At 47.9% G+C, this 56,977-nt stretch carries 55 protein-coding genes and 9 tRNA genes (1 of these 64 cut by a window edge); 27 read left to right on the top strand and 37 right to left on the bottom strand.

Annotated elements, in window-relative coordinates:
• On the top strand, nt 1-800 hold the 3' portion of the coding sequence (mdh, locus tag VOA_RS05415; RefSeq protein ID WP_000861561.1) for a malate dehydrogenase. The gene continues 136 nt to the left of window position 1, outside the view; only the last 800 of its 936 coding nucleotides appear in the window; its start codon lies off the left edge, out of view; it ends in the stop codon at nt 798-800.
• Nucleotides 801-1,137: 337 nt separating this feature from the next.
• A complete protein-coding gene (locus VOA_RS05420; protein ID WP_000358599.1) occupies nt 1,138-2,544 on the top strand; it encodes a basic amino acid/polyamine antiporter in 1,407 nt (468 codons plus the stop codon).
• A 167-nt stretch (nt 2,545-2,711) separates the two neighbouring features.
• Here VOA_RS05420 and ispB read toward each other — a convergent pair whose 3' ends face one another.
• Nucleotides 2,712-3,683, bottom strand: a complete 972-nt coding sequence (ispB, locus tag VOA_RS05425; RefSeq protein ID WP_000345925.1) for an octaprenyl diphosphate synthase — start codon at nt 3,681-3,683, stop codon at nt 2,712-2,714.
• A gap of 270 nt (nt 3,684-3,953) precedes the next feature.
• On the opposite strand from ispB, the gene rplU reads away from it, so the two are divergent.
• From rplU to folA, 6 genes are all read left to right on the top strand, one after another.
• The gene (rplU, locus tag VOA_RS05430; protein WP_000271393.1) at nt 3,954-4,265 is read left to right on the top strand and encodes a 50S ribosomal protein L21; all 312 of its coding nucleotides are present in this window, start codon (nt 3,954-3,956) and stop codon (nt 4,263-4,265) included.
• 20 nt (nt 4,266-4,285) lie between these two features.
• Entirely contained in the window at nt 4,286-4,546 is a 261-nt protein-coding gene (gene rpmA / locus VOA_RS05435) for a 50S ribosomal protein L27 (protein ID WP_000940598.1), read from the top strand.
• 194 nt (nt 4,547-4,740) lie between these two features.
• Nucleotides 4,741-5,913 carry an Obg family GTPase CgtA gene (gene cgtA / locus VOA_RS05440; protein WP_000673582.1) on the top strand — a complete coding sequence of 391 codons (1,173 nt, stop codon included), beginning with the start codon at nt 4,741-4,743 and terminating at the stop codon, nt 5,911-5,913.
• A 129-nt stretch (nt 5,914-6,042) separates the two neighbouring features.
• Entirely contained in the window at nt 6,043-6,804 is a 762-nt protein-coding gene (locus VOA_RS05445; RefSeq protein ID WP_000444263.1) for a threonine/serine exporter family protein, read from the top strand.
• A complete protein-coding gene (locus tag VOA_RS05450; RefSeq protein ID WP_000954090.1) occupies nt 6,804-7,277 on the top strand; it encodes a threonine/serine exporter family protein in 474 nt (157 codons plus the stop codon). Before VOA_RS05445 ends, VOA_RS05450 begins: the two co-directional genes overlap by 1 nt.
• A 12-nt stretch (nt 7,278-7,289) precedes the next feature.
• Nucleotides 7,290-7,772 (top strand): type 3 dihydrofolate reductase, encoded by a 483-nt coding sequence (folA, locus tag VOA_RS05455; RefSeq protein ID WP_000973530.1) that lies wholly within the window; start codon nt 7,290-7,292, stop codon nt 7,770-7,772.
• A gap of 51 nt (nt 7,773-7,823) precedes the next feature.
• On the opposite strand, the gene VOA_RS05460 is transcribed toward folA, so the two are convergent.
• From VOA_RS05460 to lptD, 6 genes are all read right to left on the bottom strand, one after another.
• Nucleotides 7,824-8,627: a symmetrical bis(5'-nucleosyl)-tetraphosphatase gene (locus tag VOA_RS05460; protein WP_000035018.1), complete on the bottom strand. Its 804-nt coding sequence runs from the start codon at nt 8,625-8,627 to the stop codon at nt 7,824-7,826.
• Nucleotides 8,628-8,637: 10 nt separating this feature from the next.
• The gene (apaG, locus tag VOA_RS05465; RefSeq protein WP_000383333.1) at nt 8,638-9,018 is read right to left on the bottom strand and encodes a Co2+/Mg2+ efflux protein ApaG; all 381 of its coding nucleotides are present in this window, start codon (nt 9,016-9,018) and stop codon (nt 8,638-8,640) included.
• A gap of 74 nt (nt 9,019-9,092) precedes the next feature.
• Nucleotides 9,093-9,911 (bottom strand): 16S rRNA (adenine(1518)-N(6)/adenine(1519)-N(6))-dimethyltransferase RsmA, encoded by an 819-nt coding sequence (rsmA, locus tag VOA_RS05470; RefSeq protein ID WP_001243265.1) that lies wholly within the window; start codon nt 9,909-9,911, stop codon nt 9,093-9,095.
• Between the two features lie 13 nt (nt 9,912-9,924).
• Nucleotides 9,925-10,917, bottom strand: a complete 993-nt coding sequence (pdxA, locus tag VOA_RS05475; protein ID WP_000095778.1) for a 4-hydroxythreonine-4-phosphate dehydrogenase PdxA — start codon at nt 10,915-10,917, stop codon at nt 9,925-9,927.
• Entirely contained in the window at nt 10,907-12,202 is a 1,296-nt protein-coding gene (surA, locus tag VOA_RS05480; RefSeq protein ID WP_000780517.1) for a peptidylprolyl isomerase SurA, read from the bottom strand. The genes pdxA and surA overlap by 11 nt, the downstream gene beginning before the upstream one ends.
• Nucleotides 12,203-12,254: 52 nt before the next feature.
• Nucleotides 12,255-14,597 carry an LPS assembly protein LptD gene (gene lptD / locus VOA_RS05485; RefSeq protein ID WP_001277597.1) on the bottom strand — a complete coding sequence of 781 codons (2,343 nt, stop codon included), beginning with the start codon at nt 14,595-14,597 and terminating at the stop codon, nt 12,255-12,257.
• Between the two features lie 158 nt (nt 14,598-14,755).
• On the opposite strand from lptD, the gene djlA reads away from it, so the two are divergent.
• The gene (djlA, locus tag VOA_RS05490) at nt 14,756-15,610 is read left to right on the top strand and encodes a co-chaperone DjlA (RefSeq protein ID WP_000546924.1); all 855 of its coding nucleotides are present in this window, start codon (nt 14,756-14,758) and stop codon (nt 15,608-15,610) included.
• A 154-nt stretch (nt 15,611-15,764) separates the two neighbouring features.
• On the opposite strand, the gene VOA_RS05495 is transcribed toward djlA, so the two are convergent.
• From VOA_RS05495 to mutY, 13 genes are all read right to left on the bottom strand, one after another.
• Nucleotides 15,765-15,840, bottom strand: a tRNA-Asn gene (locus VOA_RS05495).
• A gap of 14 nt (nt 15,841-15,854) precedes the next feature.
• A tRNA-Thr gene (locus VOA_RS05500) sits at nt 15,855-15,930 on the bottom strand.
• Between the two features lie 28 nt (nt 15,931-15,958).
• Nucleotides 15,959-16,034, bottom strand: a tRNA-Asn gene (locus VOA_RS05505).
• 15 nt (nt 16,035-16,049) lie between these two features.
• Nucleotides 16,050-16,125 (bottom strand) — tRNA-Thr (locus VOA_RS05510).
• 41 nt (nt 16,126-16,166) lie between these two features.
• Nucleotides 16,167-16,242: transfer RNA gene (locus tag VOA_RS05515), tRNA-Phe, on the bottom strand.
• A gap of 413 nt (nt 16,243-16,655) precedes the next feature.
• Nucleotides 16,656-18,281 carry a methyl-accepting chemotaxis protein gene (locus VOA_RS05520; RefSeq protein WP_000769915.1) on the bottom strand — a complete coding sequence of 542 codons (1,626 nt, stop codon included), beginning with the start codon at nt 18,279-18,281 and terminating at the stop codon, nt 16,656-16,658.
• A 255-nt stretch (nt 18,282-18,536) separates the two neighbouring features.
• A tRNA-Asn gene (locus VOA_RS05525) sits at nt 18,537-18,612 on the bottom strand.
• Between the two features lie 37 nt (nt 18,613-18,649).
• Nucleotides 18,650-18,725, bottom strand: a tRNA-Phe gene (locus tag VOA_RS05530).
• A 10-nt stretch (nt 18,726-18,735) separates the two neighbouring features.
• Nucleotides 18,736-18,811 (bottom strand) — tRNA-Thr (locus VOA_RS05535).
• 48 nt (nt 18,812-18,859) lie between these two features.
• Nucleotides 18,860-18,935: transfer RNA gene (locus VOA_RS05540), tRNA-Phe, on the bottom strand.
• A 109-nt stretch (nt 18,936-19,044) separates the two neighbouring features.
• Nucleotides 19,045-20,172, bottom strand: coding sequence for a membrane-bound lytic murein transglycosylase MltC (gene mltC / locus VOA_RS05545; RefSeq protein ID WP_001230176.1), 1,128 nt, complete (start codon nt 20,170-20,172; stop codon nt 19,045-19,047).
• A gap of 101 nt (nt 20,173-20,273) precedes the next feature.
• Entirely contained in the window at nt 20,274-20,546 is a 273-nt protein-coding gene (locus VOA_RS05550) for an oxidative damage protection protein (protein ID WP_000124738.1), read from the bottom strand.
• A gap of 13 nt (nt 20,547-20,559) precedes the next feature.
• A complete protein-coding gene (mutY, locus tag VOA_RS05555; RefSeq protein WP_000187371.1) occupies nt 20,560-21,621 on the bottom strand; it encodes an A/G-specific adenine glycosylase in 1,062 nt (353 codons plus the stop codon).
• Between the two features lie 239 nt (nt 21,622-21,860).
• Between mutY and trmB the strand changes: the two genes are divergently transcribed.
• Nucleotides 21,861-22,580, top strand: a complete 720-nt coding sequence (trmB, locus tag VOA_RS05560; protein ID WP_000005579.1) for a tRNA (guanosine(46)-N7)-methyltransferase TrmB — start codon at nt 21,861-21,863, stop codon at nt 22,578-22,580.
• Between the two features lie 110 nt (nt 22,581-22,690).
• Entirely contained in the window at nt 22,691-23,611 is a 921-nt protein-coding gene (gene glsB / locus VOA_RS05565; RefSeq protein ID WP_000805049.1) for a glutaminase B, read from the top strand.
• Between the two features lie 38 nt (nt 23,612-23,649).
• On the opposite strand, the gene hemW is transcribed toward glsB, so the two are convergent.
• From hemW to VOA_RS05600, 7 genes are all read right to left on the bottom strand, one after another.
• The gene (gene hemW, locus VOA_RS05570; RefSeq protein WP_000957336.1) at nt 23,650-24,825 is read right to left on the bottom strand and encodes a radical SAM family heme chaperone HemW; all 1,176 of its coding nucleotides are present in this window, start codon (nt 24,823-24,825) and stop codon (nt 23,650-23,652) included.
• Nucleotides 24,819-25,421 carry an XTP/dITP diphosphatase gene (locus VOA_RS05575; RefSeq protein ID WP_000725011.1) on the bottom strand — a complete coding sequence of 201 codons (603 nt, stop codon included), beginning with the start codon at nt 25,419-25,421 and terminating at the stop codon, nt 24,819-24,821. Before VOA_RS05575 ends, hemW begins: the two co-directional genes overlap by 7 nt.
• A 69-nt stretch (nt 25,422-25,490) precedes the next feature.
• Entirely contained in the window at nt 25,491-25,922 is a 432-nt protein-coding gene (locus VOA_RS05580) for a DUF4426 domain-containing protein (RefSeq protein WP_001233671.1), read from the bottom strand.
• Between the two features lie 45 nt (nt 25,923-25,967).
• Nucleotides 25,968-26,258, bottom strand: a complete 291-nt coding sequence (gene yggU / locus VOA_RS05585) for a DUF167 family protein YggU (protein ID WP_000741919.1) — start codon at nt 26,256-26,258, stop codon at nt 25,968-25,970.
• Nucleotides 26,258-26,815, bottom strand: coding sequence for a YggT family protein (locus tag VOA_RS05590; RefSeq protein WP_009356065.1), 558 nt, complete (start codon nt 26,813-26,815; stop codon nt 26,258-26,260). Before VOA_RS05590 ends, yggU begins: the two co-directional genes overlap by 1 nt.
• Before the next feature lie 54 nt (nt 26,816-26,869).
• Entirely contained in the window at nt 26,870-27,688 is an 819-nt protein-coding gene (gene proC / locus VOA_RS05595; RefSeq protein WP_000437957.1) for a pyrroline-5-carboxylate reductase, read from the bottom strand.
• Nucleotides 27,689-27,740: 52 nt separating this feature from the next.
• On the bottom strand, nt 27,741-28,451 hold the full coding sequence (locus VOA_RS05600; RefSeq protein ID WP_001256639.1) for a YggS family pyridoxal phosphate-dependent enzyme: 711 nt from the start codon (nt 28,449-28,451) through the stop codon (nt 27,741-27,743).
• Nucleotides 28,452-28,476: 25 nt separating this feature from the next.
• Between VOA_RS05600 and VOA_RS05605 the strand changes: the two genes are divergently transcribed.
• The 4 genes from VOA_RS05605 to tyrS all read left to right on the top strand — a co-directional run bounded on the left by VOA_RS05605 (nt 28,477) and on the right by tyrS (nt 32,940).
• Nucleotides 28,477-29,514: a type IV pilus twitching motility protein PilT gene (locus tag VOA_RS05605; protein WP_000350203.1), complete on the top strand. Its 1,038-nt coding sequence runs from the start codon at nt 28,477-28,479 to the stop codon at nt 29,512-29,514.
• A gap of 14 nt (nt 29,515-29,528) precedes the next feature.
• Entirely contained in the window at nt 29,529-30,635 is a 1,107-nt protein-coding gene (locus VOA_RS05610; protein WP_000422568.1) for a PilT/PilU family type 4a pilus ATPase, read from the top strand.
• Between the two features lie 118 nt (nt 30,636-30,753).
• On the top strand, nt 30,754-31,551 hold the full coding sequence (locus VOA_RS05615; protein ID WP_001123232.1) for a helix-turn-helix transcriptional regulator: 798 nt from the start codon (nt 30,754-30,756) through the stop codon (nt 31,549-31,551).
• 108 nt (nt 31,552-31,659) lie between these two features.
• Nucleotides 31,660-32,940: a tyrosine--tRNA ligase gene (gene tyrS, locus VOA_RS05620; RefSeq protein WP_001088165.1), complete on the top strand. Its 1,281-nt coding sequence runs from the start codon at nt 31,660-31,662 to the stop codon at nt 32,938-32,940.
• A gap of 25 nt (nt 32,941-32,965) precedes the next feature.
• Here tyrS and ruvX read toward each other — a convergent pair whose 3' ends face one another.
• From ruvX to metK, 7 genes are all read right to left on the bottom strand, one after another.
• Entirely contained in the window at nt 32,966-33,388 is a 423-nt protein-coding gene (gene ruvX / locus VOA_RS05625; protein ID WP_000091871.1) for a Holliday junction resolvase RuvX, read from the bottom strand.
• A 67-nt stretch (nt 33,389-33,455) separates the two neighbouring features.
• Nucleotides 33,456-34,019 (bottom strand): YqgE/AlgH family protein, encoded by a 564-nt coding sequence (locus tag VOA_RS05630; RefSeq protein WP_001054767.1) that lies wholly within the window; start codon nt 34,017-34,019, stop codon nt 33,456-33,458.
• A 35-nt stretch (nt 34,020-34,054) separates the two neighbouring features.
• Nucleotides 34,055-35,011 carry a glutathione synthase gene (gene gshB / locus VOA_RS05635; protein WP_000593309.1) on the bottom strand — a complete coding sequence of 319 codons (957 nt, stop codon included), beginning with the start codon at nt 35,009-35,011 and terminating at the stop codon, nt 34,055-34,057.
• Nucleotides 35,012-35,024: 13 nt separating this feature from the next.
• Nucleotides 35,025-35,756 (bottom strand): 16S rRNA (uracil(1498)-N(3))-methyltransferase, encoded by a 732-nt coding sequence (rsmE, locus tag VOA_RS05640; protein WP_001222506.1) that lies wholly within the window; start codon nt 35,754-35,756, stop codon nt 35,025-35,027.
• Between the two features lie 138 nt (nt 35,757-35,894).
• A complete protein-coding gene (gene xds, locus VOA_RS05645; RefSeq protein ID WP_000972586.1) occupies nt 35,895-36,590 on the bottom strand; it encodes an extracellular deoxyribonuclease Dns in 696 nt (231 codons plus the stop codon).
• A 127-nt stretch (nt 36,591-36,717) separates the two neighbouring features.
• The gene (locus VOA_RS05650) at nt 36,718-37,206 is read right to left on the bottom strand and encodes a SprT family zinc-dependent metalloprotease (protein ID WP_000251291.1); all 489 of its coding nucleotides are present in this window, start codon (nt 37,204-37,206) and stop codon (nt 36,718-36,720) included.
• A 122-nt stretch (nt 37,207-37,328) separates the two neighbouring features.
• Nucleotides 37,329-38,486, bottom strand: a complete 1,158-nt coding sequence (metK, locus tag VOA_RS05655; protein ID WP_000985187.1) for a methionine adenosyltransferase — start codon at nt 38,484-38,486, stop codon at nt 37,329-37,331.
• Between the two features lie 329 nt (nt 38,487-38,815).
• On the opposite strand from metK, the gene tkt reads away from it, so the two are divergent.
• Nucleotides 38,816-40,813 carry a transketolase gene (gene tkt / locus VOA_RS05665; RefSeq protein WP_000098702.1) on the top strand — a complete coding sequence of 666 codons (1,998 nt, stop codon included), beginning with the start codon at nt 38,816-38,818 and terminating at the stop codon, nt 40,811-40,813.
• Between the two features lie 66 nt (nt 40,814-40,879).
• Here the strand turns inward: tkt and VOA_RS05670 are convergent, their stop codons facing one another.
• Nucleotides 40,880-41,776, bottom strand: coding sequence for a LysR family transcriptional regulator (locus tag VOA_RS05670; RefSeq protein WP_009356064.1), 897 nt, complete (start codon nt 41,774-41,776; stop codon nt 40,880-40,882).
• A 144-nt stretch (nt 41,777-41,920) separates the two neighbouring features.
• On the opposite strand from VOA_RS05670, the gene VOA_RS05675 reads away from it, so the two are divergent.
• The 5 genes from VOA_RS05675 to mscS all read left to right on the top strand — a co-directional run bounded on the left by VOA_RS05675 (nt 41,921) and on the right by mscS (nt 48,752).
• Nucleotides 41,921-43,879, top strand: a complete 1,959-nt coding sequence (locus VOA_RS05675) for a ligand-gated channel protein (protein ID WP_000086453.1) — start codon at nt 41,921-41,923, stop codon at nt 43,877-43,879.
• Nucleotides 43,880-44,031: 152 nt separating this feature from the next.
• Nucleotides 44,032-45,057 carry an erythrose-4-phosphate dehydrogenase gene (gene epd, locus VOA_RS05680; RefSeq protein ID WP_000946632.1) on the top strand — a complete coding sequence of 342 codons (1,026 nt, stop codon included), beginning with the start codon at nt 44,032-44,034 and terminating at the stop codon, nt 45,055-45,057.
• 148 nt (nt 45,058-45,205) lie between these two features.
• Nucleotides 45,206-46,369: a phosphoglycerate kinase gene (locus VOA_RS05685; protein ID WP_000111264.1), complete on the top strand. Its 1,164-nt coding sequence runs from the start codon at nt 45,206-45,208 to the stop codon at nt 46,367-46,369.
• 153 nt (nt 46,370-46,522) lie between these two features.
• Entirely contained in the window at nt 46,523-47,599 is a 1,077-nt protein-coding gene (gene fbaA, locus VOA_RS05690) for a class II fructose-bisphosphate aldolase (protein WP_000034366.1), read from the top strand.
• A gap of 289 nt (nt 47,600-47,888) precedes the next feature.
• Nucleotides 47,889-48,752: a small-conductance mechanosensitive channel MscS gene (mscS, locus tag VOA_RS05695; RefSeq protein ID WP_000896753.1), complete on the top strand. Its 864-nt coding sequence runs from the start codon at nt 47,889-47,891 to the stop codon at nt 48,750-48,752.
• 63 nt (nt 48,753-48,815) lie between these two features.
• Here the strand turns inward: mscS and VOA_RS05700 are convergent, their stop codons facing one another.
• Entirely contained in the window at nt 48,816-49,451 is a 636-nt protein-coding gene (locus tag VOA_RS05700; RefSeq protein ID WP_001104698.1) for a LysE/ArgO family amino acid transporter, read from the bottom strand.
• 123 nt (nt 49,452-49,574) lie between these two features.
• On the opposite strand from VOA_RS05700, the gene VOA_RS05705 reads away from it, so the two are divergent.
• From VOA_RS05705 to VOA_RS20350, 3 genes are all read left to right on the top strand, one after another.
• Nucleotides 49,575-50,471, top strand: a complete 897-nt coding sequence (locus tag VOA_RS05705; RefSeq protein ID WP_001214476.1) for a LysR family transcriptional regulator ArgP — start codon at nt 49,575-49,577, stop codon at nt 50,469-50,471.
• A gap of 102 nt (nt 50,472-50,573) precedes the next feature.
• Nucleotides 50,574-51,269 carry an oxidative stress defense protein gene (locus VOA_RS05710; RefSeq protein ID WP_000765649.1) on the top strand — a complete coding sequence of 232 codons (696 nt, stop codon included), beginning with the start codon at nt 50,574-50,576 and terminating at the stop codon, nt 51,267-51,269.
• Between the two features lie 331 nt (nt 51,270-51,600).
• Complete coding sequence (locus tag VOA_RS20350) at nt 51,601-51,732, top strand: hypothetical protein (protein WP_000931888.1); 132 nt, start codon at nt 51,601-51,603, stop codon at nt 51,730-51,732.
• Between the two features lie 111 nt (nt 51,733-51,843).
• Here the strand turns inward: VOA_RS20350 and pykF are convergent, their stop codons facing one another.
• A complete protein-coding gene (gene pykF, locus VOA_RS05720) occupies nt 51,844-53,256 on the bottom strand; it encodes a pyruvate kinase PykF (RefSeq protein ID WP_000751460.1) in 1,413 nt (470 codons plus the stop codon).
• A 429-nt stretch (nt 53,257-53,685) separates the two neighbouring features.
• On the opposite strand from pykF, the gene VOA_RS05725 reads away from it, so the two are divergent.
• The 3 genes from VOA_RS05725 to VOA_RS0118465 all read left to right on the top strand — a co-directional run.
• The gene (locus tag VOA_RS05725; RefSeq protein ID WP_032468355.1) at nt 53,686-54,456 is read left to right on the top strand and encodes a DeoR/GlpR family DNA-binding transcription regulator; all 771 of its coding nucleotides are present in this window, start codon (nt 53,686-53,688) and stop codon (nt 54,454-54,456) included.
• Between the two features lie 63 nt (nt 54,457-54,519).
• Nucleotides 54,520-56,352: a glutamine--fructose-6-phosphate transaminase (isomerizing) gene (gene glmS, locus VOA_RS05730; RefSeq protein ID WP_000334123.1), complete on the top strand. Its 1,833-nt coding sequence runs from the start codon at nt 54,520-54,522 to the stop codon at nt 56,350-56,352.
• 134 nt (nt 56,353-56,486) lie between these two features.
• Nucleotides 56,487-56,977 (top strand): TnsA endonuclease N-terminal domain-containing protein (locus VOA_RS0118465; protein WP_000202886.1); only part of this gene is annotated, 491 nt, incomplete at its 3' end.

Raw genomic sequence — 56,977 nt, 5'->3', positions numbered from 1 at the left:
TGAGCCATATCCCAACCCCTGTAACAATTAAAGGTTATGCGGGTGAAGATCCAACGCCTGCGTTGGAAGGTGCGGATGTGGTATTAGTTTCTGCTGGTGTTGCGCGTAAGCCGGGGATGGATCGTGCAGATCTGTTCAATGTGAACGCTGGTATTGTCAAAGCATTAGCAGAAAAAATTGCTGTGGTGTGCCCAAAAGCGTGTATCGGTATTATTACTAACCCAGTGAATACAACGGTTCCTATCGCGGCAGAAGTGCTGAAAAAAGCAGGTGTATACGATAAGCGTAAACTGTTTGGTATTACTACACTGGATGTTATTCGTTCTGAAACCTTCGTTGCGGCTCTGAAAAATAAAGATCCAGGCCAAGTTCGTGTACCTGTTATTGGCGGTCACTCCGGTGTCACCATTCTGCCTTTACTATCACAAGTGGAAGGTGTGAGCTTTACCGATGAAGAAGTGGCAGCTCTGACTAAACGCATCCAAAATGCGGGTACTGAGGTGGTTGAAGCTAAGGCGGGTGGCGGTTCTGCAACTCTGTCTATGGGCCAAGCGGCATGTCGTTTTGGTCTTGCACTGGTTAAAGCACTGCAAGGTGAAGCGAATGTGGTTGAGTATGCTTACGTAGAAGGTGAGGGTGAATACGCTCCATTCTTCGCTCAACCGATCAAACTGGGTAAAAACGGTGTTGAAGAGTTGCTGGAAATCGGCAAACTGAGCGCTTATGAGCAAGCAGCTCTGGATGGCATGCTGGATACCCTGAAAGGTGACATTCAAATCGGTGTTGAGTTTGTAAAATAATCGACACCTAATTTGACCATTTTAAGAATACCGCTCTTGATGAGCGGTATTTTTTTATCTCGGGCTTGCTGTGGTTGCTTAAATTAATCATTTGATTTTTCAGTATTAAATGTCGATTTGTGTTTTACCAGTAGTGAATTCTTATGTTACTTATCTAATTATCATTTCATATCACTGCTTTTCGTGTAAGATGCGCTGTTTTTTCTATTCTTCGACTCATGTGTTGTGAGTTGAATGGTTGCTCTTCAGTCATAACAAGCGGATTTCCTTTCTGTCTGTTATTGATTTTTGGAAGGGGAAGATGGCTTTTACTTCTGTTATTGGTGATTGAAAAATAATGGATAAAAAACTGGGTTTAGGCTCTCTCACTGCTTTAGTGATTGGTTCCATGATTGGCGCGGGCGTGTTTAGCTTGCCACAAAATATGGCGGCAGTTGCCAGTCCACTAGCAGTGATGATTGGCTGGTCGATCACTGGGATCGGCATGATCTTTCTTGCGCTTTCGTTTCAATATTTGGCCGTAAATAAACCCCATGTAAATAGTGGCGTATTTGGTTTTGCCCGCGAAGGTTTTGGGGATTTTGCTGGATTTTGCTCGGCGTGGGGCTATTGGTTTAGCGCCATGGTCGCGAACGTCTCTTATCTGGTGATCGTGTTTAGTACCCTAGGACTGCTGTTTGATACACCTGATCACGTCATCTTTGGCTCAGGTAATACCTGGTGGTCAATTGGAGGTGCTTCACTATTGCTGTGGGGAGTACACAGCTTAGTGTTAAGAGGGGTGCAAACCGCTGCTCTGATCAATCTCATCACCACCATGACTAAAATGGTGCCTTTACTGCTCTTTATTGTCTGTGCGATTACCGCCTTCAACTGGCCAACGTTTAGCCTAGATTTTTCCGGCATCCACCATATTTCAGGTGCGGATCTACTTGGGCAAGTCAAATCAACCATGCTGATAACGGTCTGGGTCTTTGTGGGAATTGAAGGTGCAGTGGTTGTTTCAAGCCGAGCGCGTCAGCGTAAAGATATAGGTCGAGCCACCATTCTGGGGTTGCTTACTGCACTGTCGATTTATGTCTTAGTAACGCTATTGTCGATGGGCGTGATTCAAGTCAATGAATTGGCGCAGTATCCCAACCCTTCAATGGCGCAAGTGCTGACTGCGATTATTGGTCCGTGGGGGAAATACATCATCGCGGTGGGGCTGTTGATCTCAGTCTGTGGCGCATTTTTGAGTTGGACGGTATTGGCTTCAGAAGCGCCTTTCCTTGCAGCAAAAGATAAGATGTTCCCACGTCACTTTGCGAAGCAGAATCAAGCGGGTAGTCCGGTGAATGCCCTGATTCTGACCACGCTATGTATCCAAGTTTCATTGATATTGGTGCGCTACACAGCTAGTACTTACGATACTTTGTTGATCTTTGCCTCAGAGATGATTTTAGTGCCGTATTTTCTGGTCGGTGCATTCACCTTAAAAATTGCGCTCGAACAGAAAGACAGAGGTAAACTTCTGCTGATTGGTCTAGGTGCGACTATTTATGGTTTATGGCTGCTGTACGCATCTGGTTTGCATTATTTGATGCTTTCAACCCTGCTGTATTTACCGGGTTTTGCTTTTTATCTCAAAGCGAAGCGTGAGCAGGGCGTAAAAGCGTTTTGTGGCCGAGAAAGGGTCGGCGCCTGTACTTTGCTGCTAGTGGCGGTCGGAGCGGCTGGTATGCTTTGGCAAGGTGCTTGGTAGGAAGTTCGTCTTCTTCCTACTCGAAGCTACAATTCCAAGTCATTTGGTATAGTTAGTACGTTAGATAAAAGAAACCCCTCAAGCTCGTAGAGCTGAGGGGTTTTTTAGTAACAAAACGTAATCCATTCTCGAGTGAGTTGCTGTCGCAATATCATCGAATTTGCAGACTATTTACTGCGATTGACGGCCATGTGAGCTAGCGTGATCAACGCTTGCTTGTATTCGCTTTCTGGCAGGATATCGAGTTCAGCAATCGCTTTGTCTGCTTCATGCTGCGCCTTTTCAATGGTGTATCGCAGAGAACCAGTTTGCTCCATCGCCGCGAGAATCTCATTAAGGCGCGACATGCCATTTGCTTTCTCGATGGCTTCACGGATCATCAATGCTTGTTCGGGATTGCCGTGCTGCATAGCATAAAGCAGTGGCAGAGTAGGCTTACCTTCAGCCAGATCGTCGCCAACGTTTTTACCCATCTCTTCGCCGTCCGAAGTGTAATCCATCACATCATCAATCAGCTGGAATGCTGTACCAAGGTACTTACCGTAGTTTTGCATCGCCAATTCTACCTCAGATGAAGCATCACATAAGATAGCGCCGATCTGGGTCGCAGCTTCAAATAAACGTGCGGTTTTTGAATAAATCACCTGCATATAGCTGGCTTCGGTGGTATCAGGATCGTTGCAATTCATCAATTGCTGTACTTCACCTTCGGCGATCACGTTCACCGCATCACTCATCAGCTTCAAGATCTTCAAGGATCCTAGCTCTGTCATCATCTGAAATGAGCGAGTGTAGATAAAGTCACCGACTAATACGCTGGCTGCATTGCCAAAAGCGGCATTGGCGGTCGCTTTACCGCGGCGCAGATCTGACTCATCGACCACATCATCGTGCAGCAAGGTTGCCGTATGAATGAATTCAATAAAAGCAGCAGCTGTCGTGTGATGTGAGCCCTGATAACCGAGCGCTTTGGCAGATAAAACTGCCAGCAATGGGCGTAAGCGCTTCCCACCACCACTGATGATATAGAAACCCAGTTGGTTGATTAGGGAAACGTCAGAATTAAGTTGAGCGTGAATCGTTTCGTTCACTTTTGCCATGTCATTGGCAGTAAGCGCTTGGATAGCTTTAAAATCCATCGTAAATCCGGCTGAAATAAGAGCGTATAAGGCATTTAGTCTTCTGGAATCGCTGCATAATACACTAAAAATCATTGATTAATACATGGCTTAAAGGCATGATTGCGGCACTTTTGTTTGGCGATTAGCTTTTCGCCATTTTTTTCAAAATATGGCTTGTCATAGGCACATCATTCACGTAGAATCTACGCCCTATTGATGATTAGTTTAGCGCACACCCTTATCGCATAAAATATAAGCATAGGCTGTGCGGAAAGAGCGGAGTAAAATATGTACGCTGTTTTCCAATCTGGTGGTAAACAACACCGTGTAAGCGAAGGTCAAACTCTTCGTTTAGAGAAATTAGACGTTGAAACTGGTGCAACTGTAGAATTTGATAAAGTTCTGCTAGTTGCTAACGGTGAAGACATTAAAGTAGGTGCTCCTCTAGTTGAGGGCGGTAAAGTAGTTGCTGAAGTGGTACAACACGGTCGTGGCGATAAAGTAAAAATCGTTAAGTTCCGTCGTCGTAAGCACTCTCGTAAGCAACAAGGTCACCGTCAGTGGTTCACGGAAGTGAAAATCACTGGTATCAACGCTTAAGTTATTAGGAGAGTTCAACAATGGCACACAAAAAAGCTGGTGGTTCTACTCGTAACGGCCGCGATTCAGAAAGCAAACGTCTAGGTGTTAAGCGTTTCGGTGGTGAATCTGTACTTGCAGGTAACATCATTGTTCGTCAACGTGGTACTAAGTTCCACGCTGGTACTAACGTAGGCATCGGTAAAGACCACACTCTATTCGCTCTATCTGATGGTAAAGTGAAGTTCGAGACTAAAGGTCCTAAGAACCGTAAATTCGTTAGCATCGAAACTGCTGAATAAGCAAAGTTTCTTGATGAATTCAAAAGCCCTGCCGTTTGGTGGGGTTTTTTATTTATCGAAAGTGTGGTCGACCCTAGACCCTAGACCCTAGACCTGAATGTGGCCTGATCCAAGCAGGCAGTTGTTTTCTGGGATCTACGTTCTCAGGTTTACTAGACTGATTAAGATTTCCCACGAGATTGAGTGGAGGAAAAATGAAATTCGTTGATGAAGCGGTAATTAAAGTTCAAGCAGGTGACGGCGGTAACGGCGTTGTCAGCTTCTGGCGTGAAAAATTCATTACCAACGGCGGCCCTGATGGCGGCGATGGCGGTGATGGCGGCGATGTGTATATGGTCGCCGATGAAAACCTTAACACCTTGATTGACTATCGTTTCCAGCGTTTTTATGAAGCTGAACGCGGTAAAAATGGTGGTGGCGGTAACTGTACCGGTAAAAGCGGTAAAGACAAAGAACTGCGCGTACCGGTAGGCACTCGTGCTGTCGATATTCACACTAATGAAATCATTGGTGAAGTCGCAGAACACGGTAAGAAGATCATGATCGCTAAGGGCGGTTGGCATGGCTTGGGTAACGCTCGCTTTAAATCTTCGGTCAACCGTTCACCACGCCAAAAAACTATGGGTACTAAAGGTGAGTTGCGTGATATCCGTTTAGAGCTGCTACTGCTAGCCGATGTCGGCATGCTAGGTATGCCAAATGCGGGTAAATCAACCTTTATTCGCGCCGTTTCTGCGGCTAAGCCGAAAGTCGCGGACTATCCGTTTACGACTCTTGTGCCAAGCCTTGGTGTGGTGAGCGTGCTGCCAGAGAAAAGTTTTGTGGTAGCCGACATCCCTGGATTGATTGAAGGTGCGGCCGATGGTGCGGGCTTAGGAATTCGCTTCCTGAAACACCTTGAGCGTTGTCGTGTGCTGCTACACATGATTGATATTCTGCCCGCGGATCAAAGTGATCCTGCGCAGAATGCTTTGACCATCATTGATGAGCTTGAGCAGTACAGTGAAAAGCTGGCGAAGAAACCACGTTGGTTGGTGTTCAACAAAGTTGATCTAATGTCAGAAGAAGAAGCGGACGAGATCATTCAAGACATCGTTGATGCACTCGCATGGGAAGGCGACTACTTCAAAATTTCTGCTGCGAATCGTCAAGGTACCAAAGAGCTGTGCATGAAGCTGGCGGAGTTTATGGATACTTTACCGCGTGAAGCGGAAGAACAGACAGAGGCGGAAAAAGTCAATTTCACATGGGATTATCACCATAAAGATGGCTTGGCCGGTCACGAAGTGATCACGGAAGATGATGACGATTGGGATGACTGGGACGACGAAGAAGATGATGGCCATGTTATCTATGTCCGTGACTAATCAACTTACAGATAATGCCGCAACTTTGTTGCGGCTTTTTTGTGTCTAAATCATATTCCCGCATTACAGTTTAAGGCACACTAAGTGCCACTTTTGGACTTTTTGGCTTAGGTATTTAGGAAAGGAATCATGGAAAGCAAACAGAGAGCCGTTTCTCGTTTGATCGCCCAGGCTGGGCAGATGCTGTTAGCACATGGCGCTGAGAGTACGTTAGTGGGCGATATGATGCGACGTATGGGGCTAGCCAGTGGTATGAGTGAGGTAGAGGTTTCTCTCTCGGCAAGTTCTTTGGTAGTCACCACGGTTTATAAGGAACACTGTATTACTACGGCGAGGCGCAGCCCAGATCGTGGGATCAACATGCGTGTGGTGACGCAGATCCAACGGATCTGCATCATGATGGAGAAAGGCATTCTCGATCACAGCTTAGCGCAAAAAAAACTCAATCAAATCAGTCCAGAACGCTATAACCGTTGGCTTGTCGTGGTCATGATTGGTCTATCCTGCGCGGCCTTTAGCCGCTTAGCGGGTGGGGATTGGACGGTGTTTTTGATCACGTTGATCGCTTCTTCAGTGGGGATGATTGTGCGTCAGGAAATCGGTCATCGCCAGTTCAACCCGTTGATCAACTTTGCTGCAACGGCCTTTGTCACTTCTGCCATTTCTGCCCAAGCCGTGATTTATCAACTGGGTAATAAACCCACTATAGTGATGGCATCTTCTGTGCTGATGCTGGTTCCTGGTTTTCCCTTAATTAATGCGGTTGCCGATATGCTCAAAGGTTACATCAACATGGGCATCGCTCGTTTTGTGATGGCGAGCTTGCTGACACTGTCGACCGCTCTCGGGATTGTTGCGGCAATGAGTGTGACTGGGATTTGGGGGTGGTAATGCTAAGTTGGGATCTGTTTTTCGGGTTGCTCAATGACATGTTTTTTGCCGCAATTCCAGCGGTTGGGTTTGCTTTGGTATTTAATGTGCCTGTGCCTGCACTGAAGTATTGTGCTTTAGGTGGTGCGCTTGGGCATGGTTCGCGTTATTTGATGATGCAATTTGGCGTCCCGATCGAATGGGCGACCTTTTTTGCTGCAACACTGGTGGGGATGGTCGGGGTATATTGGTCTCGCCGATTCTTGGCGCATCCCAAGGTGTTTACTGTGGCTGCACTGATCCCCATGGTTCCCGGAGTCTTCGCCTTTAAAGCTATGATTGCCCTCGTGGAGATTAATCATCTTGGTTTTTCACCAGAGTTGCTAGAAGCACTCATGGAGAATTTCCTCAAGGCGATGTTTATCATCGCGGGTTTAGCGGTTGGTTTAGCGGTACCGGGGCTGCTATTCTACCGCCGCAAACCGATTATTTAAGGTGATAGAAAGATGATGATCAGTATGATTGCCGCGATGGCAGACAACCGCATTATTGGTAAAGATAATCAGATGCCTTGGCATTTGCCTGCCGACTTCGCATGGTTTAAACGCTGCACATTAGGCAAACCTGTGATTATGGGACGTAAAACCTACCAATCGATTGGGCGACCTTTACCGGGGCGACACAATATTGTGATCTCTCGTGATGAGAGTTTGCTGATTGATGGCGTTGATCTGGTTGCGTCAATCGATGCCGCGCTGGCGAAAGCCGGAGAAGTCGATGAGATTATGATCATCGGTGGTGGGAGTTTGTATGCCGCTTGCTTGCCGATGGCCAATAAACTGTACATTACCGAGATCAATGCGGAACTTGATGGTGATACTCAGTTTCCTGCGTGGGGAAGTGATTGGCAGGAGTGCTATCGTGAGCATTACCCTGCAGATGAAAAAAATACCTATGCGATGGATTTTGTGATTTTTGAACGCAAATAACCAGAGATAAAATCGTCAACACCCGTATTAACGGGTGTTTTCTTTTTCAGCTTAAAGTGCGGCTTGAACAAAGTAGCGTTGATCTTCCCAACGTAACATGGTGAGTGTACCGCCCCAAACACAGCCAGTATCCAGTCCAATGACCTCATTGCTGTAATAGCCTTCCAGTGCAGCCCAATGGCCAAAAATCACCGTCTTTTCTAATGGGATCCGTTGCGGTAATTGAAACCAAGGTAATAAGCTACCATCGGTGATTTCGCTAGGAGGCAGTTTACATTGCATGTCCAAACGGCCATCAGGGAAACAAAAGCGCATGCGGGTGAAAGCGTTAATGATGTAACGCAAGCGATCTATGCCTTGCAGCTCTGCTTGCCATGTATCCGGCTCATCACTATACATCTGTACAATCAGGCTATCCCATTGTGTACTACGCAACACTTGTTCTACTTCTTGCGCTGCTTGGCGGGCGGTGGTGAGATCCCATTGTGGTGAAATACCGGCATGGCAGAGCACAAATTCTTCATGTTCAGCTAGCAAGGGTTGCTGACGTAGCCAATCAAGTAATTGAGGTGCGTCTTTTGCATCTAAAATAGGTTGAGTTTGATCGCGGCGTTTGGCCGGATGAGTGCCGAGTGACACTGCGAGTAAATGCAAATCATGGTTGCCAAGCACCACCCGTGCGGCATCGCCTAACTGACGGGCGAAGCGTAATGTTTCCAGAGATTTAGGACCTCTTGCGACTAAATCACCGGCAAACCAGAGAGTATCTTGGTGTGGGTCAAACTTGGCTTGCTCAAGCAGCAGTTGTAACTCATCAAAACAGCCTTGAATATCTCCGACGATGTAATTAGCCACACAAACTCCGTTAATTCAGTACATGAGGAACCGCTAGACGAAACGGTTCAATTTCTACCGAGAAAGACTCACCTTGTTCATCGACCATCAGGTACTGACCTTGCATCACTCCTACCGGCGTATCGAGCGCTGTACCACTGCTGTAGGTGTATTCATCGTTGGCTTGAATGTGTGGCTGTTCTCCCACCACACCATCGCCTTCCACTACCGTCTGCTTACCATCGGCGTCGGTGATCAGCCAGCGACGACCTAATAGTTGCACAGTTTGAGTGCTGAGATTCTTAATCGTGATCAGGTATGCAAACACAAAGCGATGATATTCAGGATCGGATTGTTCCTCAATGTAGCGGGTTTGCACTTGAATTTTGATGCAGGGAAGCGAAACATCCATGAGCGACTCCTCGGCCTAGTTGGGTATAACCTAGTGGCGATAAACAAAGGACGACTTAATGTCGTCCTATTGGATTATGCATGAGCTTTTTGATGCTGGGCATCAAGCCAGTTCGCTAATGCCACAAACTGAGCTAAGGTCAGGTTTTCTGGGCGCATGCCTGAGTTGATACCCAATGCCTCCAGCGTTTCTGGCTCAACCAAACCTTTGTAGCAGTTACGCACGGTTTTACGGCGTTGGTTAAAGCCTTCACGTACCACGCGATCTAACCACTCTAAGCTGGTCGCTGGGTGTGGCAGATCTTCATATGGCACCAGACGTACGACCGCAGAGTCCACTTTCGGGGGTGGCACAAACGCTGTTGGCGGAACTTCCAGTACCGGAACCACTTTACAGTAGTATTGCGCCATCACGGTTAGGCGGCCATAAGCTTTGCTGCCAGGGCCTGCCGCTAAACGGTTGACCACCTCTTTTTGCAGCATGAAATGCATGTCTTGAATGTCACGGTGGAATTCAAAAAGGTGGAACATCAGTGGCGTTGAAATGTTGTATGGCAAGTTACCAAACACGCGAAGTTTGTTGTTTGGCTTAACCAGCTGTTTGAAGTCAAAACGCATGGCGTCGCCTTCGTGGATCGTCAGCTTGCTTGCTAATTCGGGATGATTACGCAAGCGCTCTGCGAGATCTCGGTCAAGCTCGATGACAGTGAACTTATCCACTTCACGTCCTACCGGTTCTGTGATCGCGCCTAATCCTGGGCCGATTTCAACCAAGTTTTGCCCCGGTCTTGGATTAATCGCCGACACAATACCATCAATGATGTAAGGATCATTGAGGAAGTTTTGACCAAAGCGTTTACGTGCTTTGTGCCCTAAGTGGACATCATTTCTCATAGTGTTCTCGAAGTTATTTCGCTTTTTTATCAACTAATTCTATTGCGTAAGCCAATGCGGTCCAGAAGCTTCCTACATCGGCTTGACCCGTTCCGGCAAGGTCCAATGCGGTGCCATGATCCACCGAAGTGCGGATAAAAGGCAGTCCCAGAGTAATATTGACTGAGCGGCCAAAGCCTTTGTATTTGAGCACGGGAAGTACTTGATCGTGGTACATCCCGAGTATGGCATCGGCTTGTTGCAAGTATTTTTCACTAAAAATGGTATCGGCTGGCAGTGGGCCAACCAATTGCATGCCATATTGCTCACGCAAACGCTGTAGAGTTGGAGTGATGGTTTCGATCTCCTCCATGCCTAATACACCGTCTTCACCTGCATGTGGGTTTAAGCCACACACGTAAATTTTAGGCTCTGCAATGGCAAATTTCTCGACTAAATCCTTGTGGAGAATATGAACAATCTGCTCTAGACGTTCACAAGTTATCGCTTGCGGCACTTCTGCGAGTGGCAGATGTGTAGTGACTAACGCAGTACGTAAGCCTTCGGTGGCCAGCATCATCACGACGAGGGGAGTCTTTGACTGTTCAGCAAAAAATTCGGTATGACCGCTGAAAGCCACCCCCGCACGGTTGATCACCCCCTTGTGCACAGGGCCGGTGACAATAGCATCAAATTCGCCATTCATACAGCCTTTTGCTGCTCTTTCCAGCGTTTTTAACACATAGTGTCCATTCGCAGGATTGAGTTGACCGGCGACGACGGGTTCCGCGAGAGGAATATGCTCAACCAACAAGGTTCCTGCTTGTTGCGCTTGCACTGGATTATCGCGTTGATAATCCAGTAGCTTAACCTGTATGCCAAGTTGTGCGGCCCGCTGCGTCAATAACGCCTTATCGGCACACACCACCAGTTGGTGTGGCCAATCTTGCGCGGAGAGGGCGAGCACCAGATCGGGACCGATCCCCGCGGGCTCACCGGCTGTGACAATGATGCGTTTACTGCTCATCCTTCTCGTCCTTCAATACTTCAACAAAGGCGCTGGCACGCAGCTCTTGCAGCCAAGCACTGGCTTCTTCATTGAATTTACGATTGAACAAGATACGGTAGGCCTTGTTTTTCAGTGCGGAATCAGTTCTGTCCACTTCGCGACGATCGAGCACTTCTACAATGTGCCAACCATGTACGGTTTTAAACGGCTCACTGATTTGGCCTACGGGTAAGGTTTCAATCTGGTGTTTAAACTCTGGGACATACAGATCGGGAGTTTGATAGCCCAGTTCACCTTTTTGCGCGGCAGAGCCGGGGTCTTGGCTATATTGCTGTGCTAATTCTGCAAAGGTCACTTCGCCATTTTTGATGCGCTGTACGAATTCATTGAGCTGCTTTTGCGCGCCTTCATCGCTGAGGATGATGGTCGGTTTGATCAAGATGTGACGAGCATTCACTTCTGTGACCGCGACCGTTTCTAGGCCTTTGACATCATCTATTTTCAAAATGTGAAAACCGACACCACTGCGAAACGGGCCAATAATGCTGCCTTTGTTTTGCATTTTGATCTGATCAGCAAAGATGGTTGGCATCTCTTCTTTGCGCATCCATCCCCAATCTCCCCCTTGCAGGGCTTTGGGACCTTTGGAGTAGGCGTACGCCATTTGCGCAAAGTCTGCCCCATTTTTTAGGTCGTTGACCAGCTTGTTGGCCAAGGTTTCCGCGGCACTTTTATCTTGTCCGTCATCGACTCGCAGTTGAATATGACTGATTTTGTATTGCACAGTGGCATCGGTTTCCTGCGCCAGCAGCTCAGCTAACGTATCAACTTCGGCGGGCAGAATGTTGATACGACGACGAACTAAGGCATTGCGTGCATCACTCGCCGCCATCTCTTTACGGATTTGCTCACGGAACTCTGGGTAAGTTAAGCCTTCTTGCGCTACCGAAGCAATCAACTGCTCCTGAGTCTGTTGGTTGTTTTTCGCTATCTCTTTAATCGCTTCGTTGAGGCGGTTGTCATCAATTTTTACCCCAATCCGATCCGCTTCTTGTTGCTGCAAAGTATCGATGATCAGTTTTTCCAATACTTGTTCGCGCAGCACCGTTTCTTGTGGCAAAGGCTGCTTGTTCTGCTTGGCATTGGCCTTGATGGTTTTTAGGGCGCTGTCCACATCACTTTGTAGTATGACGCCGCTATTGACAATCACTGCCACGCTATCGAGTTGTTTGGGCTCTGCGTGAGCGTTGAAGAGAGTCAGCGCACTGAGAACGCTAATTAGTGTGGGTTTCCACAATTTCATGTGCAGTCCTATCTAAAATGTTTTAAGCCTGAGTTTCCTCAGGCTAGGTGAATTAGTTATTCAGGAAGAATGGGCGACCATAACCGAGTGAGTTACCTGCGCTATCGACACCTGTCATGCTTGAGCCTGCGCCAATGCTGGTGCCAAAACCAATAATCCCGATGTTAAAGCTGAAGTTATTCTCATAGATTGGGTTTTCAAAAGTTCGTTTTATCTTCCAGTCTTTTAACTGATTGCTATAAGTAAAGCCTATATACCAACAATCTGAGGTGTAAGTCAGATTAGCCAGCCACTCTAACGCCTCGTCTGTGGTCAGATCATAGTAATATTGACCGCTAGCCGACCATTTACGACTCAACTGGTAACCCGCCAAAATGCCCGCTTGTGAAATACCGTCTCGGGTAATGTCATCAATATTGGTAATGCTGTCGCCGACGGTATTGCGAATGTAATCCTTAGCAACATAGCGGTAGTTAGCTTGGATATAACCGCTGGCGACTCGATATTCTAATGTACTGTTGCCAAGTTGAACGGCTTGGCTATCGATGTCGTATTGAATGCCGCCGTGGTAGAACAGATAGTCAGCAAAGTTAAAGTCCATCTCAACGGCCCAAGCGGAATAGCTGGTTTTATCTGATGTGCTGTCTGGATTTTTATTGGACGGATTGAGCTTGCTGTCCAGATAGAAAATTTGACCAAACGCGATATTGAGGCGCTCTTTATAGTTGCTATCAAAGAAACGAGTCGATGCACCGTAGCTGACTTGGTTGGCGGACTCAATTCGGTCTACGCCGCTGTATTTGCGACTACGGAATAGCCCGTAGTAGTCGGTTTGCAGCAAAGTGGAATCATACAGACCAATATTGTCCTGATATTTTTCTGGCACGTAGAGATATTGAATTTTGGGTTCAAGGGTCTGAGTGTAGTCATCAAGCAGTACCGTATCTCGTTCAAGCACAATGCCTGCTACACTGCGAATCTCAGGGATAACGCGTGTCACACTCTCTTCCAGTTTGGCATCTGTGGCCTTATCAAGATCTTGTTGATAGTAGGTGCCCAAGACTCGTGCTTCGGTTGTCCAGTTGCCCCAAGTGTTGCTGAACGGAATTTTTAGCCCAGGTTCAATATGTACTCGAGTTGCTGAGGGTTTGCCTCTTGCATCGGTTTCAAAGCGCGAGACATGGCTGACAAGGTCAAGATCCAGATACTTCATCGCCTCTGGCGCATAGTAGTTGTAGGTGAGCTGGGGCATTAACCGATATGGTAAGTTGGAGCTAGAGGGGTTGTCGGTTAGCAGTTGGAAATCCCGCACCAACAGCGCAGAATCCCAATTGTCGCTACGGTAAGTGGCGCGCCCTTCTTGGATAAGTTGTCCATCTTCACGATTACCGACTCCCGAATCTAAGTCAGAGAAATAGTTGATATCGCTGACTTTTGAGTAGTCGATTTCAAATTTCCAAGCTTGTTGGAAAATACCGTTATGCTCATATTGGAATGCCCAGCGATCGCCTAATTCAGTGTGCAGCTGATCGTCGGCAAGATATTCAGATTTGATTTGACCCGCACCAAAATCGGTCAGATAACGGAACACACTATTGAGTTGTGTACCGCGCTTTTGCATGTAGTTGAAGGTAGTTTCTAAGTCATATTGGGGTGCCAAGTTCCAATAGATTGGTACTTCAAACGAATAGCCATTTCGTGAGCCGTAAGAGGCCGTCGGGTATAGAAAACCAGTTTTACGCGTATCACCGATTGGCACAGTCAAATAGGGGAGATAGAACACAGGTACGTTTTGCACTTCAAGACGCGGATTGTAGAAGGTCGCAATCTCTTCATTCTGATCCACATCAATGCTGGAAGCACGCATCCGCCATGCATTATCACCATCAGGACATGAGGTGATGGAGCCATCTTCAATTTCATACACGGCTTTGCCCGTTTTCGAAACATACACCGCTTCACCACGGCCCGGTTCACACAAAAACTGGTAGCGAGTATTTTCTAGCGTCATTTCATCGGTATTAAGATGGTTGGTCGCTTTGGTGGAGTGTGTTTTTATCTCACCATCACTGAACTGAACATTACCTTCAGCGACAACCACATTTTCTTGTTGATGCAAAGTCACGTTATCCGCAGCAATGCGTTTCTTACCTTGCACGACAACGACATTCCCCGAATAGGTCGCCTTCTGCCCATTGATTGCCTCTAGCTTATCCGCTTCGACATTGATAGGCTGTTGGCCGGGATTAGTAGGCTCAGGCTGGTTGACTAAACACTGCTCACCATTAGGTAATTGAGCGCGATTGTCATCCACACTCGCTTCTGCTTGTATCTGAGGTGCAAAGAGTGCAGCGCTAATCGAAGCGGCTAAAAACGTGCGGGAAAAGCATGACATGGGGTTGTACATCCTGTTGAACTTGTGGCCTGTTGAACTTGATGGATTCCGAACTTAGGAGCCTGAAATATAAACGGTCCTTATCATAAAGGAAATTGACGCTTGCGCCACTATCAGACCGCTTCACTCCAGAAAAATTCATAGATTGAGAGCACATAATGCATATTTTTGGCAAAATTCTTGGCGCTTTTTTTGGCTTCCTATTTGGTGGCCCTTTTGGCGCAATCTTTGGGATCTTCCTTGGCCACCAGTTTGATAAGGCGCGTCGTTTGAATCAGGCTGGCTTTCAAAGTGGTACATTTGGTGCAGGCCCTAGCCAAGCGGAGCGCCAAGAGGAGTTTTTTAAATCCGCATTTTCGGTGATGGGGCATGTAGCAAAAGCCAAGGGTCAAGTCACCAAAGAAGAGATCCAACTCGCGACCATCATGATGGATCGCATGAACCTGACCCTAGAGCAAAAACGTGCTGCACAAGATGCGTTTCGTGACGGGAAAGAAAGCGATTTTCCTCTAGAGCAAGTGTTAGAGCGCGTGAAAATCGCCACGGGCGGGCGTTTTGACCTGCTACAGTTTTTCCTTGAGCTGCAAGTCTCTTCCGCGTTTGCTGATGGGGATGTGCACCCGAGTGAGCGTCAAGTACTGCATCGTATTGCGCGTGGGCTTGGTTTTTCTTCCGAGCAGTTAGAGCGCCGTTTACGGATGCAGGAAGCGGCGTTTCGATTTCAACAAGGTGGTGGCTTTGGTGGTTCGCAGCAGCAATCCCATAGTGGGCAGCAATGGCAGCAGCCTTCATCACGCCATCAATTGGCCGATGCCTACGAAGTGCTTGGGGTGAGCGAAAGTGCGAGTGCGCAAGAGGTGAAGCGAGCTTATCGTAAGCTGATGAATGAGCACCACCCAGATAAGCTGATGGCGAAAGGTTTACCGCCAGAGATGATGAACGTCGCGAAAGAAAAATCTCAGCAAATCCAACACGCTTATGAGCTGATCCGAAAGGAGAAAGGCATTAAGTAAGCTCATCGTCATTATGCGCTTAGCTTTTCTAAGGCAAACTTAACCGTTTGCCTTTCTTTTGCAGGCAAAAGAGCAATTAGAGTGGGGCGGTTTTCGATAGATAACACTTTCGACAGATAAAACAAAACCCAGTCATAGACTGGGTTTCTAAAAGTGGCTCCTCCTGCTGGACTTGAACCAGCGACCTGCGGATTAACAGTCCGTCGCTCTACCGACTGAGCTAAGGAGGAATTATTCTTTTTAATGGTGCCGACTACCGGAATCGAACTGGTGACCTACTGATTACAAGTCAGTTGCTCTACCTACTGAGCTAAGTCGGCAAATCTACTTGCAAGGCAAGTGAGAAATTGGCTCCTCCTGCTGGACTTGAACCAGCGACCTGCGGATTAACAGTCCGTCGCTCTACCGACTGAGCTAAGGAGGAATTATTCTTTTTTAATGGTGCCGACTACCGGAATCGAACTGGTGACCTACTGATTACAAGTCAGTTGCTCTACCTACTGAGCTAAGTCGGCACATTTGTTATTGTTCGTGCAAGCACCAACAATCAAAATTGTGGTGCCCGGAGGCGGAATCGAACCACCGACACGAGGATTTTCAATCCTCTGCTCTACCGACTGAGCTATCCGGGCGACGGGGTGTATTAAAAGGTTTTTCGTGGTGGTCGTCAACATGAAAATCTAAAAAAAATATCGTTTGTTGTTTTTCTATACTTAATGGCCTGTTTTTGTCCATTTCGTTTGCCAAAATATCGCTAAATGAACCACAAGACCCACACGCTCAGTGAAATAGAGAGTTTTAAGCGTAGCCAGAAAATCACAAAGTACGTAAAAATACCTGCTTGATAAATATTTTCAGTTATACCCTTCCTACTTGAAGCTGCAGCCGTGTTGGTTAAGTGTATTCATCCAATCATGGAGTAGGTAGGCTCATGGGATGAATGCACTGGCTGACGACAGGCAACGTCAAGAAGTTTGGGTATCATAACGACGGGTAACCCATCAGTTCAGTGAAACGTTTTGCGATCACTGAACTGAAAGTATGCTTAACGAGTGACCTCAAAATGCGCAGCCCACTGTTCTAACTCGCGGGCGAGTTTGGTGAGAGTTTGCGTACTATTGTGGCTCTCCATCACCACTCGGCTCAGTTTTGAGCCACTTTCTTCAATCATATTGATTCGGCGAGCAATATCATCGCTGACTTGGGTTTGCTCAGCGGCCGCCGTGGCTATTTGATGGCTCATCGAAGAGACGCTTTCGAGTGCGCTGACAATCAATGCCAGCGCAGAAGCGGCATTTTCTGACTCTTGCACACTGCTTTGACTGGTTTGCCCACAAATCTGGATGGTTTGAATCGCATTACGCGACCCTTCCTGCAAATTGTGGATCATCTGCTGGATCTCTTTGGTACTGGTTTGCGTGCGGCCCGCTAAGTTACGCACTTCATCAGCCACGACGGCAAAACCGCGCCCTTGCTCGCCAGCGCGTGCCGCTTCAATTGCGGCATTCAGCGCCAGTAAATTGGTTTGCTCTGCAATATCACCAATCACATCCAGTACTTTAGCGATGTTTTTGACATCCAGATCCAGATCGGCAACCGCGGTGCTCGCAGTTTGTAATTGGGTCGCCAAGCCTTGAATATTGCTTACCGTGTTGTGGATGAGCTTTTGCGTATGCTGGCTTTGCTGATCCGCTTGATCGGTGTTGAATGCGGTATCACGCGCAGAATCGGCGACTTGGTTCGCTGAAGAGGCCATTTCGGTCATTGCAGTGGCAATCATGGCGGTAGATTGCTGCTGGCTATCCGTTAATTCGGCAATGCTTTTGGCACGAGTACCTGCGCCGGCTAATTCAGAACGTAAAGCAACCATGGATTGCTCAAGCTTAGCCACCAAGTCTGCAAGTGAGCTGCTCATCTGCTGCACTGCACCATAAATACTCTCTTTAGGGGCTTTTATCGCAAATTCACGACGAATGCGGCCTTGTGCCACCGCTTGTACTGCGCTGCGTACCTCATTGGGTTCACCGCCGATAATCAGCAGTATTTTACGAATCGCGACCAGTAACAGAGATAAAATCGCAACGGCGATCACCACACATAAGCTTAGTTGCCATTGCGCGGTAGACCAAAAACGCGCATTCACTTCGTTAAAACCAATACCCGTGCCGACAACCCAGCCCCAGTGTGGCGTTTTGCGCGCGATCGAGAGCTTTTCTTCAATCGAGCCATCTGCTTGCTTTTGTGTCCACGTATATTCCACTAACTTGCCCGATTGATGACGCAGCACATCTTGAATTAAGCGGCCCACACTATTGCCTTTACCATCTTTAAAATCGTGAAAACTGGTGTCGTGCAGTTGTGGGTCGAGCGGCGTCGCCACGAAAGTCATATTTTCATCTGCCACATACACATATTCATTATCTTTGTAGAGATTGTTGCGCATTAGGCGGGTGGCGAGCGCTTTGGCTTCTGGCTCCGACATTTTGCCTTCTTGAGCCAGCTTCTCTACCTCAGTCAAAATACTGTAGGCACTATTAAACAGCTCGGTTACACGCGCTTTGTTATCGAGATTGCTGGCCACACGTAACGTCCACAGCCCGGTCGCGGTTAGCGCGAGAAGAGCGGCGAGAATGATGGCAGATAATAAATAAGCTTGGGTTTTTAATTTCATAGTTTGAACCCTATGGGGAAGGTGTAAGCAGATTAAATTTTTGTGACGGTTTGATGTCGGCGAGATAGTAATGAGCTTGCTTATTTATTGATACGAAGTAAGTGTGAAAGTATGAGTTGGATTAAATTTTTGCCTCGAAATAAAAAAGAAGAGGTGAAAACGATGAGTTAAGTGAGGCGGGATGTTTGGGAAGTGAGAAGCGAAATCCAAAATGCAGATAAAGAAAAACCCAGTCAATGACTGGGTTTCTAAAAGTGGCTCCTCCTGCTGGGCTCGAACCAGCGACCTGCGGATTAACAGTCCGTCGCTCTACCGACTGAGCTAAGGAGGAACAATTTTTATTGTGTCTATGGCACAACTTTTAATAGTGGTGCCTCGAGGCGGAATCGAACCACCGACACGAGGATTTTCAATCCTCTGCTCTACCGACTGAGCTATCGAGGCAAATTTTAAGTGGTGCCGGCTGCCGGAATCGAACTGGCGACCTACTGATTACAAGTCAGTTGCTCTACCTACTGAGCTAAGCCGGCACACGTAACCTTTGCTGTTTGTGTCTTACACCAACAATCTAAAATTCGTGGTGCCCGGAGGCGGAATCGAACCACCGACACGAGGATTTTCAATCCTCTGCTCTACCGACTGAGCTATCCGGGCAACGGAGCGCTATTAAACGGATTTTCCCTTTCCCCGTCAACCTGTTTTTTGAAATATTTCGAAAAATCAGTTTGATTGCCGTTATTTTCAGCAAACTGCGGGTTTTTTGTTATCCCGCGTTAAATTCCTTCTTAAATTTGGTCACTTTTTCCAGATAACGACGCGCTTCCGCATTCGGATGTTTTTTGGTTAACGCCCAATACACTTGGTTAGGTTGCAGGGCATTAAGGTCACGCATGGCGCGTTGACGATCACTGCTAAAGGTACTCAACACTCCGCCAGTGCCGCCGTTATAGGCAGAAATCATGCTGTATTCGAGAGATGTGGGGTGGCGGACCTCTTTCAAATAGCGATTTTTCAGGATGTAAAAATAGGCCGTACCGGTATCAATGTTGTTTTCTGGGTTAAACAGATACTCGGGGCTGGGTTCGCCAGAGCGGTTTTTGACCAGCTTGAACACATCCCGTCCCGCGGTTTTAGGCACCACTTGCATTAAGCCATAAGCGTTGGCCCAACTCACCGCATAGGGGTTGAAACTGCTTTCGGTTTTGATGATCGCGTAGATCAGATCTTCCGGGATATCGTATTTGCGAGAGGCTTTACGCACGATACTGGCGTATTTGTAGCCACGGATGTCGATTTGATCTTTGACCATGGGGATTTCGACGTAATAGGCTTTCTTGAAATCGACTTGCTTCACTTTCAAATGGTTAGCGATGAGGTAATCGGCGTAACGGTTAGCGCGCCATGACCACTGGATTGGCTGACCATCTTGATCGAGTACCTGCTGATACAAAAAGGGTTGGCCTTTGAGTTCAATGTCTTTTGAGGAGAAAAGATCGACGTGCGCGGGATCATCGGGAGTCAGTAAGGTGGTGATGATCGCATTGCGTAAATGGGCTTTAGGATCGATAGGTGAAACAGTTTCTACTATGATTCGACCTTCGGTGAAGTTGACTTCAGAGCGGCTTAGGTAGTTATCTATGTATTTGACGTAGTTATTTTTGCCAGCGATTTTTAGCTCGCGGCGTCCCCAACGTTTTTCGATATTGCCGGAGAAGCTGTTGATTAATGCATCCAGTGCGGCGGTGTCTTTCTGAAACTGTCCAGGTAATTCGGCTAAGTTCTTGGCGAAACGGTTAGTGGGCTCGTAATCAACATCGTAAATTTTCTCGATAAATTCACGACTACAGCCACTCAATAATAGAGCGGTGATACATAACACTAACTTTCTCATGCGCCTCCTAAAGCGAGCTTTCGCTACTCCTGATACGAAAATGACATCATAACCCAGCGGCATGATGTCATTTTTTGCAAGCAGATGAAATCCGAAATTTCCTACTTTGCAGGCGGTGTATAACCTTCGATATGGACTTCTTTACCTTCAAACAGGAAGTTCACCATTTCTTGCTCCAGCAATTTGCGGTGCTCAGGATCCATCATGTTGAGCTTTTTTTCATTGATCAGCATGGTCTGTTTGGTCTGCCATTGTGCCCAAGCTTCTTTGCAGATGTTGTCGAAAATGCGTTTGCCCAGTTCTCCGGGATAGAGTTGGAAATCCAAGCCATCGGCTTCTTTCTGCAATCGGGTACAAAATACGGTGCGAGCCATTCACTCTTCCTCTTTAAATGTGGCTATCAATGTCGAAAGGTAAGCTGTGCAACAGTTGTTTCACTGGTGCTGCGAGACCAATCTCATCGGGTTGGCTTAAGTTATACCAAAGACCTTTGCTCCCTTCCATGACGATGTCCGGTTTGCGGCTTAATTGCAGCAAAATCGGCGTGATATCGAGATGATAGTGGCTAAAGGTGTGGCGAAATGCGATCAGGGTTTTCTGCGATGTTATTGTGCTATCACCGATGGCGCGCTGATCTATGGTGGTTTGAATATTGGCGATCTCTGACTGTGGGAAGCAGTATAAACCGCCCCAAATTCCACTTTGCGGGCGCTGCTCAAGCCAGACGGCATTGTCGTGATAGAGCATGACAAACCAAGTGGCTTTGACGGGTTTATCTGTTTTCGGTTTCTTGCCCGGATACTCTTGGGGATTGCCTTGCTGCTTGGCAAGGCAAAACGATTCTACTGGGCACAGGCTGCATTTGGGCTTACTGCGAGTGCAGATCATTGCGCCCATATCCATCATGGCTTGGTTGTATTTATCAACATCCACACTTGGCGTGTGCATTTCTGCATAATGCCAAAGCTGGTTTTCGACACTTTTTTGCCCCGGCCAACCTTCAACGGCAAAGCAGCGCGCTAACGTGCGTTTCACGTTGCCATCCAAAATGGCGTGTGGTTTTTTATACACAGAAGAGAGCACGGCTGCCGCGGTGGAACGGCCAACACCGGGTAGCGCATTCATCTGCTCTAAATCGGTGGGAAACTCGCCGCCATATTCACTCACAACCATTTGCGCTGCTTTATGCAAATTGCGCGCTCTGGCGTAGTAGCCAAGCCCCGTCCAGAAATGCAGCACTTCATCTTGCGGTGCTGCCGCGAGGGCGTGTACGGTCGGAAAGCGCGCTAAAAAGCGTTCAAAGTAGGGGATCACGGTCGCGACTTGGGTCTGCTGTAACATGATTTCCGATAACCAAACGCGATACGCATTTTTATTTTGTTGCCACGGCAGGTTTTTGCGGCCGTAGGCGTCATACCAAGTAAGGATGGCCTGTGCAAAAGGAGTCACGACTTGCTCATTATTATTGTCTAAACTAGTGGAGCAAAATTGCACCACAGATTGGTGGTGAAGTAAAACCGACAAACATTGGGGATATTCTCTTTCTTCTTATTTGAAGCTGTGTCGGTGTTGGCGGCAGCGGCAAAGAGTTTGAGGGCAGGATAGTGAACGGTCAGTAATAACACTTGCACCGTTGACGATTCTTTGGATAATTCCCGCTCTGATTTAGTAATGTGCAGGCAATAGAAATGAGCGAAGTCATCACCCAGGAATATACCGAAGATGGCAAAGTGCTGCGTCGTATTCGTAGCTTTGTTCGTCGTGAAGGTCGTTTGACCAAAGGCCAGGAAGCCGCAATGAAAGAGTGCTGGCCAACCATGGGTATTGATTACCAGCCAGAGCTGTTGGATTGGCAACAAGTGTTTGGTAACGATAATCCGGTTGTGCTGGAAATTGGTTTTGGCATGGGCGCGTCCTTGGTTGAAATGGCGAAAAACGCACCTGAGAAAAACTTCTTTGGCATTGAAGTACACAGCCCAGGGGTTGGTGCTTGTTTGGCTTCAGCGCGTGAAGCGGGTGTGACCAACTTGCGTGTAATGTGCCATGACGCAGTCGAAGTATTTGCGCACATGATCCCAGATAGCAGCCTGCACACTTTACAATTGTTCTTCCCAGATCCTTGGCATAAGAAACGCCACCACAAGCGCCGTATCGTGCAGCTTGAATTTGCTGAAATGGTACGCCAGAAGCTGATTATCGGCAGCGGTGTATTCCATATGGCAACTGACTGGGAAAACTACGCAGAACACATGGTTGAAGTGATGAATCAAGCGCCCGGTTTTGCTAACTTGGCAGCTGATGGCGATTACATCCCGCGCCCTGATGAGCGCCCACTGACCAAGTTTGAGCAGCGTGGTCACCGTTTAGGCCACGGCGTGTGGGACATCAAGTACCAGCGCACTGCGTAAAGAGAGAATTTTGCTTAAGCCAACATCTGATGTTGGCTTTTTTGACCCTAATCCTCAGGCTACAGATAAGCTGAAGTAGCTTGAGACAAACTAATAATAAAGAGTCAACCATGAAGCCAACAGCAGACATTTTAGCCAGTATTCTTGACGAAGTTCGCCCACTCACTAGCAAAGGCAACGTAGCAGATTACATTCCCGCACTCGCCAAAGTACCGAGTGAAAAATTGGGCATCGCCGTGTTCACTAATCAAGGAGAAGTGATCACGGCTGGCGATGCACAGGAAGGTTTTTCGATTCAATCGATCTCTAAAGTGCTGAGCTTGACGCTCGCGATGGGCTTGTATCAGCCGGATGAACTGTGGAGTCGCGTGGGTAAAGAGCCTTCCGGCCAAGCGTTTAACTCATTGATTCAGCTTGAAATGGAGCAGGGAATTCCGCGTAATCCATTTATCAATGCGGGCGCGATTGTGGTGTGCGATATGCTGCAAAGTCGCCTTTCTGCACCTCGCCAGCGTTTGTTGGAGTTTGTACGCCAACTCAGCGGTGAGCCGCTCATTGCTTATGACAAAGTCGTGGCAGCATCGGAGATGATGCACAGTGATCGCAACGCGGCGATTGCCTATTTGATGCGTTCTTTTGGCAATTTCCACAATGAGGTTATTCCGGTACTGCACAACTATTTTCACGCCTGCGCATTGAAAATGAGCTGTGTTGAGCTGGCGAAAACCTTCAGCTATCTGGCCAACAAAGGTGTTTCTGTGGTGACGGGCGAAACGGTGATCACGCCAACCCAAAGCAAACAAACCAATGCCTTACTCGCCACGTGCGGCTTGTATGATGGGGCAGGAGAGTTTGCCTATCGAGTTGGTATGCCCGGAAAATCAGGTGTTGGCGGTGGGATTATTGCTGTGGTGCCGGGAGAAATGACGATTGCAGTGTGGTCCCCCGCACTGGATCAATCGGGTAACTCGCTCGCGGGGACTCGCGCGTTAGAGCTTTTAGCGCAGCGGATTGGTCGTTCGATTTTTTAAGCTAAAAATAAAAAGAAAGAGGCGCACGCGCCTCTTTCTTATTCTTCATCATCGGCCATAAAGGCTTCGAGCAGATCATTGAGGAACAGTTTGCCCTTCTCAGTAATTTGCCAATGCTGATCATCTTCACTGAGATAACCTTCACTGAGCGCCCAATCTAAGGTTGGACGGATCACTTCAATCGCCAGTCCCGTGGTGGCGGTAAAATCGGCTTTCGGGCACGGTTCAATCAAGCGGAAGCGGTTCATAAAGAACTCAAACGGCTTGTCTTGATCGGCAACCAACTGCTCGCTATCCAAGTAGGCTTTGGCCAGATTGTTCAACGCAGCCAAGTAGCCGCGCGGATGCTTGGTTTTGGTGGTGCGGACAATTCGCCCATCAGCAAAGCTCAGTTTGCCGTGCGCACCGCAGCCAATCCCGAGGTAATCACCAAAGCGCCAATAGTTGAGGTTGTGCTGACATTGATAGCCCGGCTTGCTATAGCCAGAAATCTCATACTGCACATACCCTGCATCACTGAGCTTTTGATGTCCGAGTTCGAAAATATCCCATAGCGCATCTTCATCTGGCAGCTTAGGCGGTTTCGAGTAAAACAGCGTGTTGGGTTCAATCGTCAGTTGATACCAAGAGAGATGCGGCGGATTCAGCGCGATCGCCTGATCCAAATCGGCTAGCGCTTGCTCGGGTGTTTGATCCGGTAGACCGTGCATCAAATCCAAATTAAAGCTGTTGAGGCCAATTTGATGTGCTAACTGTGCGGCGCGCACCGCTTCTTGCTGGCCGTGGATGCGTCCTAAACGCGCTAATTTTTCTGGCTCAAAACTCTGCACACCAATCGAAATGCGCGTGACCCCAGCGGTGCGATAGCCAGCAAAACGCTGTGCTTCAATCGTGCCGGGATTGGCTTCCATGGTGATTTCAATGTCTGGCTTAAACGTAATACGCTCGGCAACGCCTTGCAGCAAACGCGCGATACCTTCAGCAGAGATAAGGCTTGGTGTACCGCCGCCAATAAAGATTGAGTGCAGCAGGCGCGGGTCGTCCTTAAGCTGGTAACGTTCGATGTCGCGATCCAGATCTTCCAGCAGTGCATCCAAATACTCTTGCTCAGGAATCTCGCCTTTCTGCGCGTGCGAGTTGAAATCGCAGTACGGGCATTTCTGCACGCACCACGGAATATGAATGTATAAGCTAAGCGGTGGAGGCGTTAGCATGTACGCTGCTCTTCAATCGCTTTGAACAGTTTTTGCAGGGCTTTGCCGCGGTGTGAAAGCTGTTTTTTGCGTACTGGTTCTAGCTCAGCAGAAGCGCAGTTTTCTTCCGGAACCCAGAAAATCGGATCGTAACCAAAGCCATTACTGCCGTGTGGTGCGGTGAGGATTTTGCCTTCCCACTTGCCGTGGCAAACGATAGGCGTTGGGTCATCCGCGTGGCGCATCAACACTAGCACACAGTGAAAACGCGCGCTGCGCTGTTCGTCTGGCACATCTTGCATCGCCACTAGTAGCTTCTTGAGATTGTCGCCGTCGCTGGCATGCTCGCCCGCGTAGCGCGCAGAATAGATGCCCGGCGCACCGTTTAGGTAATCCACTTCCAAACCGGAATCATCGGCAATCGCCGGTAAGCCAGTAATTTGCGCGGCATGACGTGCCTTGATGATCGCATTTTCAATAAAAGTGGTGCCTGTTTCTGCCGCTTCAGGGACGTTGAATTCGCTTTGTGCGACGACATCAAACCCAAAATCGGACAATAGGTCCGCCATTTCACGCACTTTGCCTTGATTGCCCGTGGCTAAAACGATCTTTTTCATGCTGTTCTCTGTGGTTTATATGGGGAAACCCGACGGCTGCGTCGTAGATTCCCCATGTCTTCTATAAAATTACTGTTCGGTATAGAACTTCTGGCTGAAGGTCAGTTTTCCCGCCCCTTTCAGACCGGCATCGACATCAATATCAAAGGTCAGCATCTCTTCATTGCTGATCGGCACTTCCGCCAAATAGTAAATCGCGTTGCCTTCTTTGACTTGCTTAAAGCTCAGTTCACGCAAGTTACCAATCAGGTTTTTGGCATGGCCGGTCAGCTTGGCTTCGGTTGCAGGTTTACCGAGTGACGCGCGATCTAACACGCTGATATTGAGAATTGCGGTATAGCCGTTGCGCGTCAGCTGATAACTGCTCGCCACCTTCGGGGTTAAAAAGGTTGAGTTGAATGCCGAATAGTGCACTTCAATATCTTTAATGGTTTGTAGCTGCTCTGCGCTAGCAGGCAAAGCCAATAGGGAGAGCAGTAGTGACATCATCCATTTACGCATAATTCATTCTCCTTGTGAAAAAACTCCCTCAGAGAGGGAGTGTGATTATTCAATCAGTGCTGCAATTTCAGGTGGGATCTGGCTTGGTTGTAGGATACGCACTTGTTTGTGGCGTCCCAGTTCGCCTTTTTCGATCACCACCGAACCTTTCGCCACTTTGCACTGCTTGGCGAGATACTTGCTCAAGTGTGCGTTGGCTTTACCATCAATCGGCGGCGCGGTGATGGCGACTTTGAGTTCCTCACCATGCAGGCCGACAATGCTGTCGCGGCTCGCTTTTGGTTGAATATAGAGCCGCAGCAGTAAATCATCCCCTTCGCGCCATACGGCTGCCATTACAACTGATACCAGATTGGGCCAATCAGATCACCCATCAGGAAGTTGGCAAATTGCAGCACAATGAACAGCACCAGTACGCTGAGATCAAAGCCGCCCATCACCGGAATAATGCGGCGGATTGGTGCGAGCATAGGTTCAGTGAGTTGATTGAACACGTACTCAATTGGGCTGCGGCCTTGGCTGACCCAGCTTAGGATAGCGCGGATCAAGAGAACCCAGAACAGTAAGCCTCCCGCGGCTTTGATCAGAGAGAGCAAGCCAAGGAATAGGAAGTCAGCGCTGAAAGTGACGGCTCCGCCAGAGGCAATCAGTACCAAAGCCACGTATTTCAGCACGCAGAGTACGTACGCAAACAGTACGGTGGCGAGGTCCATGCTGCCCAATGACGGGATCACGCGGCGTAGGGGGCCAACCACAGGCTGTGTGGCTTTAACAATAAATTGAGAAAACGGATTGTAGAAATCAGCGCGCGCGGCTTGCAGCCAAATGCGCAAAATGACCACCATGATGTAGAGGTCAAACAGGGTATTGATGAGAAAGCTCATTGAATTCATAAGTTGCCCTTATTGATTTGGCAGCTGCTCATCTTGATGAGAGCTGCCTTAAGATTAAAATAGTTGTTCCATTTCTTGCGCACGAGCGACGGCCGCTTGCATTGCTTTGGCGACAATGTCGCTAAGCTTGTGATCATTAAAAGTTTGGATCGCTTGCGCTGTCGTGCCGCCTTTTGATGTTACTTGTTCACGCAGTGTCGTCAGTGATGTTTCTGGATTTGCTTTGACCATTTCTGCGGCACCGAGCGCCGATTGTTGTACCAGCAAGCGCGCGGTCGCTTCATCAAAGCCTTGCGCCATCGCCTCTTGCTGCATGGCTTGCATAAACAAGAAGAAATAAGCAGGAGCACTCCCTGCGGCGGCAATCACGCTGTTGATGCCAGATTCGTTTTCTACCCAGCACACTTCACCGACGCTTTGCATCAGTTGAGTGGTAAAGTTTTTATCCGCTTCGCTCACTGAATCTGGCGCATACAAGCCACTCATACCACGGTTCACCAGTGATGGGGTATTTGGCATCACACGCACTAAATTGAGCTGGGTTGCCAGCATTTCATTGAGTCTTTTTACTGAGACACCCGCGGCAATCGAGATAACTAATTTTCCAGAGAAATCGACCGCTTGCAGTGGCTTACATACCTCCGCCATCAGTTGCGGTTTGACCGCTAACACCACCACATCGGCTTGTTGCGCCGCAGCAAGGTTATCGCTGGTGGTGCGAATGCCATATTGCGCTTCAAGAGGCTCGCGGCGCGTGAGTGAAGGCGCGGTTGCGATGATGTTATTTGCGGCATAACCACTGGCAATCAATCCCGCAATAATGGCGCGCGCCATGTTCCCTGCGCCGATAAAGGCGATGCTTCTCTGTTCCATTCGATACTCTCAAATCTAAAAGGGGCACTCGTTGCAACGAGCATCCCAAACGTTAAGCGTTACGGCTGTAATCGCGCTCGCCAAAAATCGCCGTACCAATCCGCACTATGGTGCTGCCCGCTTCAATCGCGGCTTGCATATCGCCACTCATGCCCATGGATAAGGTATCAATTTGTGGGTATTTCTGAGCCAATTTTTGCTGCAATTCGGCTAATTGGGTAAATGCTGCCAGTTGCGCAGGGTAATCCGGTACGTTTTCAGGAATTGACATCAGTCCTCTTAACGTGAGGTTTGGCAGGCCAGAAATCAATTCAGCTAATGTAAATAATTGCTGCGGTTCGATACCGGATTTCGAGGCTTCACCGCTGGTATTGACCTGAATCAGCACTTGCAGTGGCGGCATGCCCGCAGGGCGCTGTTCATTGAGGCGCAAGGCAATTTTCTCGCGCTCAATGGTGTGTACCCAGTCAAAATGTTCCGCGACTAAGCGCGTTTTATTCGACTGTAGTGGACCGATAAAGTGCCACTCCAACGCTAATTGTGGATGATGCTCGGCAAAATAGCGGATTTTATCGACGCCTTCTTGCACATAATTTTCACCAAAGCAGCGTTGCCCTGCTTGAGTCGCTTCAAGAATAGCCTCGATTGGTTTAGTTTTGCTTACCGCGAGAAGTTGCACAGCGCTTCGAGCGCGTCCACACTTTTGTTGTGCGCTTTCGATCTGTGCAGTGATATGTTCAATATTTTGTTGAATACTACGCATAGCCAGACTTTATTAAGGAATTTAAATGGATATCGCTGAGTTACTGGAATTTAGTGTAAAGCATAACGCGTCAGATCTACATCTTTCCGCCGGTGTTCCGCCTATGGTACGGATTGATGGTGAAGTTAGGAAGCTTGGCGTGCCTGCTTTTACCCATTCTGACGTACATCGCTTGGTATTTGAAATAATGAATGATGCCCAGCGCAGTGAATATGAAGAAAAATTAGAAGTCGATTTTTCTTTTGAGTTACCCAACGTTGGCCGCTTCCGGGTTAATGCGTTTCATCAAGCGCGCGGATGCTCGGCGGTATTTCGTACCATTCCAACCGTGATCCCAACTTTGGATCAGCTAGAAGCGCCTGAGATTTTCACCAAGATCGCCAACTATGAAAAAGGCTTAGTGTTGGTCACCGGACCTACCGGTTCGGGTAAATCCACCACGCTCGCGGCGATGGTCGATTACGTGAATGCTCATCACAATAAGCATATTTTGACTATTGAAGATCCGATTGAATTTGTGCACAGCAACAATAAGTGTTTGATCAACCAACGCGAAGTACACCGTGATACTCACAGTTTTAAAAATGCCCTTCGCTCGGCATTGCGTGAAGACCCTGATGTGATTCTGGTTGGTGAGCTGCGTGACCAAGAAACCATTAGCTTGGCGCTTACCGCAGCGGAAACCGGTCACTTGGTGTTTGGTACACTGCACACCAGCTCGGCGGCAAAAACCATTGACCGGATTATTGATGTGTTTCCGGGCAGCGATAAAGACATGGTGCGTTCAATGCTGTCTGAATCGCTGCGTGCGGTTATCGCGCAAAAGCTCTTAAAACGCGTGGGTGGTGGCCGCGTTGCGTGCCATGAAATTATGCTGGCGACTCCGGCAATCCGGAACTTGATCCGTGAAGATAAAGTGGCGCAGATGTATTCGATCATCCAAACCGGTGCCGCACATGGTATGCAAACCATGGAGCAAAATGCCAAACAGCTGATGGTGCGTGGTGTGGTCGATGCGCAAGAAGTGCAGAGCAAAATCGAGTTGGATTTAAAAGCATTTTAGGTAGGTAAACACCGATGGAGTTAAATCAATATCTGGATGGGATGCTCAGCCATAAAGCATCGGATCTTTACATCACCGTGGGAGCGCCGATTTTATATCGAGTCGATGGCGAATTGCGTGCGCAAGGTGAAGAGCTCAGCTTGCCGGATGTCACCACCTTGTTGAATGCGATGATGGATGACGCGCGGCAAGCAGAATTTAAGCAGACGCGTGAAGCGAACTTTGCGGTGGTGCGTGACAGTGGCCGTTTTCGGGTCAGCGCGTTTTTCCAACGTGAATTGCCGGGCGCGGTGATCCGCCGGATTGAAACGCGTATTCCCACCTTTGAAGAGCTGAAATTGCCTGAAGTGCTGCAAAATTTAGCGATCGCGAAACGCGGTTTAGTCTTAGTAGTGGGTGCTACGGGGTCAGGTAAGTCGACCACTATGGCGGCAATGACGGGGTATCGTAATCAGCACCGTACCGGACATATCTTGACAGTTGAAGATCCGATTGAGTTTGTGCATGAACACAAGCGCTGCATCGTGACTCAACGAGAAGTCGGGCTCGATACTGAAAGCTATGAAATCGCGCTGAAAAACTCGCTGCGCCAAGCGCCGGATATGATTTTGATTGGTGAAATCCGCAGCCGAGAAACCATGGAATACGCGATGACTTTCGCGGAAACTGGTCATTTGTGTATGGCCACTTTGCACGCCAACAATGCTAACCAAGCGTTAGAGCGGATTTTGCATTTAGTGCCGAAAGAGCAGCGTGAGCAGTTCTTGCTCGACCTGTCACTCAACCTAAAAGGGGTGATTGGTCAGCAACTGTTGCGCGATAAAAACGGCAAAGGGCGACATGGAGTGTTTGAAGTTTTGCTCAATAGTCCACGAGTCGCGGATTTGATTCGCCGCGGCGAACTGCATGAGCTGAAAACGACCATGGCGCGTTCCAAAGAAGTAGGCATGCAGACCTTCGACCAAGCCTTATACCAGCTAGTGGTGGATGACAAAATTAGTGAGCAAGATGCCCTGCACAGTGCCGATTCGGCTAATGATCTGCGCTTGATGCTCAAAACTAAGCGTGGTGATAACTACGGCAGCGGCTCTTTGCAGAATGTGAAGATTGATATGGAGTAGCGGTGGGTTGCTTTGGGCGCTTTGCTTTCACTCCCTGCAACTCAAGCGAGTTTGGGATAGAGCTTCGAGTCTGGATTGGGCATACTGCCACTTTCTCGGTTGAATGGGGTGAGTGCGCATGCCGATCACGACTCAAGAATATCTCGCATTAGGTGACGCGATTGCGGCGTTAAAGACGCCGCAATTTACTTCCCGACTCGTGGTTGTGTTGCGTTGTATTGCTGATTTTGATTGCGCGGTGATCTTGGGCTATCGCCCCAACAAACATCCGATTTATCTGTATGACTCGCTCTCGACCCAGCGTGAGCTGCTGTTTCAGCGTTATCTGACTCATGCTTATCTTGATGATCCTTTCTATAGCGCTTTGCAGCACAACACGCGTTCAGGGGTGTTTCATCTTTCCGATTTAATGCCGCTCAATCCACAGCAAAAAGCCTATCAACACCAGTTTTATGCGCAAACCGGTTGGCAAGATGAAGTGAGTTTGGTGGTCAATCTCGATGGCGAGCGTTCGATTGTGGTGTATCTCGGCTGCTTTAAGCCGCGCTCTTTTCCACGCGAACAGATTACCGCGTTGCAACAGCGGTTTACCGTGTTGCAAGCCTTGTGTCAGCAGCATTGGCAGCAGCAGCCACTGCGGTTAGCGGAAAGTGCGCAGCCAAGCCAAGAGTTACGGACTTGGGTTGAACAGGCAATCCAGAGTTTTGGCGCGCAGCGTTTAAGCCCGCGAGAGCAGGAGATCACCGCACTGCTCATCCAAGGTTTAGACTCACAAGAGATTGCCGAGGCACTGGCCATCAGCCACGGCACAGTCAAAAATCATCGCAAACGCATCTATGCGCAGCTGCATGTCAGCTCGTTAAGCGAGCTGTTTCAACTGTTTCTCAATCATCTGATTGGCGTTGCCGCGGATTAGGCTGTCTCTCTTCCTTCGGTCATCAATTACCAAGATTGTCCCTTTAGGGACATCGCTCCTCAGGTTTAAAGTTGGTTACTCTGCTTGCCAAGACTTTTGGGAGGCAGAATGAATTCACAGCAACTTTTTGATGATTTACAGCAGCGCGGTTTGATCGCGCAAAGCACACCTCTGGAGGCGCTGGTTGAGCGCTTTACTACGCCGCAAGTGCTGTATTGCGGTTTTGACCCCACCGCAGGCAGTTTGCACATTGGTCATTTGGTGCCACTGCTGATGCTTAAGCGTTTTCAAAACGCCGGACACCAAGCGATTGCGCTTATCGGTGGTGCAACGGGCATGATTGGCGATCCAAGCTTCAAAGCCAACGAGCGGGTGCTCAATAGTGCGCAAACTGTGCAACAGTGGGTGAGTGATTTAAGCCAACAAATCACGCAATTGATGACCTCGCAGAGCGAGAATCTAGCACCGCTCATTACCGTCAACAATGCTGATTGGATCGGCAAGATCAATCTGATCGATTTTTTCCGAGATGTGGGCAAGCACTTTTCAGTCAATACCATGATCAATCGTGAATCGGTGAAGCAGCGTTTGGCGCGTCCGGATCAAGGCATCTCTTTTACGGAGTTCAGTTACTCTTTGCTGCAATCTTATGACTTTGCGCATCTCAATCGTGAGTTTGGCTGTGCGCTGCAAATTGGCGGCAATGATCAGTGGGGCAATATTGTCAGCGGGATTGATTTGACCCGTCGCCTGAATGGGGTTGAGGTGTGTGGTTTAACTCTGCCGCTCATTACCAAATCCGATGGCACTAAATTTGGTAAAACCGAAAGTGGTGCAGTGTGGCTTGAGAGCAGCAAAACTTCGCCGTACCGCTTTTACCAGTTTTGGTTAAACAGTGATGATGCGGATGTGTACCGCTTTTTAGCGTATTACACCTTTTTGAGCTCGGCTGAGATTGAGGGCATTCGCCAAGCCGATGCGTTACGTACAGGCAAGCCACAAGCGCAGCAGATTTTGGCGGAACAGGTGACCCGTTTTGTGCATGGTGAAGAGGGACTCGCTGCGGCGCAGCGGATTACTCAAGCGCTGTTTAGCGGCGATGTCAGCTATCTCAGCTTGAGTGAGTTGTCTCAGTTAGAGTTGGATGGCTTGCCTTGTGTGGCGGCATCACGCAGCGACACCTTACTCGATTTGCTGATCACCTCAGGCTTAGCCAGTTCCAAGCGCCAAGCGCGCGAGTGGTTGGAGAATGGGGCGATCCGTGTCAATGGTGAGCGAGTACAACAAGAAGGTGTGTTATCCGGCTTTGCACTGTTTGATCGCTACTACGTGCTGCAACGCGGTAAGAAGCAGTTTGCCTTGATCAAATTAGATGGATTGGCCGAGTAAAATCGTTTGATAGAAGCAGTGGGGTTTAGCCCCACTGACTTTCAAACCAACTCTCTAGAATGATCACCGCCGATTGGCAGTCAACATTGCCTTTGCTCAGTGCTTTGTAACCGCCCATCGCGAACAGTTCTGCGCGCGCTTCGGTGGTGGAAAGGCGCTCATCATGCAGTTCCACTGGCAAACCAAAACGGCCATGCAAACGCTGGGCAAATTTCTTCGCGCGTGGGGTGATGGTTTCCAGATCTTTGCCGTGCAGATCGGTGGGCAGGCCAACAATCAATAAATTGGGTTGCCACTCTTTGATCTGCTTTTCAATTTCATCCCAATTCGGGATGCCATCATTGGCTTTAAACGCTTTCAGCGGTGAAGCCGTGCCAGTGATCTCTTGGCCGATTGCACTGCCAATGCTTTTGGTGCCGTAATCAAAGGCCATAACGGTACGTGACATGGTGTTTCTCTTTTAATAAAAAATGACAGTAAAAAATGAGGCTGCGTGATCGCAGCCTTTGATTTGGTTAGGCGTGTCCGGCGTCGCTGGAAAGCTGCGCAGGGGAGATGCCGAGTTTTTGGATCGCCTTTTGCCACTTCTCATGCACGGGCGTGTTAAAAATCAGCTCAGGATCCGCTTCTATGGTGAGCCACGAGTTTTCGGTGAGTTCCACCTCTAACTGTCCAGCAGACCAACCAGAATAGCCAAGCGCGACAATGTAGCCTTCAGGTTCCGCCTCGGTACCGAGTACAGTGAGAATATCCTTCGAGGTTGTGACGGCGATGTCATCAGTCATGTTCATGCTCGATTCGTAGTGATCGCGCGGACGATGCAGAATAAACCCACGATCTTCCGACACCGGACCCCCATTGAACACTGGCTTTTTCAGACTCTCTTGGTGTGACTGTGGGTAAGCCGGCTCGATATCGACCTGCTTGAGCATGCCGCCGACCGTAATATCGATCGGCGCATTGATCATTAACCCCATCGCGCCGTCTTGGTTGTGCTCGCAGATATAAATCACGCTGCGCTTGAAGTAAGGATCCTTCATGTTCGGCATGGCAACCAGAAAATGATTGGTAAGATTCATACTGTGTCCAACCTCTATTTCACTGCTGTGGGTGCTCACATCGCGCCCGCTTTAAGGCGACGCTCGATGGCATCCATCAACTTGCCTGTGATTGAAATATCGTACGCAGCTTCAATCTCACGAATACAGGTTGGGCTGGTGACGTTAATTTCGGTCAGTTTATCGCCAATGACATCCAAGCCTACAAACAATAGCCCTTTCTCTTTTAGGGTCGGTGCGACCGCTAGGGCAATTTTCTTATCGGTTTCACTCAGTGGGCGTGGCTCTCCACGACCGCCGGCTGCTAAGTTGCCGCGGGTTTCCCCTTTGGCCGGAATTCGCGCCAAGCAGTAAGGCATAGGTTCACCATCGACTACCAAAATGCGTTTGTCGCCGTTGCTGATATCTGGCACAAAGGTCTGCGCCATGCAGTAATTCTGTCCGTGATTGGTTAAGGTTTCGATGATCACTGAGAGGTTAGGATCGCCCTCTTTAACGCGGAAAATCGAAGCACCGCCCATACCATCGAGGGGTTTTAGAATCACATCCCCATGCTGTTCACGGAAGGCTTTAATCTTTTCGGCTTTACGCGTCACCATGGTGATCGGCGTCAGCTCTGGGAACCAAGCGGTGAACAGTTTTTCATTACAATCGCGTAGGCTTTGTGGTTTGTTCACCACCAATACGCCTTCATCTTCCGCACGTTCCAAAATGTACGTTGCGTAGATGTATTCGGTGTCGAACGGCGGATCCTTACGCATTAAAATCGCATCCAATTCAGAAAGGGCGATGGTTTGCTCGGATTTGAATTGATACCAACCGTTGGGATCTTCTTTCAGCTCGACAACTTTAGTATCGGCCAGTGCCACACCTTGCTCTAAGTGTAGGTCATTCATTTCCATATAATGGATTTCATAACCGCGACGCTGCGCTTCAAGCATCATGGCAAAGCTGGAATCTTTTTTGATGTTAATGGAAGCGATGGGGTCCATCACAATACCGAGTTTAATCATGGTTTATCTCCATTTAGCCAAGATCGCCGAAACGAACTTGTAGTGCAGTTATCGCCGTGAGTGCCGCCGTTTCTGTGCGCAGTACGCGTGGGCCTAACAAGGTTTCTTCAAACTGGTAACGGCGAGTCATATCAATTTCTTCCGCTGACAAGCCGCCTTCAGGACCAATCAGCAAACGAACTTTGCTCACTGGGGTAGGTAAGGTATTGATCGAGTATTTAGCCCGTGGGTGCAAATTGAGTTTCAGTGCCTCGGTTGGCTCTGCACACCAAGCTTCGAGATCCATAATTGGGCGGATTTCCGGTACGGTATTACGGCCACACTGCTCGCAAGCGCTGATCGCAATTTTCTGCCACTGCTGGATCTTCTTCTCGAAGCGTTTTTCATCCAACTTCACGCCACAACGCTCAGAAAGCAGAGGCGTGATGGTGGTTACGCCCAATTCCACCGATTTTTGGATGGTGAACTCCATCTTATCGCCGCGTGAAATCACCTGACCAAGATGCAGATCGAGGGGCGATTCAATACTGTTTTCCACGCGCGCTGTGATATTGACCAATACCTGTTTTTTGCCAACTTCACTGATCACGGCTGGGAATTCAGCCCCAAAACCATCAAACAGCAGCACTTCTTGCCCAGCTTGCATACGCAATACGCGACCGATATGCCCTGCGGCATCTTCACTCAGGGCTACGGTGCTAAGCTGGTGGATCGGTTCTGGATGATAAATTCGTGGGATGCGCATGCGGATAATTCCTAATCATTAAACGAGGTTACCGTCTTCCAACGTAAAGCGGCAACTTCAGTTGGAAGAGGGATATCTGGCCTCTAACATGGATGCAAGTGGGGCAAAATACAAGGGGGCAGGGTGAGATTCTGCCCATCAGTTCGGGCATTGTTCACGCACAAAGCGGTTCGAGTTGCCTTGCACTTTTTCAATCCGTTGGTCACGCACACATTCCCATTCGCTGACCGGATACTGATTACTCCACGCCTGCATTAATTGGTTTTGCGCTTTGGAAAGTCGCAAACCGTACTGCTCACTCATGTACAGATATGTACGCGCAATCGCCCCGCGTGCACGCTCTGGCGGCATGGCTGTGCGCTCTTTGAAGTTTACTTGCATTTCGCACTGGCCGTAGGTGACGCCATCAATTCCATTCCACTGACTGAAACCGAAGTTGGAACGATCGCCATTCACTTCGCCAATCGCCGGAGTGAGGTTGTGCAGATCCGCTTCCATCTGATTGAACTCAGGGCTAGTACGGGTGCAGTTTTTACGGCCACCTTGTTGCCAGCATTGCAACTGATGACCAAATTGCCAAGCCGGCACCACATGTTCCCATTCAATCCGCGAAGCGCGATTCTCATTTTTACGCACTTGATAGCCGCAACTCTCCAAATCTGGGATGCCTTTTTTACCTTGCCAGCGAATCTCACAGCCGCAGTAAAAAGAGACCGGATGATCCTTATAAATCTTCACCGCTTCATTTTTCGCATGACTAAACGAGATGGGAGCGGCAAAGGTGAGCAGAGGCAAGCTAGCAGCAAGCGTGGTAACGAAACGAAAAATCATCATGAAAGACGTAGATAAGTAGGTTTTTTATCAGTTTAACACTCATAAATTGCCTTTGTCGTTGATGCTTTTGTTAGTTTTTAGCGAGAGCAAGGCAAAGCCTAAAGAGGTGGCCGCAGCCAATCAAAGGTTAGGCTTGGTAGATCAAGTTTTGTTGGCAGCTTTGGCAGCGATAGGTGGCTTCACCGCGCAATACTTTATTGTGGCGACGAATGGTGAGCGGGTATTCACGACACGCACAGCGGTAATGGAAGGTTTTGCCCTGTACTGAAGCGACAGAAAACGTGTGGGTGGTTTTCGGCTCAAGATTAAAGACTTGGCTCATCACTTGTTGCCATTCGACGCCGTGTGGACGTACTCGTCCATAAAGCTGATACGTAATCAGATGCGCGATTTCGTGTGGGATCACTTGCTGGAGGAAGTCATCGACGTTTTCGGCAAACAGCACCGGATTAAGACGGATTTCCCACAGCTGTAAATAGGCTTTACCCGCGGCGCGCCCGCGTAAACGGTAGTTGAGCTTAGGTAGTTTAAAAGGGCGTTGCAAAGTCTCGCTGGCGGTGGCGATACACTGTTTGATTTTCTGCTCAGCTTGGCAGTGCAGATCAAAACGAACCATTAGCGAATTTCTACCTCTAAAAACCCTATCATCGAACTCATAAAAAAGGCCCTTTCATGAGAAAGGGCCTTGAACTGTATTGCAATCTTCGCCGTTTGTCAGCGATGACTTGAAATCAATGCTTATTTTAGACCAGCGAAGTCACGCAGTAGCGCGGCTTTGTCTGTCGCTTCCCAAGGAAACTCTTCACGGCCGAAGTGACCGTAAGCTGCGGTTTTCTTGTAGATAGGTTGCAGCAGGTTCAGCATCTCTTGCAGACCGTATGGACGCAGGTCGAAGAACTGGCGAACGGCTTCAATGATGATCTCTTGCGACACTTTCTCAGTACCGAAAGTTTCCACCATGATAGACGTTGGATCAGCAACACCGATTGCGTAAGAGAGTTGGATTTCACAACGATCAGCCATACCAGCAGCAACGATGTTTTTCGCAACGTAACGCGCTGCGTAAGCCGCTGAACGGTCAACCTTGGATGGATCCTTACCAGAGAATGCACCGCCACCGTGACGCGCTGCGCCGCCGTAGGTATCAACGATGATCTTACGACCGGTCAGACCACAGTCACCCATTGGACCACCGATAACGAAACGGCCGGTTGGGTTGATGAAGTATTTGGTCTCTTTGCTCAACCATTCTGCTGGCAGAACTGGCTTGATGATCTCTTCCATCACCGCTTCACGCAGATCTGGCGTTGAAATAGAGTCACAGTGCTGAGTAGACAGAACCACGGCATCAATACCCACAATCTTGCCTTGGTCGTACTGGAAGGTCACCTGAGATTTTGCATCAGGACGCAACCATGGCAGCGTGCCGTTTTTACGAACTTCTGCTTGGCGTTGCATCAGACGATGTGCGTAGGTGATCGGTGCTGGCATCAGCACTTCAGTTTCGTTGGTCGCATAACCAAACATGATGCCTTGGTCGCCTGCGCCTTGCTCTTTAGGATCGGCTTTATCAACACCTTGGTTGATGTCTGGCGATTGCTTACCGATGGTGTTCAGTACCGCACAAGAGTTGGCATCAAAGCCCATGTCTGAGTGCACGTAACCAATTTCACGAACGGTTTGACGAGTTAACTCTTCGATATCAACCCAAGCGGAAGTAGTGATTTCACCACCTACCATCACCATGCCAGTTTTTACGTAAGTTTCGCAAGCAACGCGAGCTTTAGGATCTTGCTCAAGAATCGCGTCCAACACTGCATCAGAGATCTGGTCTGCAATTTTATCTGGATGGCCTTCTGATACTGATTCTGAAGTAAACAGGTGCTTAATCGCCATGATAGCTCCAATATTTGTGGTTATTCGGTAACGGCATGAAGTGGCGCTACCGATTAATTTCGTACATTTTGTAGGCGTTTCTACATCTAGACGGCTATTTTAGTGTCGAACGCTCAAATTACAAGCTCTTTTTCTGTTTAGCCCATAACCAAACGTTTGCTTAAAAAAGTCAGCTTTGCCACTACAAAGCGAGAATGTGCTAAAAAGTGTGACAAAATCGGAGCAAAGCACCAGTAAATCGTTTGCAGCAGCAGGGGGGCTTTGCGACAATAGCCGCCACTTATTTTTCGCATCCATTCATATCGCTTACTTCCAATTTAGGAGCCGACATGTCTTCTCGCAAACAACTTGCCAATGCTATCCGCGCCCTGAGCATGGACGGCGTTCAAAAAGCTAACTCTGGCCACCCGGGAGCCCCAATGGGCATGGCGGATATCGCCGAAGTGCTGTGGCGTTCACACTTGAACCACAATCCACAAAACCCCAACTGGGCTGACCGCGACCGTTTCGTACTGTCTAACGGCCATGGCTCAATGCTGATTTACTCGCTGCTGCACCTGAGCGGCTACGAGCTGTCGATTGACGATTTGAAAAACTTCCGTCAACTGCACTCCAAAACACCGGGTCACCCAGAGTACGGTTACGCACCGGGCATCGAAACCACTACGGGCCCACTAGGCCAAGGCATCACCAATGCCGTAGGTATGGCGATGGCTGAGAAAGCTCTGGCCGCGCTGTTCAACAAACCGGGTCACGACATCGTTGACCACTTCACTTATGTGTTCATGGGTGATGGCTGTTTGATGGAAGGTATCTCGCACGAAGCCTGTTCACTGGCGGGTACGCTGGGTCTGGGCAAACTGATTGCGTTCTGGGATGACAACGGTATTTCTATTGATGGTCACGTGGAAGGCTGGTTCTCAGACGACACACCAAAACGTTTTGAAGCCTACGGCTGGCATGTGATCCCAGCGGTTGATGGTCACGATGCAGATGCCATTAACGCTGCGATTGAAGCGGCGAAAGCAGAAACGTCTCGCCCAACGCTGATTTGTACCAAAACCATCATCGGTTTTGGCTCTCCAAACAAAGCGGGTTCACACGACTGTCACGGCGCGCCTCTGGGCAACGATGAAATCAAAGCTGCGCGTGAATTCTTAGGTTGGGAATACGCTCCGTTTGAAATCCCGGCTGACATCTACGCAGCGTGGGATGCTAAACAAGCAGGCGCAAGCAAAGAAGCCGCTTGGGATGAGAAATTCGCGGCTTACGCGAAAGCTTATCCAGCCGAAGCCGCTGAATACAAGCGCCGCGTAGCAGGCGAATTGCCAGCGAATTGGGAAGCGGCAACCAGCGAAATTATCGCTAACCTGCAAGCTAACCCTGCGAATATTGCATCGCGTAAAGCATCACAAAACGCGTTGGAAGCGTTCGGCAAACTGCTGCCAGAATTTATGGGTGGTTCTGCTGACTTGGCGCCTTCTAACCTTACTATGTGGTCTGGCTCTAAGTCACTGACAGCAGAAGACTTCTCAGGCAACTACATCCACTACGGTGTACGTGAGTTTGGTATGACCGCCATCATCAACGGTATCGCGCTGCACGGTGGCTTTGTGCCTTACGGTGCGACCTTCCTGATGTTTATGGAATACGCGCGTAACGCGATGCGTATGGCGGCACTGATGAAAGTGCAAAACATCCAAGTGTACACGCACGACTCGATTGGTCTGGGCGAAGATGGCCCAACTCACCAACCGGTTGAGCAAATCGCTTCTCTGCGTATGACGCCAAACATGAGCACATGGCGTCCGTGTGACCAAGTAGAATCGGCAGTGGCTTGGAAACTGGCCATCGAGCGTAAAGATGCGCCATCTGCGCTGATTTTCTCGCGTCAAAATCTCGCGCAGCAACCACGCAGTGCTGAGCAAGTCGCGAACATCGCCAAAGGCGGTTACATCCTGAAAGATTGCGCAGGCCAACCTGAACTGATTCTGATTGCGACTGGCTCTGAAGTGGAACTCGCGGTTGCCGCTTACGAGCAACTGAGCGCCGAAGGCAAAGCAGTACGTGTTGTGTCTATGCCATCGACCGACGCGTTTGACAAGCAAGATGCCGCTTACCGCGAAGCCGTACTGCCAGCGGCAGTGACCAAGCGTATCGCGATTGAAGCCGGCATTGCCGACTTCTGGTACAAGTATGTTGGCTTTGGTGGTCGCATCATCGGTATGACCAGCTTCGGCGAATCAGCACCAGCCGGTGAATTGTTCAAACTGTTTGGTTTCACGACTGAAAATGTTGTGAAACAAGCCAAAGAACTGCTGGCGTAATTAAAAGTCGCTCTTTGTTAAGCAAAGAAAAATCGATGATAAAAAATCTCGCTGCGGCGGGATTTTTTATTGCCACTCATCAGGCCTTGCTTGGCGTAGTGCATCAATAAATAGGCGCAGCCGAAGTGGGTGACGACCGAGCGGATAAAAGCAGTTGATCTCTGCGGGTCGAGATTGCCACCCATCAACGCATGAGATCACACTGCCCGGATGGGCATGTTCAAACCCATTAGCAAACCAAGTAGGGAGTAAACCAATACCGCGACCTTTGGCAATCGCATCGGCTTGCATCGCAAGATTATCACTTTGCAAACGGCTCTCTAGTGCAGGTAATTCATAGCTGCCGAGCTGTGGATGATGCAATGCAACTGCAGCTTGTCGAAACGCAATAAAATCAATCCACGGATGATGGATAAGCTCTTGTGGGTGATTGGGTTTATCTCTATAGGCCAAATAATTGGGAGAGGCGTAGGCGGCGTATCGCCACTGGCCAAGCCGCTCTTTGCGATAGCCCATAGGAGTGGTGCTATCAATCCAGAGAATTAAGTCTGGCTCGAACACTTCATCACCATGTTGAAACTGGCTGAGTAAACGGATCTTCAATGTCGAATGCTGCTGCATAAACTCATCCAACACTTGGCTGAGCCAACCACGGATCAAATTCGGGTGCACGACCAACGTGAGTTCACCAGTGACTTGATTATTCAATTCTTGCAACGCTTCCTGACTTTTATGTGCCAGTTCAAGTAACTGCTCAGAGTAAACCGCAAACACTTCCCCCGCTTTGGTGAGCGTTAAGCGGTTGCCCTGCCTCATTAACAAACTTTGTCCTAAATCTTCCTCTAGCTGTGCCAAGCGGCGACTCAAGGTTGACTTAGGCTGCTCAAGTGCTTTGGCGGCGGCTGTCAGGCTTTTATGTTGGCAAAGTGCATAGAAGGCTTTTACGGCGCTGAGATCTTGCATAGCTGTTTGACTCTTAAAGGATAATGACATCAGACGTTCCATATTTGGTCCGTACTATTCCATGTGTCGATCTATCTCCAGTACAGAATATATGAATAATCCGCCTTTGAAATTAAGAATGATTATCATTTAAAGGAGAGGTAAATGTCCAGACACAATCCATCCCCCGTCAGTTTATCTGTGACACTAGGCTTAATGTTTTCGGCTAGCGCTTTTGCTCAAGAAGCGACGAAAGCTGATGAAACCATGGTGGTCACTGCAGCGGGATACGCGCAATCCATTCAAAATGCGCCAGCCAGTATCAGTGTGATTTCAAGAGAAGATCTGGAATCTCGCTATTACCGTGATGTGACTGATGCACTAAAAGGTGTTCCGGGCGTAACCGTGACGGGCGGCGGAGACAAGACCGACATCAGCATTCGTGGTATGGGCTCAAGCTACACTTTGATTTTGGTGGATGGTAAACGTCAAACCTCACGTCAGACCCGTCCCAATAGCGATGGTCCGGGCATCGAACAAGGTTGGTTGCCGCCTCTGCAAGCAATTGAGCGTATCGAGGTGATCCGCGGCCCGATGTCTACGTTGTACGGCTCGGATGCGATTGGCGGCGTGATCAACATCATCACTCGTAAAGATCAGCAGCAGTGGTCGGGAAATGTTCAGTTATCCACTGTGGTTCAAGAGAATCGCGCCTCAGGCGATGAGCAGAGCGCTAACTTTTTTGTGACAGGCCCTCTAAGTGATGCTCTATCGCTGCAAGTCTATGGACAAACCACGCAACGTGATGAAGATGAGATTGAGCGTGGCTATGGTGATAAATCGCTGCGCAGCTTAACTTCAAAGCTTAACTATCAGCTCAATCCAGATCATCAACTGCAACTGGAAGCGGGAATATCAGCCCAAGACCGCGAAAATAACGTGGGCAAGTCGGCGCAATCGAGCGGATGTCGTGGTACGTGCAGCAACACCGATAACCAGTACCGCCGCAACCATATTGCGGTTTCTCACCAAGGGGATTGGCAAAACGTTGGGCAGTCCGATACCTATCTGCAATATGAAGAAAACACCAATCAGTCTCGTGAGATGAGTATTGATAATGCGGTGTTCAAATCCACGTTAGTGGCTCCTATTGGTGAGCACATGTTGAGCTTTGGTGTGGAAGGTAAACACGAAAGTTTAGAGGATAAAACCTCCAACAAAATTTCGTCTCGCACTCATATCTCCAATGCTCAATGGGCGGGATTTATTGAAGATGAATGGGCGCTTGCAGAGCAATTCCGCCTAACTTTTGGTGGTCGTCTGGATCATGACAAAAACTACGGCAGCCATTTCAGCCCACGTGTTTATGGAGTGTGGAATTTAGATTCAGCATGGACAGTGAAAGGTGGTGTTTCAACTGGCTTCCGCGCGCCACAGTTGCGCGAGGTGACACCGGATTGGGGACAAGTCAGTGGCGGCGGTAATATTTACGGTAACCCGAATCTCAAGCCTGAAACATCGGTTAATAAAGAGTTGAGCTTGGTGTACAGCGCTGGCACGGGTCTCGCGGCATCGTTGACCGCTTTCCATAATGATTTTCAAGATAAGATCACTCGCGTTGCTTGCCCTGCCAATATCTGTACTGATGGGCCAAACCAATGGGGGGCAGATCCTACTTATCGTGTGAATATTGATGAAGCGGAAACCTATGGCGCAGAGGCAACGTTAAGTCTGCCGATCACCGAAAACGTTGAGCTATCGTCTAGCTACACTTACACCCATTCGGAGCAAAAATCAGGGAATTTTGCTGGCCGTCCACTATTGCAGTTACCTAAGCACCTGTTTAATGCCAACTTGAGCTGGCAAACCACAGATCGCCTAAACAGTTGGGCTAACCTCAACTATCGTGGCAAGGAGATGCAGCCGGAAGGTGGGGCATCGAACAATGATTTTATCGCGCCAAGCTACACCTTTATCGATACTGGCGTGACTTACGCACTCACCGATACCGCAACGATTAAAACTGCGGTGTACAACCTGTTTGATCAAGAGGTGAATTACGCGGAGTATGGCTATGTCGAAGATGGTCGCCGCTACTGGTTGGGCTTAGACATCGCCTTCTAATTGCTAGAGGTTCATGAGGATTGGCGGCAGCGCCAATCCTCTGTGTGTTTTGCGATCGGCGGTGGAATCATTTATTGCACAGGATCGCCGTGCCAAAGCCTAGAGTATCGGTTACTATTGCCAACCAATCTGAGAGCGATAGGCGAGATACGATGCTGAGGGTAGCAATTAACGGCTTTGGGCGCATTGGGCGTAACGTATTACGCGCTGTGTATGAAAGTGGCAAAAGTGATCGCATCCAAGTCGTTGCGGTTAATGAGCTTGCCAAACCGGATGCGATGGCGCATCTCCTTCAGTACGATACTAGCCACGGTCGCTTTGGCAAAAAAATCAGCCATGATCAGCAACATATCTACGTTCACCATCAAAATGGTGAGTATGACTCAATCCGCATTCTGCATCTTTCGGAAATTCCTCTCTTACCTTGGCGTGATTTAGGTGTGGATTTAGTCCTCGACTGTACTGGCGTATTTGGTTGTCAGGAAGATGGTCAGCAACATATTGATGCTGGCGCGAAGCTCGTTTTATTTTCCCATCCGGGCGCTAGCGATCTCGACAACACCATCATTTATGGTGTGAATCATGAGACGCTCACTGCTGAGCATAAAATCGTTTCTAACGGATCTTGCACCACCAACTGCATTGTGCCGATCATCAAGGTATTGGATGACGCATTCGGCATTGATTCTGGCACCATCACCACCATCCATTCCTCGATGAACGATCAACAAGTGATTGATGCGTACCATACCGACTTGCGTCGTACTCGTGCCGCGAGCCAATCCATCATTCCGGTTGATACCAAGCTGCACAAAGGTATAGAAAGAATATTTCCGAAATTTTCTAACAAATTTGAAGCGATTTCAGTGCGTGTTCCCACTGTAAATGTGACCGCGATGGATTTAAGTGTCACAATTAAATCAAATGTGAAAGTTAATGACGTAAATCAAACCATTGTGAACGCATCTCAGTGTACATTACGTGGCATTGTTGACTATACTGAAGCGCCTTTGGTTTCCATCGATTTTAACCATGATCCGCACAGCGCGATTGTGGATGGAACACAAACGAGAGTCAGTAACGGGCAGTTAGTAAAAATGCTCGTTTGGTGTGATAACGAATGGGGCTTTGCCAACCGGATGTTAGATACCGCTTTGGCAATGCAAGCCACGCAGTAAAGGCTAAGCATGCACATCAAATCAGGTTTGGATATTGAAACCTGAAGAACGCATCCCCATATCGGTAAACAGCTAAGATTTTACCGACTCGGCAGGGTCGCCGAGTTGCAGAATTTTCATTTCTTTAAATAGTTTGAGAGGACAAATCATGTCTGTAATCAAGATGATTGACCTGGATCTTGCAGGTAAACGCGTATTTATCCGTGCTGACCTGAACGTACCAGTAAAAGACGGCAAAGTGACTTCTGATGCACGTATCCTTGCGTCTCTACCAACAATCAAGCACTGCTTGGAAGCGGGCGCTAAAGTAATGGTCACTTCTCACTTGGGTCGCCCAACTGAAGGTGAGTATGCTGAAGAGTTCTCTCTACTACCAGTGGTTAACTACCTGAACGACGCACTAGACTGCGAAGTTCGCTTAGTTAAAGACTACATCGATGGTGTTGAACTGAACGCAGGTGAACTGGTTGTTCTGGAAAACGTTCGCTTCAACAAAGGCGAAAAGAAAAACGAAGAAGCTCTGTCTAAAAAATACGCAGCACTGTGTGACGTGTTTGTAATGGATGCGTTTGGTACAGCTCACCGTGCTCAAGCTTCTACTCACGGCGTTGGTATGTTTGCTCCTATCGCTTGTGCAGGTCCTCTATTGGCTGACGAACTGGAAGCGCTAGGCAAAGCAATGGACAAGCCAGCTCGCCCAATGGTCGCTATCGTTGGTGGTTCAAAAGTATCAACGAAACTGACTGTACTTGAGTCGCTGTCAAAAATCGCTGACCAACTGGTTGTTGGTGGTGGTATCGCGAACACTTTCATCGCGGCAGCGGGTCACAACGTAGGTAAGTCTCTGTACGAAGCTGACCTTGTTGAAACAGCGAAGAAACTGATGGAAGAGTGTGCAATTCCTGTTGCAACTGACGTTGCGTGTGCAAAAGCATTCGATGAGAACGCAGAAGCAGAAATCAAACACGTTTCTGAAGTTCAAGACGACGACATGATTTTCGACTTGGGTCCAAACTCAACAGCTGAACTGGCTGAGATCCTGAAAAACGCGAAAACTATCCTGTGGAATGGCCCAGTAGGCGTATTCGAATTCAAGAACTTTGAAGCGGGTACTCGTGGTATCGCAGAAGCGATCGCGAAATCTGAAGGCTTCTCTGTTGCGGGCGGCGGTGACACACTAGCGGCGATCGACAAGTTCGGTATCAAAGCGGATGTTTCTTACATCTCTACTGGCGGCGGCGCGTTCCTTGAGTTCGTTGAAGGTAAAAAACTGCCTGCAGTAGAAATGCTGGAAGCACGCGCTAAAGCGTAATAATCGAATGAAAGCGGGAGATAACTCCCGCTTTCTTGTTTGCTGCACGGCGAGTATTTCTTTGGTAGAATGCCGCGATTGGTGAGCAAACGTTTGCAAGAATTGAAACTTACCGTTTTTATTTTTAAAACGACAGAAAATAGGATTCCATCCATGTCTAAGATCTTTGATTTTGTAAAACCTGGTGTTATTTCTGGTGATGACGTACAGAAAGTTTTTGAAGTAGCAAAACAAAATGGCTTTGCACTTCCAGCAGTAAACTGTGTAGGTACTGACTCTGTAAACGGCGTTCTAGAAGCAGCAGCAAAAGTGAAAGCGCCTGTTATCGTTCAGTTCTCTAACGGTGGCGCAGCATTCTTTGCTGGTAAAGGTCTAAAACTTGAAGGTCAACAAGCGCAAATCCTAGGCGCGATCGCAGGTGCAAAATACGTTCACTCTGTAGCAGAAGCTTACGGTATCCCAGTGATCCTGCACACTGACCACGCAGCGAAAAACCTACTACCTTGGATCGACGGTCTGCTAGACGCAGGTGAAAAACACTTCGCAGAAACTGGCAAACCACTGTTCTCTTCGCACATGATTGACCTGTCTGAAGAGTCTTTGGAAGAGAACATCGCGATCTCTGCAAAATACCTAGAGCGCATGGCGAAAATGAACATGACACTGGAGATCGAACTGGGTTGTACTGGTGGTGAAGAAGACGGTGTTGATAACTCTGACATGGACTCTTCTGAGCTGTACACTTCTCCAGAAGACGTGGCATACGCTTACGAGAAACTGAACGCAATCAGCCATCGTTTCACTATCGCAGCTTCTTTCGGTAACGTACACGGCGTTTACAAGCCAGGTAACGTAGTTCTGACTCCAACGATCCTGCGTGATTCTCAAAAATACGTTTCTGAGAAGTTTGGTCTGCCAGAAAACTCTCTGAACTTCGTATTCCACGGTGGTTCAGGCTCTTCTTTGGAAGAAATCCGTGAGTCTATCTCTTACGGCGTGATCAAAATGAACATCGATACTGATACTCAGTGGGCAACATGGGATGGTATTCGTCAATACGAAGCGAAAAACCATGACTACCTGCAAGGTCAAATCGGTAACCCAACAGGTGAAGATGCACCGAACAAGAAATACTACGATCCACGCGTATGGCTGCGTGCTGGTCAAGCGGCAATGGTTGCTCGCCTAGAGAAAGCATTTGCTGACCTGAATGCGATTGACGTACTGTAATTCACGTTAAAGCATGAAATATGAAGAAACCCGCTCTTGAGCGGGTTTCTTTTTTATAGTCGGAGTTTGAATGGTAGCGGAGCTGCTGAATATTGTTTAACCTGTAGCTGGAACGTAGCAAATTCGTTGTAACCTTTTGTTTTGTTGTTCTTTACTAAACTCTGACTTTGCGAAATGTTGAGTTTGCGCTATCGTGCCAAAATTCTGACTTTTGGCAGTTTATCTATAAGTTCTATATTTGAGCTATTAGTTTCTGCTGATTTTTTATAAATTATGAGAGGAAAGCACTATGGCTGGTGAATCGGTTGGTGTTGAAGCACCTATCGTTGAGAGTTTTAATCAGGTCAACACTTGGCTAACCAACAATTCTGATCTGCTTATTCAATACGGCGTGAACATCATTTCGGCAGTTCTGATCCTGTTTATCGGTAATATCATCGTGAAAGCAGTAGCAGGTAGTGTCGCGAAAGTATTGAAGAAGAAAGATATGGATAAGGCTGTTGTGGAGTTCGTTCATGGCCTAGTTCGCTATTTGCTGTTTGTGATCGTGCTTATTGCTGCTTTGGGTCGTGTGGGAGTCGAAACGGCTTCTGTGGTAGCTGTGATCGGTGCCGCAGGTTTAGCGGTTGGTCTCGCTCTGCAAGGTTCTCTGTCTAACTTTGCCGCAGGTGTATTGATTGTGGCTTTCCGCCCATTTAAATCGGGTGACTACGTGGAAATTGGTGGAGTAGCCGGTTCGGTTGATGCGATCCAAATTTTCCAAACGGTATTGAAAACACCAGATAACAAAATGGTTGTTGTACCTAACTCTTCTGTCATTGGTGGCGCAATCACTAACTACTCACGTCATGCGACTCGCCGTGTTGATATGGTGATTGGGGTTTCATACAAGTCTGATTTGCAAAAAACCAAGCATGTGCTGCGTGAGACGCTCGAAAAAGATCCTCGTATTTTGAAGGATCCTGATATGACGATTGGCGTGCTGACTTTAGCTGATTCATCGATCAATTTTGTGGTACGTCCATGGTGTAAAACTGAGGACTACTGGGCGGTTTACTTTGATTCTATGCAAGCAATCAAAGAAGCTCTGGATGCCAATGGTATCGAAATTCCATTCCCTCAAATGGATGTGCATCTGAACAAAATCAATTAATGGTTTTGCTGTATACAAAATACCAAAGCGGAGTGTTTACTCCGCTTTTTTGTCGGTGATGGCCTAATTTAACCAATGATTGAGATATAAGTTCTTAGTCAAAGCAAAGGCAATAATGAACATCATCGCTGCGACTGCCATATCAATCACTTGTCTGACCCGAGGTTTAGAGAGTGTTGTACTCAATTTTGCTGCTCCGAGTGACAGAGTAAAAAACCAAACAAATGAAGCGAGGATAGTGCCAAGAGCAAAAGAAATACGCTCATCATCTTGGAATTGACCACCTATCGAACCAAGGATCACTACGGTATCCAAATACAAATGCGGGTTGAATACGGTGACGGCAAAAGCACCGAAGATCACCGCTTTACGCCCACTCGAAGTAGGGGTAGAGGATGAATTCGAGGCTTGTGCGGGCTTGAGAGCGGCACGAAGTGAGAGAAAACCATAAGCACAGAGAAACAGAATACCGCCCAAGGTGACCCCAATCAGCAAGCTGGTATTTTGCGAGATGAGCGCACCACCACCGAAAATGCCAAGAGTGATGAAAAACATATCAAGAACACCACAGGTTGCTGCAGTGGTGAGGTGATGGTGGCGTTTAATTCCTTGGTTGAGGACATATGCATTTTGAGCGCCAATCGGAATAATCATGGTTGCTCCTAAACTGAACCCTTGCAGTAAAATCCACCAGTTCATTTATTTACCTCATACAGCTTGATTGGAGTGATAGGCTGAGCAAGATAAGCATTCGAGCTAGATAAGTATAATTAATGATTTTAATATCATATTAAATAGGCTAATAAATGAGTAAGGGAATGTATGCGAGGTCTTGATTATCGTTGGATTGAAGCTCTTGATAGTGTCGTAAACAAAGGCAGTTTTGAGCGAGCAGCTGAGCAGTTGTTTATCTCCCAATCAGCGGTGTCGCAACGTATTAAACAGCTCGAGAAGTATTTAGCTCAACCAGTGTTGATCCGTGAGCAACCGCCAAGGCCAACATTAGTAGGGAAAAAGCTTCTCGGTTTGTATCGGCGTGTTTGTTTGATTGAGCAAGAGTTGGTGCCAGAGCTGACTAACCAAGAACATGTGCGCCCAGTTTCCATGTCTATCGCCACCAACGCTGACAGTTTGGCTACTTGGCTACTAAGTGCACTTGACCCCGTAATGAAGAGTCGTCAAGTTGAGCTGAATTTGGCCATTTATGGAGAATCTCGCACTTTAGATAAATTAAAAAATGGTGAAGTGGTGGGGGCGATTAGCCTTGAGCCGCAACCGATTACAGGGTGTAGTGCCGAGTATTTAGGGCAGATGGAATATTTGTGTGTGGCTAGCCCAGAGTTTTATCAACGCTATTTTGCTAAAGGGGTGAGTGAGCGCTCATTGATGAAGGCTCCGGCAGTGTCCTACGATCAGTATGATGAACTGCACAATAAATTTTTGTGGGACTATTTTTCAGTTCCGCGAGACAAGGTGATTAATCACACCGTAGGAAGCTCTGAAGCCTTCGTTCGTCTCGCTGTTTCTGGTGCGGCTTATTGCTTGATCCCGCGTTTGCAAATCATTAATGAGTTGGACAATGGGTTGCTGATCAATATCACGCCAGAATTTATGTTGTCGTATCCGATATTTTGGCACCATTGGCAATTAGAAACGGGAGTATTGCTTGAGCTTAGCCAAGCGATTATCAGTTATGCGAAAAATGTTCTGCCTCAGTGAGCCGTGACCGGGTCAAAGTTGTGTGATTTTTATGGCTTGGATCTGGCGCTATGCACCACTTCACTTATGATGATGGCAGGCGATGATATAAGGATCGAAATGATGAAATTATTTACACCTGTGGTTTTACTTTTATCGGTACTCTCGGCTCCTACTTTTGCACAGGAGTGGGATTTTCCATATGTCTCGACAACCGGGTATGGTGAAGTCACGGCAGTGCCTGATATGGCTGAATTTACGGTTAAGGTTGTCGAATCAACGATGAATGCCGAACAAGCTAAAGCAGCGGTTGATAAAGCAGTAACGGAGTTCACTTCCAAGTTAGTGAAATCAGGGGTTGGGCAACAAAACATCTCTAGTTCCAATTTGTACATCAACCCACAATATCACTACCCATCAAACGGAAAGCCTGAGTTGGTGGGCTATCAAGCTTCTCGCTCGGTTACTGTTAGAGTGGAAGAAGTCAGTAAGCTTAATCAATACTTGGATATCGCGTTAGAATCGGGCATTAATCAAGTGAATAGCATTCAGCTGAAAGTGCGCGATCAAGAGAAATACCAACAACAAGCACGCATGGCAGCGATAGAAGATGCTAAACAAAAAGCACATTTTTTAGCGAAAGGTTTTGATCGTCAACTAGACGGTGTTTGGAAAGTGGATTACAACACGCCTAGTGTTGAGCCAATCATGATGCGTTCAGCAAATCTTAGTGAAAAAATGGACGTAGGTGACACATACCAAGACTCTTCATTGGTGATCCGCGATCGTGTGGATGTGGTGTATAAACTGGCACAGTAATCTCTAAAATATGTGGTTAGTTTGAATGAAATAGGGGCGACGAAAGTCGCCCCTATTGTTTGTTGTCACATCATATTTATGACGTATTCAGCCTGCGAGTCTGTATTGCTAGAGATATCTTATTGTCTTTTCAAAATAATAAGATGTCTGTCATGTTTTTGTTACAGATAGACTAAAGTCTAATTTTGCTGAATTATTGAGCTAAACTGAGCAATAAGTAAACTGCTGACTTTTTCGTCAATAACGCTCATTGATTGAAGGAAAGTCATTGTTACTTTCCGTGATGCTTAGGCATAGAAATCAGGCACACTGAGCATTTGAGAGGCAGTGTATGTTGAATCATCTTCTGGTCAGACTGACGATTGGCTGTTTGTTGGTATTAGGCATTAAGCTCAGCGCACTTTATTTCCTACCTATGGTGCTTTTGCTTAATACTCATCACAAAGAGTTTTTTGGTTGGTAATAAAAAACGGAGCCCAATGGGCTCCGTTTCCGTTTCCGTTTCCGTTTCCGTTTCCGTTTCCGTATCGTATCGTATCGTTTCAGCGCAGCGCTAAGCTATCGCGTTGTCCGATTACAGTACATGTACTGATGCAGTGTTCGTTGTGCCAGAAGCAACCAATGCGCCTGAAACCATCACTACGATGTCGCCTTTCTTGCCTAGACCAGATTGCAGCGCAATCTCTTTGCCCAGGTGGTAGAAAGCATCCGTGTTGTCAATCGCTTCAACTACAACAGGAGTCACGCCTTTAGACAGTACGAGCTGTGCTGCGGTTTTCTTGTTAGTAGTAACAGCAATGATGTTTGCGGTTGGGAAGTATTTACGGATTGAACGCGCTGATTTACCTGCTTCAGTTGCCACGATGATTAGTGGTGCTGCCAATTTTTCAGCGGTGTCTACTGCACCTTTACATACTGCTTCAGTGATGCGCAGGCGTGGGCTATCTAGGCGTGAACCCAGCTCAGCTTTCAGTACTGAGTCAGTACGGTTCGCAATTTGCGCCATGATTTTCACAGCTTCAACTGGGTACTTACCTTTCGCAGTTTCGCCAGACAGCATTACAGCGTCAGTACCGTCCATGATCGCGTTAGCAACGTCACCCGCTTCTGCACGAGTTGGACGTGGGTTCTTGATCATAGAATCCAGCATTTGAGTTGCAGTGATAACCACTTTACGTGCGCGGTTACATTTCTCGATCATCATCTTTTGAGCGAAGATTACTTCTTCCGCTGGGATTTCCACACCTAGGTCGCCACGAGCAACCATGATGCCGTCAGACAGCTCAAGGATCTCATCGAAGTTGTCCAAGCCTTCTTGGTTTTCGATTTTAGAGATGATTTGGATGTTTTGACCGCCGTGAGCGGCTAGAACTTCACGGATTTCTTTTACGTCAGAACCTTTACGGATGAAAGAAGCAGCAACGAAATCAACGCCTTGCTCACAACCAAATTTCAGGTCATTTTTGTCTTTTTCAGACAGTGCTGGCAGGTTTACAGAAACGCCTGGCAGGTTAACACCTTTGTTTTCACCCAGAGCACCGTTGTTTAGAACTTTACACTTCACTTCAGTGTCTGTGGTTACAAGCACTTCCATTTCGATTAGACCATCGTCAACTAGAATACGGTTGCCAACGTTCAGGTCTTTAGCAAAGCCAGAGTAAGTTACCGCTACGCGATCTTTGTTACCTACAACAGTAATGTCTGTTGTGAAAGTGAACTCTTGACCCGCAACCAGATCCACATCATCACCGTTTTCCAGTTTGATAGTACGGATTTCAGGGCCTTTAGTATCCAGCAAAATCGCCAGTTGTTTACCAGTCACTTCCATTACTTTGCGGAAGTTTGCGATACGAGTGCCGTGCTCAACGTAGTCACCGTGAGAGAAGTTCAGGCGCATTACGTTCATGCCCGAGTTAACCAGTTCAGTTAGCTTCTCTACAGACTCAGTTTTAGGGCCAATCGTACATACGATTTTGGTCTTTTTCATGGAAGAGTTTCTCCGATAAACAAAATGATTTTGAAGTTGGTTGTTAGTTCTGAAGTGTTCTCGGTGGTGGCAACTTTATTTCGTCAATTGCCAAGTTTAGTTCACGAGTCTACAGCACTCCAAAACTGAAAGTCTTTCAACAGATTTAGTCATTTTATGACTGACTGTTTGATCAAGAATTTCAGAAAATTCGCCACTTAGCGCCGATGTACTGAGGGCTTAGGGCGTATTTTTTTCTCAATTCTGTAATTTTTTTTCTTTTCGAGGCCGAATTCTACCACTGAATGATAGCAATATCACTGTCTAAGAATTGTCTTAGGACAAGGTTTTAGCGTGAAATATTAATTTTTTGGATCGAAATAAATGGACTTGTTTATTTCGATTTAATTATACTTTGTTTCGATTCGTAACTTTAAGATGTGTTTTAAAATGTCAAAACGAAATACACAGCTGAGAAGGCACACTATAGTTAAGTTAGTTAACGAGCTGGGTGAAGTGAGTGTTGAAGCTCTGTCTTCGCAATTTGAAACCTCAGAGGTCACTATTCGCAAAGACTTAGCTTCGCTAGAGAAAAATGGCCAATTGTTACGTCGCTACGGTGGAGCCATAGCACTACCGAAAGAGGTGATGCATGATGAATTGAATGAGAAAGTTTCAATTCGAAAGATGTCTTTAGCCAAGGCAGCCGCAAAACTGATCCGCGACCATAATCGAATTGTGATTGATAGTGGTAGTACAACGGCTGCCTTAATTCAGCAATTGAATGACAAACGCGGCTTGGTCGTGATGACCAACTCACTGCATGTGGCGAATGCTTTAAATGAATTAGAAAACGAACCGACATTATTAATGACTGGCGGTACTTGGGATACGCATTCCGAATCTTTCCAAGGCAAAGTCGCGGAATCAGTACTGCGTTCTTACGATTTTGATCAGCTATTTATTGGTGCGGATGGCATAGACCTTGAACGTGGTACGACAACATTCAATGAGTTGGTTGGGCTGAGCAAAGTGATGGCCGAAGTCTCACGCGAAGTGATTGTAATGATTGAATCAGACAAAGTCGGCCGCAAGATCCCGAACTTAGAGTTGAGTTGGGATTGTATCGATGTGTTGGTCACTGATCATGAATTGAGTGACGAATTTGCCAAACAAATTGAATCTCACCAAGTTCGGGTTATTCGTGCCACGGTGAAATAAAAAACCTTCAGCGCTATTCACGTTGAGTAAAAGCGCGACAGTATAAAAATATGGAGTTTTAATATGTGTGGAATTGTTGGTGCGGTTGCACAACGCGATGTTGCTGAAATTTTAGTGCAAGGCTTACGCCGCCTTGAATACCGTGGTTATGACTCTGCCGGTGTTGCGGTTGTGGATAGCGATAAACAACTTACTCGCCTGCGCCGATTGGGCAAAGTGCAAGAGTTAGCGGATGCCGTTGATGCGGCGCAAGTGGTGGGTGGAACGGGTATTGCACATACTCGTTGGGCAACGCATGGCGAACCTTCGGAAATCAATGCTCATCCCCATATTTCAGGTGATATTACGGTGGTGCATAACGGCATCATCGAAAACCATGAAATGTTGCGTTCCATGTTGCAAGAACGTGGCTATGTATTTGATTCTCAAACCGATACCGAAGTAATTGCCCATTTGGTGGAGTGGGAACTGCGCAGCGCGGCTTCTTTATTGGAAGCCGTACAAGCAACAGTGAAGCAGCTTACCGGTGCTTATGGCACGGTAGTGATGGATCGTAATGACCCTTCGCGCTTAGTGGTGGCGCGCTCAGGAAGCCCAATTGTGATTGGTTTTGGCATCGGTGAAAACTTCCTCGCGTCAGATCAACTCGCGCTACTTAATGTGACGCGCCGCTTTATGTATCTCGAAGAAGGTGATGTCGCGGAAATGACTCGCCGTGAAGTTCGCGTGTTTGATCTGCTGGGTAATCCCGTACAGCGTGAAATCAGCGAATCGAAATTAGAGCACGATGCCGCGGACAAAGGTCACTACCGCCACTACATGCAAAAAGAGATTTTCGAGCAGCCAAAGGCGCTGATCAACACCATGGAAGGGCGTATTACCCATGACAGCGTGGTGGTCGAAAGCATTGGTGTGCACGCGGCAGAGATTCTGGCGAAAGTGGAACATGTACAAATTGTGGCTTGTGGAACCTCTTACAACGCAGGGATGACGGCACGTTACTGGTTTGAATCGTTAGCGGGTGTGAGCTGTGATGTCGAAATCGCGTCTGAATTTCGCTACCGCAAATTTGTTACTCGTCCCAATAGCTTGCTGATTACCTTATCGCAATCCGGTGAAACGGCCGATACCTTAGCTGCGCTGCGTCTAGCGAAAGAGAAAGGCTACATGGCGGCGATGACGATTTGTAACGTCGCGGGCTCTTCTCTCGTGCGTGAATCCGATTTCGCGTTTATGACCCGTGCCGGAACGGAAATTGGCGTTGCCTCAACCAAAGCCTTTACTACTCAGCTTGTTACGTTACTGATGCTGGTGACTGCGCTAGGTAAGCAACAGCAACGCATTGGTCGCGAGTTAGAAACTGAGATCGTACAAGCATTGCATCAACTGCCGAAGCAGATTGAAACCGCATTGTCGTTTGAAAAGCAGATCGAAACGCTCGCGGAAGACTTTGCCGATAAACACCACACGCTATTCTTGGGGCGTGGCGAATACTATCCGATTGCGGTAGAAGCCTCTCTCAAGCTAAAAGAGATCTCTTACATTCATGCGGAAGCGTATGCCGCAGGTGAATTGAAGCATGGTCCATTGGCGTTGATCGATGCCGATATGCCGGTCGTTGTGGTTGCACCAAGCAATGAACTCTTAGAAAAGCTCAAATCGAATATTGAAGAAGTACGCGCGCGCGGTGGCTTACTGTATGTGTTTGCCGATGAAGTTGCGGGTTTTGAAGCAGACGATACGATGAAAATCATTGCGATGCCTCATGTTAGCGAAATTGTGGCTCCGATTTATTACACCATCCCGATGCAGCTTCTGTCCTACCATGTGGCTTTAATCAAAGGTACCGATGTTGATCAGCCTCGTAACCTTGCCAAAGCGGTAACGGTGGAATAATCCTACCGATAATTAATGGAAAGGCTGTGGGATTAAAATAAAGTAGGTTACTTTTAAATATAGTTGGTAACTAGTAAATAAAGCTGGTAACTTGGCTCCGTATACTTTATTCGCAAATGTCGGAGGTACGGAGCTTGACCAGCTTATCCCTTGATTCTCGTTCCCTGAAATGGGTTAAACAGGGTCGCGGACAGGGTTCAGGAAAAGATTACCAACCCTGGCTGACAGTCAGAGACCTGCCTTCTGCAGGACGATCTCACCGTATCTGGGGATTTCAGACTCAACGAACCCACCATCTGTTGTCAGACTTAGAGCTGGCAGCGTTCTTTCTGTTTGATTGGAATCCATCTGTCACTGATATCCGGGAGCAATATCCTCTCCGACTAGAAGATACCATTGAACTTGCAGTGCAAGCGCGTATCCATCATCCCGAAGTACGAGGACAAATTCAAGTCATGTCCACGGATTTTCTAGTGGACACTAATAAGCCTGAGCTTCCAAGAATGGCTATTCAGGTAAAAACCTCTTCAGATCTTTCAAACCCTAGAACCATCGAAAAACTGGAACTTGAACGGCGGTACTGGGCGTTAAAGGAAGTGCCATGGTATTTGCTGACTGAAAAACA

It is taken from the genome of Vibrio sp. RC586 (genome assembly GCF_000176715.1).
Taxonomy (GTDB): Bacteria; Pseudomonadota; Gammaproteobacteria; order Enterobacterales; family Vibrionaceae; genus Vibrio.
Note: the sequence above shows the minus strand (reverse complement) of the source record. Positions and strands in the feature narration are given on the sequence as shown.

Bases quoted from the DNA above. Each gene is read 5' to 3' on its own strand.
- djlA (WP_000546924.1), top strand. From the start codon at position 14,756: ATGCATATTTTTGGCAAAATTCTTGGCGCTTTTTTTGGCTTCCTATTT.
- VOA_RS05650 (WP_000251291.1), bottom strand. From the start codon at position 37,206: ATGGTTCGTTTTGATCTGCACTGCCAAGCTGAGCAGAAAATCAAACAG.
- xds (WP_000972586.1), bottom strand. From the start codon at position 36,590: ATGATGATTTTTCGTTTCGTTACCACGCTTGCTGCTAGCTTGCCTCTG.
- gshB (WP_000593309.1), bottom strand. From the start codon at position 35,011: ATGATTAAACTCGGTATTGTGATGGACCCCATCGCTTCCATTAACATC.
- surA (WP_000780517.1), bottom strand. From the start codon at position 12,202: ATGAAATTGTGGAAACCCACACTAATTAGCGTTCTCAGTGCGCTGACT.
- proC (WP_000437957.1), bottom strand. From the start codon at position 27,688: ATGGAACAGAGAAGCATCGCCTTTATCGGCGCAGGGAACATGGCGCGC.
- mltC (WP_001230176.1), bottom strand. From the start codon at position 20,172: ATGAGAAAGTTAGTGTTATGTATCACCGCTCTATTATTGAGTGGCTGT.
- VOA_RS05580 (WP_001233671.1), bottom strand. From the start codon at position 25,922: ATGCGTAAATGGATGATGTCACTACTGCTCTCCCTATTGGCTTTGCCT.
- pykF (WP_000751460.1), bottom strand. From the start codon at position 53,256: ATGAAAAAGACCAAAATCGTATGTACGATTGGCCCTAAAACTGAGTCT.
- ruvX (WP_000091871.1), bottom strand. From the start codon at position 33,388: ATGTCACGTACCGTTATGGCCTTTGATTACGGCACCAAAAGCATTGGC.
- glsB (WP_000805049.1), top strand. From the start codon at position 22,691: ATGAAGCCAACAGCAGACATTTTAGCCAGTATTCTTGACGAAGTTCGC.
- pdxA (WP_000095778.1), bottom strand. From the start codon at position 10,917: ATGAGCAGTAAACGCATCATTGTCACAGCCGGTGAGCCCGCGGGGATC.
- ispB (WP_000345925.1), bottom strand. From the start codon at position 3,683: ATGGATTTTAAAGCTATCCAAGCGCTTACTGCCAATGACATGGCAAAA.
- rpmA (WP_000940598.1), top strand. From the start codon at position 4,286: ATGGCACACAAAAAAGCTGGTGGTTCTACTCGTAACGGCCGCGATTCA.
- rplU (WP_000271393.1), top strand. From the start codon at position 3,954: ATGTACGCTGTTTTCCAATCTGGTGGTAAACAACACCGTGTAAGCGAA.
- VOA_RS05700 (WP_001104698.1), bottom strand. From the start codon at position 49,451: ATGAACTGGTGGATTTTACTGCAAGGGTTCAGTTTAGGAGCAACCATG.
- VOA_RS05445 (WP_000444263.1), top strand. From the start codon at position 6,043: ATGGAAAGCAAACAGAGAGCCGTTTCTCGTTTGATCGCCCAGGCTGGG.
- VOA_RS05550 (WP_000124738.1), bottom strand. From the start codon at position 20,546: ATGGCTCGCACCGTATTTTGTACCCGATTGCAGAAAGAAGCCGATGGC.
- VOA_RS05615 (WP_001123232.1), top strand. From the start codon at position 30,754: ATGCCGATCACGACTCAAGAATATCTCGCATTAGGTGACGCGATTGCG.
- hemW (WP_000957336.1), bottom strand. From the start codon at position 24,825: ATGCTAACGCCTCCACCGCTTAGCTTATACATTCATATTCCGTGGTGC.
- trmB (WP_000005579.1), top strand. From the start codon at position 21,861: ATGAGCGAAGTCATCACCCAGGAATATACCGAAGATGGCAAAGTGCTG.
- VOA_RS05600 (WP_001256639.1), bottom strand. From the start codon at position 28,451: ATGCGTAGTATTCAACAAAATATTGAACATATCACTGCACAGATCGAA.
- lptD (WP_001277597.1), bottom strand. From the start codon at position 14,597: ATGTCATGCTTTTCCCGCACGTTTTTAGCCGCTTCGATTAGCGCTGCA.
- VOA_RS05710 (WP_000765649.1), top strand. From the start codon at position 50,574: ATGAAATTATTTACACCTGTGGTTTTACTTTTATCGGTACTCTCGGCT.
- VOA_RS05675 (WP_000086453.1), top strand. From the start codon at position 41,921: ATGTCCAGACACAATCCATCCCCCGTCAGTTTATCTGTGACACTAGGC.
- VOA_RS05575 (WP_000725011.1), bottom strand. From the start codon at position 25,421: ATGAAAAAGATCGTTTTAGCCACGGGCAATCAAGGCAAAGTGCGTGAA.
- fbaA (WP_000034366.1), top strand. From the start codon at position 46,523: ATGTCTAAGATCTTTGATTTTGTAAAACCTGGTGTTATTTCTGGTGAT.
- cgtA (WP_000673582.1), top strand. From the start codon at position 4,741: ATGAAATTCGTTGATGAAGCGGTAATTAAAGTTCAAGCAGGTGACGGC.
- VOA_RS20350 (WP_000931888.1), top strand. From the start codon at position 51,601: ATGTTGAATCATCTTCTGGTCAGACTGACGATTGGCTGTTTGTTGGTA.
- folA (WP_000973530.1), top strand. From the start codon at position 7,290: ATGATGATCAGTATGATTGCCGCGATGGCAGACAACCGCATTATTGGT.
- VOA_RS05520 (WP_000769915.1), bottom strand. From the start codon at position 18,281: ATGAAATTAAAAACCCAAGCTTATTTATTATCTGCCATCATTCTCGCC.
- VOA_RS05670 (WP_009356064.1), bottom strand. From the start codon at position 41,776: ATGCAAGATCTCAGCGCCGTAAAAGCCTTCTATGCACTTTGCCAACAT.
- VOA_RS05705 (WP_001214476.1), top strand. From the start codon at position 49,575: ATGCGAGGTCTTGATTATCGTTGGATTGAAGCTCTTGATAGTGTCGTA.
- yggU (WP_000741919.1), bottom strand. From the start codon at position 26,258: ATGGCAGCCGTATGGCGCGAAGGGGATGATTTACTGCTGCGGCTCTAT.
- tyrS (WP_001088165.1), top strand. From the start codon at position 31,660: ATGAATTCACAGCAACTTTTTGATGATTTACAGCAGCGCGGTTTGATC.
- rsmE (WP_001222506.1), bottom strand. From the start codon at position 35,756: ATGCGCATCCCACGAATTTATCATCCAGAACCGATCCACCAGCTTAGC.
- rsmA (WP_001243265.1), bottom strand. From the start codon at position 9,911: ATGAGAAATGATGTCCACTTAGGGCACAAAGCACGTAAACGCTTTGGT.
- VOA_RS05450 (WP_000954090.1), top strand. From the start codon at position 6,804: ATGCTAAGTTGGGATCTGTTTTTCGGGTTGCTCAATGACATGTTTTTT.
- tkt (WP_000098702.1), top strand. From the start codon at position 38,816: ATGTCTTCTCGCAAACAACTTGCCAATGCTATCCGCGCCCTGAGCATG.
- glmS (WP_000334123.1), top strand. From the start codon at position 54,520: ATGTGTGGAATTGTTGGTGCGGTTGCACAACGCGATGTTGCTGAAATT.
- VOA_RS05630 (WP_001054767.1), bottom strand. From the start codon at position 34,019: ATGAATCTTACCAATCATTTTCTGGTTGCCATGCCGAACATGAAGGAT.
- VOA_RS05725 (WP_032468355.1), top strand. From the start codon at position 53,686: ATGTCAAAACGAAATACACAGCTGAGAAGGCACACTATAGTTAAGTTA.
- VOA_RS05590 (WP_009356065.1), bottom strand. From the start codon at position 26,815: ATGAATTCAATGAGCTTTCTCATCAATACCCTGTTTGACCTCTACATC.
- epd (WP_000946632.1), top strand. From the start codon at position 44,032: ATGCTGAGGGTAGCAATTAACGGCTTTGGGCGCATTGGGCGTAACGTA.
- metK (WP_000985187.1), bottom strand. From the start codon at position 38,486: ATGGCGATTAAGCACCTGTTTACTTCAGAATCAGTATCAGAAGGCCAT.
- VOA_RS05420 (WP_000358599.1), top strand. From the start codon at position 1,138: ATGGATAAAAAACTGGGTTTAGGCTCTCTCACTGCTTTAGTGATTGGT.
- mscS (WP_000896753.1), top strand. From the start codon at position 47,889: ATGGCTGGTGAATCGGTTGGTGTTGAAGCACCTATCGTTGAGAGTTTT.
- apaG (WP_000383333.1), bottom strand. From the start codon at position 9,018: ATGGATGTTTCGCTTCCCTGCATCAAAATTCAAGTGCAAACCCGCTAC.
- VOA_RS05685 (WP_000111264.1), top strand. From the start codon at position 45,206: ATGTCTGTAATCAAGATGATTGACCTGGATCTTGCAGGTAAACGCGTA.
- VOA_RS05605 (WP_000350203.1), top strand. From the start codon at position 28,477: ATGGATATCGCTGAGTTACTGGAATTTAGTGTAAAGCATAACGCGTCA.
- VOA_RS05610 (WP_000422568.1), top strand. From the start codon at position 29,529: ATGGAGTTAAATCAATATCTGGATGGGATGCTCAGCCATAAAGCATCG.